This window comes from Micromonospora sp. NPDC049374 (assembly GCF_040677165.1).
Taxonomy (GTDB): domain Bacteria; phylum Actinomycetota; class Actinomycetes; order Mycobacteriales; family Micromonosporaceae; genus Micromonospora.
Genome location: NZ_JBFAQH010000009.1, coordinates 57,672 through 115,342, shown reverse-complemented (window position 1 = coordinate 115,342; position 57,671 = coordinate 57,672). Strand labels below are relative to the sequence as shown.

The 57,671-nt window shown below is 71.9% G+C and carries 46 protein-coding genes (1 of these 46 only partly in view); 23 read left to right on the top strand and 23 right to left on the bottom strand.

Annotated features, from left to right (window positions below; all coding sequences use genetic code 11):
- Window positions 1-25: 25 nt before the first annotated feature.
- From AB0J93_RS16795 to AB0J93_RS16780, 4 genes are all read right to left on the bottom strand, one after another.
- Window positions 26-3,397 carry an ATP-dependent DNA helicase gene (locus AB0J93_RS16795; protein WP_363922713.1) on the bottom strand — a complete coding sequence of 1,124 codons (3,372 nt, stop codon included), beginning with the start codon at window positions 3,395-3,397 and terminating at the stop codon, window positions 26-28.
- Window positions 3,394-7,065, bottom strand: coding sequence for a PD-(D/E)XK nuclease family protein (locus AB0J93_RS16790; RefSeq protein ID WP_363922711.1), 3,672 nt, complete (start codon window positions 7,063-7,065; stop codon window positions 3,394-3,396). Before AB0J93_RS16790 ends, AB0J93_RS16795 begins: the two co-directional genes overlap by 4 nt.
- A gap of 226 nt (window positions 7,066-7,291) precedes the next feature.
- A complete protein-coding gene (locus AB0J93_RS16785) occupies window positions 7,292-7,837 on the bottom strand; it encodes a TIGR00730 family Rossman fold protein (RefSeq protein ID WP_363922709.1) in 546 nt (181 codons plus the stop codon).
- Between the two features lie 3 nt (window positions 7,838-7,840).
- Entirely contained in the window at window positions 7,841-8,752 is a 912-nt protein-coding gene (locus AB0J93_RS16780; protein WP_363922707.1) for a TIGR00730 family Rossman fold protein, read from the bottom strand.
- Between the two features lie 139 nt (window positions 8,753-8,891).
- Here AB0J93_RS16780 and AB0J93_RS16775 point away from each other — a divergent pair, with 139 nt between their 5' ends.
- On the top strand, window positions 8,892-9,044 hold the full coding sequence (locus tag AB0J93_RS16775) for a hypothetical protein (protein ID WP_363922705.1): 153 nt from the start codon (window positions 8,892-8,894) through the stop codon (window positions 9,042-9,044).
- Window positions 9,045-9,086: 42 nt separating this feature from the next.
- On the opposite strand, the gene dapE is transcribed toward AB0J93_RS16775, so the two are convergent.
- On the bottom strand, window positions 9,087-10,160 hold the full coding sequence (gene dapE, locus AB0J93_RS16770) for a succinyl-diaminopimelate desuccinylase (RefSeq protein ID WP_363922703.1): 1,074 nt from the start codon (window positions 10,158-10,160) through the stop codon (window positions 9,087-9,089).
- Window positions 10,161-10,287: 127 nt separating this feature from the next.
- On the opposite strand from dapE, the gene dapD reads away from it, so the two are divergent.
- Complete coding sequence (gene dapD / locus AB0J93_RS16765; RefSeq protein WP_363922701.1) at window positions 10,288-11,247, top strand: 2,3,4,5-tetrahydropyridine-2,6-dicarboxylate N-succinyltransferase; 960 nt, start codon at window positions 10,288-10,290, stop codon at window positions 11,245-11,247.
- 90 nt (window positions 11,248-11,337) lie between these two features.
- Here the strand turns inward: dapD and AB0J93_RS16760 are convergent, their stop codons facing one another.
- Window positions 11,338-14,667, bottom strand: a complete 3,330-nt coding sequence (locus AB0J93_RS16760; protein WP_363922699.1) for a S8 family serine peptidase — start codon at window positions 14,665-14,667, stop codon at window positions 11,338-11,340.
- A 140-nt stretch (window positions 14,668-14,807) separates the two neighbouring features.
- Between AB0J93_RS16760 and AB0J93_RS16755 the strand changes: the two genes are divergently transcribed.
- Together AB0J93_RS16755 and AB0J93_RS16750 are read left to right on the top strand one after the other, a co-directional pair.
- Window positions 14,808-15,365: a sugar O-acetyltransferase gene (locus tag AB0J93_RS16755; RefSeq protein ID WP_363922697.1), complete on the top strand. Its 558-nt coding sequence runs from the start codon at window positions 14,808-14,810 to the stop codon at window positions 15,363-15,365.
- Between the two features lie 103 nt (window positions 15,366-15,468).
- On the top strand, window positions 15,469-18,099 hold the full coding sequence (locus AB0J93_RS16750) for a hypothetical protein (protein ID WP_363922695.1): 2,631 nt from the start codon (window positions 15,469-15,471) through the stop codon (window positions 18,097-18,099).
- Here AB0J93_RS16750 and AB0J93_RS16745 read toward each other — a convergent pair.
- Genes AB0J93_RS16745 through AB0J93_RS16735 form a run of 3 tightly spaced genes read right to left on the bottom strand, consistent with a single transcriptional unit; the run spans window position 18,076 to window position 20,429 of the window.
- Window positions 18,076-18,723 (bottom strand): nucleoside/nucleotide kinase family protein, encoded by a 648-nt coding sequence (locus tag AB0J93_RS16745; RefSeq protein WP_363922693.1) that lies wholly within the window; start codon window positions 18,721-18,723, stop codon window positions 18,076-18,078. The two genes, AB0J93_RS16750 and AB0J93_RS16745, sit on opposite strands and share 24 nt — an antisense overlap.
- On the bottom strand, window positions 18,723-19,370 hold the full coding sequence (locus AB0J93_RS16740) for an SIMPL domain-containing protein (protein ID WP_363922691.1): 648 nt from the start codon (window positions 19,368-19,370) through the stop codon (window positions 18,723-18,725). The genes AB0J93_RS16745 and AB0J93_RS16740 overlap by 1 nt, the downstream gene beginning before the upstream one ends.
- Before the next feature lie 48 nt (window positions 19,371-19,418).
- Window positions 19,419-20,429 carry a prephenate dehydrogenase/arogenate dehydrogenase family protein gene (locus tag AB0J93_RS16735; RefSeq protein WP_363922689.1) on the bottom strand — a complete coding sequence of 337 codons (1,011 nt, stop codon included), beginning with the start codon at window positions 20,427-20,429 and terminating at the stop codon, window positions 19,419-19,421.
- A 345-nt stretch (window positions 20,430-20,774) separates the two neighbouring features.
- Here AB0J93_RS16735 and AB0J93_RS16730 point away from each other — a divergent pair, with 345 nt between their 5' ends.
- Entirely contained in the window at window positions 20,775-22,619 is a 1,845-nt protein-coding gene (locus AB0J93_RS16730; protein ID WP_363922687.1) for a M48 family metallopeptidase, read from the top strand.
- Between the two features lie 94 nt (window positions 22,620-22,713).
- Here AB0J93_RS16730 and dapC read toward each other — a convergent pair whose 3' ends face one another.
- On the bottom strand, window positions 22,714-23,817 hold the full coding sequence (gene dapC, locus AB0J93_RS16725; protein ID WP_363922987.1) for a succinyldiaminopimelate transaminase: 1,104 nt from the start codon (window positions 23,815-23,817) through the stop codon (window positions 22,714-22,716).
- A complete protein-coding gene (gene fdxA, locus AB0J93_RS16720; protein ID WP_007464872.1) occupies window positions 23,814-24,140 on the bottom strand; it encodes a ferredoxin in 327 nt (108 codons plus the stop codon). Before fdxA ends, dapC begins: the two co-directional genes overlap by 4 nt.
- 79 nt (window positions 24,141-24,219) lie before the next feature.
- On the opposite strand from fdxA, the gene AB0J93_RS16715 reads away from it, so the two are divergent.
- Window positions 24,220-25,239, top strand: coding sequence for a GNAT family N-acetyltransferase (locus AB0J93_RS16715; RefSeq protein ID WP_363922685.1), 1,020 nt, complete (start codon window positions 24,220-24,222; stop codon window positions 25,237-25,239).
- Between the two features lie 10 nt (window positions 25,240-25,249).
- Here AB0J93_RS16715 and AB0J93_RS16710 read toward each other — a convergent pair whose 3' ends face one another.
- The 3 genes from AB0J93_RS16710 to mshB form a co-directional block, all read right to left on the bottom strand.
- Window positions 25,250-25,714, bottom strand: coding sequence for a hypothetical protein (locus AB0J93_RS16710; protein ID WP_363922683.1), 465 nt, complete (start codon window positions 25,712-25,714; stop codon window positions 25,250-25,252).
- 118 nt (window positions 25,715-25,832) lie between these two features.
- On the bottom strand, window positions 25,833-26,267 hold the full coding sequence (locus AB0J93_RS16705) for a hypothetical protein (protein WP_363922985.1): 435 nt from the start codon (window positions 26,265-26,267) through the stop codon (window positions 25,833-25,835).
- Window positions 26,268-26,281: 14 nt separating this feature from the next.
- Entirely contained in the window at window positions 26,282-27,241 is a 960-nt protein-coding gene (gene mshB / locus AB0J93_RS16700; RefSeq protein WP_363922681.1) for an N-acetyl-1-D-myo-inositol-2-amino-2-deoxy-alpha-D-glucopyranoside deacetylase, read from the bottom strand.
- Window positions 27,242-27,327: 86 nt separating this feature from the next.
- On the opposite strand from mshB, the gene AB0J93_RS16695 reads away from it, so the two are divergent.
- Complete coding sequence (locus AB0J93_RS16695; RefSeq protein WP_363922679.1) at window positions 27,328-29,475, top strand: prolyl oligopeptidase family serine peptidase; 2,148 nt, start codon at window positions 27,328-27,330, stop codon at window positions 29,473-29,475.
- Window positions 29,476-29,482: 7 nt separating this feature from the next.
- Here AB0J93_RS16695 and AB0J93_RS16690 read toward each other — a convergent pair whose 3' ends face one another.
- From AB0J93_RS16690 to AB0J93_RS16670, 5 genes are all read right to left on the bottom strand, one after another.
- Window positions 29,483-31,225, bottom strand: a complete 1,743-nt coding sequence (locus AB0J93_RS16690) for an ABC transporter substrate-binding protein (RefSeq protein ID WP_363922677.1) — start codon at window positions 31,223-31,225, stop codon at window positions 29,483-29,485.
- Window positions 31,226-31,267: 42 nt separating this feature from the next.
- Entirely contained in the window at window positions 31,268-32,254 is a 987-nt protein-coding gene (locus tag AB0J93_RS16685; RefSeq protein ID WP_363922983.1) for an ABC transporter permease, read from the bottom strand.
- Between the two features lie 68 nt (window positions 32,255-32,322).
- Window positions 32,323-33,330: an ABC transporter permease gene (locus AB0J93_RS16680; RefSeq protein ID WP_363922675.1), complete on the bottom strand. Its 1,008-nt coding sequence runs from the start codon at window positions 33,328-33,330 to the stop codon at window positions 32,323-32,325.
- On the bottom strand, window positions 33,327-34,337 hold the full coding sequence (locus AB0J93_RS16675; protein ID WP_363922981.1) for an oligopeptide/dipeptide ABC transporter ATP-binding protein: 1,011 nt from the start codon (window positions 34,335-34,337) through the stop codon (window positions 33,327-33,329). Before AB0J93_RS16675 ends, AB0J93_RS16680 begins: the two co-directional genes overlap by 4 nt.
- A gap of 8 nt (window positions 34,338-34,345) precedes the next feature.
- On the bottom strand, window positions 34,346-35,380 hold the full coding sequence (locus AB0J93_RS16670) for an ABC transporter ATP-binding protein (protein ID WP_363922673.1): 1,035 nt from the start codon (window positions 35,378-35,380) through the stop codon (window positions 34,346-34,348).
- A gap of 212 nt (window positions 35,381-35,592) precedes the next feature.
- On the opposite strand from AB0J93_RS16670, the gene AB0J93_RS16665 reads away from it, so the two are divergent.
- From AB0J93_RS16665 to AB0J93_RS16635, 7 genes are all read left to right on the top strand, one after another.
- Complete coding sequence (locus AB0J93_RS16665) at window positions 35,593-36,141, top strand: Uma2 family endonuclease (protein WP_093405081.1); 549 nt, start codon at window positions 35,593-35,595, stop codon at window positions 36,139-36,141.
- Between the two features lie 97 nt (window positions 36,142-36,238).
- Entirely contained in the window at window positions 36,239-37,675 is a 1,437-nt protein-coding gene (locus AB0J93_RS16660; protein WP_363922671.1) for a TldD/PmbA family protein, read from the top strand.
- Window positions 37,676-37,748: 73 nt separating this feature from the next.
- Window positions 37,749-39,272: a metallopeptidase TldD-related protein gene (locus tag AB0J93_RS16655; protein WP_363922669.1), complete on the top strand. Its 1,524-nt coding sequence runs from the start codon at window positions 37,749-37,751 to the stop codon at window positions 39,270-39,272.
- Window positions 39,273-39,530: 258 nt separating this feature from the next.
- Window positions 39,531-40,337 (top strand): hypothetical protein, encoded by an 807-nt coding sequence (locus AB0J93_RS16650; protein ID WP_363922667.1) that lies wholly within the window; start codon window positions 39,531-39,533, stop codon window positions 40,335-40,337.
- An 11-nt stretch (window positions 40,338-40,348) separates the two neighbouring features.
- Complete coding sequence (locus AB0J93_RS16645) at window positions 40,349-42,313, top strand: fumarate reductase/succinate dehydrogenase flavoprotein subunit (protein WP_363922665.1); 1,965 nt, start codon at window positions 40,349-40,351, stop codon at window positions 42,311-42,313.
- Entirely contained in the window at window positions 42,313-43,389 is a 1,077-nt protein-coding gene (locus tag AB0J93_RS16640; protein ID WP_363922663.1) for a succinate dehydrogenase/fumarate reductase iron-sulfur subunit, read from the top strand. Before AB0J93_RS16645 ends, AB0J93_RS16640 begins: the two co-directional genes overlap by 1 nt.
- 213 nt (window positions 43,390-43,602) lie before the next feature.
- Entirely contained in the window at window positions 43,603-44,481 is an 879-nt protein-coding gene (locus AB0J93_RS16635; RefSeq protein WP_363922661.1) for a hypothetical protein, read from the top strand.
- A 127-nt stretch (window positions 44,482-44,608) separates the two neighbouring features.
- On the opposite strand, the gene AB0J93_RS16630 is transcribed toward AB0J93_RS16635, so the two are convergent.
- The gene (locus tag AB0J93_RS16630; RefSeq protein ID WP_363922659.1) at window positions 44,609-45,049 is read right to left on the bottom strand and encodes a (deoxy)nucleoside triphosphate pyrophosphohydrolase; all 441 of its coding nucleotides are present in this window, start codon (window positions 45,047-45,049) and stop codon (window positions 44,609-44,611) included.
- 183 nt (window positions 45,050-45,232) lie between these two features.
- On the opposite strand from AB0J93_RS16630, the gene AB0J93_RS16625 reads away from it, so the two are divergent.
- The 4 genes from AB0J93_RS16625 (at window position 45,233) to AB0J93_RS16610 (ending at window position 47,777) form a co-directional block, all read left to right on the top strand.
- Window positions 45,233-45,538, top strand: a complete 306-nt coding sequence (locus AB0J93_RS16625) for a 4a-hydroxytetrahydrobiopterin dehydratase (protein WP_363922657.1) — start codon at window positions 45,233-45,235, stop codon at window positions 45,536-45,538.
- Window positions 45,539-45,577: 39 nt separating this feature from the next.
- The gene (locus AB0J93_RS16620; RefSeq protein WP_093405480.1) at window positions 45,578-45,940 is read left to right on the top strand and encodes a PH domain-containing protein; all 363 of its coding nucleotides are present in this window, start codon (window positions 45,578-45,580) and stop codon (window positions 45,938-45,940) included.
- Window positions 45,941-46,197: 257 nt separating this feature from the next.
- Complete coding sequence (locus AB0J93_RS16615; protein WP_363922654.1) at window positions 46,198-46,932, top strand: class I SAM-dependent methyltransferase; 735 nt, start codon at window positions 46,198-46,200, stop codon at window positions 46,930-46,932.
- 113 nt (window positions 46,933-47,045) lie between these two features.
- On the top strand, window positions 47,046-47,777 hold the full coding sequence (locus tag AB0J93_RS16610) for an ElyC/SanA/YdcF family protein (RefSeq protein ID WP_363922979.1): 732 nt from the start codon (window positions 47,046-47,048) through the stop codon (window positions 47,775-47,777).
- Window positions 47,778-47,894: 117 nt separating this feature from the next.
- Here the strand turns inward: AB0J93_RS16610 and AB0J93_RS16605 are convergent, their stop codons facing one another.
- From AB0J93_RS16605 to AB0J93_RS16595, 3 genes are all read right to left on the bottom strand, one after another.
- Entirely contained in the window at window positions 47,895-48,758 is an 864-nt protein-coding gene (locus AB0J93_RS16605) for an LPXTG cell wall anchor domain-containing protein (protein ID WP_363922652.1), read from the bottom strand.
- A 122-nt stretch (window positions 48,759-48,880) separates the two neighbouring features.
- Window positions 48,881-49,966, bottom strand: a complete 1,086-nt coding sequence (gene ychF / locus AB0J93_RS16600; protein WP_363922650.1) for a redox-regulated ATPase YchF — start codon at window positions 49,964-49,966, stop codon at window positions 48,881-48,883.
- A gap of 83 nt (window positions 49,967-50,049) precedes the next feature.
- Window positions 50,050-50,532, bottom strand: a complete 483-nt coding sequence (locus tag AB0J93_RS16595; RefSeq protein ID WP_363922648.1) for a hypothetical protein — start codon at window positions 50,530-50,532, stop codon at window positions 50,050-50,052.
- A gap of 220 nt (window positions 50,533-50,752) precedes the next feature.
- On the opposite strand from AB0J93_RS16595, the gene AB0J93_RS16590 reads away from it, so the two are divergent.
- The 5 genes from AB0J93_RS16590 to valS all read left to right on the top strand — a co-directional run.
- Window positions 50,753-52,246 carry an AlkA N-terminal domain-containing protein gene (locus tag AB0J93_RS16590; RefSeq protein WP_363922646.1) on the top strand — a complete coding sequence of 498 codons (1,494 nt, stop codon included), beginning with the start codon at window positions 50,753-50,755 and terminating at the stop codon, window positions 52,244-52,246.
- Between the two features lie 100 nt (window positions 52,247-52,346).
- The gene (locus AB0J93_RS16585; RefSeq protein ID WP_363922977.1) at window positions 52,347-52,862 is read left to right on the top strand and encodes a methylated-DNA--[protein]-cysteine S-methyltransferase; all 516 of its coding nucleotides are present in this window, start codon (window positions 52,347-52,349) and stop codon (window positions 52,860-52,862) included.
- 586 nt (window positions 52,863-53,448) lie between these two features.
- Complete coding sequence (locus AB0J93_RS16580) at window positions 53,449-55,179, top strand: ABC transporter ATP-binding protein (RefSeq protein ID WP_363922975.1); 1,731 nt, start codon at window positions 53,449-53,451, stop codon at window positions 55,177-55,179.
- Window positions 55,176-57,053, top strand: coding sequence for an ABC transporter ATP-binding protein (locus tag AB0J93_RS16575; RefSeq protein WP_363922644.1), 1,878 nt, complete (start codon window positions 55,176-55,178; stop codon window positions 57,051-57,053). Before AB0J93_RS16580 ends, AB0J93_RS16575 begins: the two co-directional genes overlap by 4 nt.
- 58 nt (window positions 57,054-57,111) lie before the next feature.
- Window positions 57,112-57,671 carry the 5' portion of a valine--tRNA ligase gene (valS, locus tag AB0J93_RS16570; protein ID WP_363922642.1) on the top strand. Its footprint extends 2,005 nt past the window's final position, so 560 of the gene's 2,565 nt are visible here — the first part of the coding sequence; the start codon lies at window positions 57,112-57,114; its stop codon lies off the right edge, out of view.

The following is a 57,671-nucleotide window of genomic DNA, read 5'->3' as shown; positions in this document are numbered from 1 at the left end:
ATGGATCCGGCACCACGCCAGTGCTTCATGTCGACTCGGGTACCGAGCTGATCAACGCGGTCAGCCCGTCGACGTCGAGCAGGTCCGCCGGCCGGACGGTCACCCCGTCCCGCACGTAGTGGAACGCCGCACCGACCCGGTCGACCGGCACACCGGCCAGTTCCGCCCAGGCCAGCCGGTAGACCGCCAGTTGCACCGCCGCCACCTCGGCGGCGGCGCCGTCCGGCCGCGCGCCGGTCTTCCAGTCGACCACGTCGAAACGGTCGCCGGGACGACGGAACACGGCGTCCATCCGACCGCGTACCACCACTCCGCCGATCACCGTGGCGAACGGCACCTCCACCTCGATCGGGGTGCGGTCCGCCCACTCGCTCGCCAGGAAGCGCCGCTGGAGTTCGGCCAACTCCTCGTCCGGCGCTGCGTCGGCGTCCGCCGCCCCCGGTAGCTCGTCGGTGTCGAGCAGCCGGTCCGCGCCGAACCGCTGCTCCAGCCAGGCATGGAACGCAGTGCCGCGGCGGGCGTACGGGTTGGGCTCGGCCGGCATCGGGCGGCGCAGTGCCCGGGCCAGCCCGGCCGGATCCCGGCGCAACGCGACAAGTTGCGTAACCGACAGATGCTCGGGCAGTGACACCTCGATCGGGCCGGAGAGCCGGCTCAACTCCGCCCGCTCGGCCAGCAGCAGCTCAGCCTCCCGTCGCCACCGGGTCACCTCCGGATCCTCCCCGACCGTGTCGTCCGGCCGGTCCCCGCCGTCGTCGCCGCCGTCGCCGCCGTCGGTCAGGAAACGGCGGACCAGCGCCGCCGCCTCGGCCAACACCGGACGGCGGGGGCCGAGCGGATCGGCCGGCCACTCGGCCCGCAGCACCACCTCGGTGGTCGGGTTCACCGCGTCCGGCGCCGGTTCCGGAGCCCACTCGTCGACCAGGTGACCGGCGCCGCCGTCCAGGCAGGCGTCGTGTACCTCGCGGAGCAGCGCCGACGGGCCGCGCGGCCGCTTGGTGCCCTCACCCCACCAGTGACCGGAGCAAAGCAGCAGCCGCCGGGGCCGGGTCACCGCCACGTACGCCAGCCGTCGTTCCTCCCGCTCGTCGTGGGCCCGCCAGGCATCGGTGAAGTCCTCCACCGCCCGAGCCACCCCGCGCTGGTCGTCCGCCTCGGCCAGGGCCAACTCGGGCAGCCCGTCGACGTCCCCGCGCAGCGGGAACGGCAGTACGCCCAGGCCACCGAGCCAGTGGTCCGAATTGCGGACCGGCCCCGGCCACACGCCACGACTCAGCCCGGCCACCGCCACCACGTCCCACTCCAGCCCTTTGGCGGCGTGCGCGGTGAGGATCTGCACCGCCCCCTCGACCACCTCGACCTCGCCCGGCGCGAGACCACGTTCCTCGTCCTCGGCGGCGGCGAGATAGGCCAGGAACCCGGCGAGCGTGGCGGCCGGAGACTCCCCGCTGAACCGGGCGGCCACGTCACCCAACGCGTCCAGGTGCCCCCGGGCCAGGCCGGCGTCACCGGCACCGTCGCGGCCGGCCCGCACCGCCACCTCCACGTCCAGCCCGGTGGTCCGTTCCACGTCCGCGATCAGTTCCGGCAGGGACTGGTCCAGCCGGTAACGGAGCAGGCCCAGTTCCCGGGCGTACGCGCGCAGCCGCGCGTAGCCCTCGGCCGAGTACGCCTGCGCGGGCCCCAGGTCGGCAAGCGCCTCCACCAGGGTCGCCTCGTCAAGGCGGTCGGGCGTGATCTCCGGAGCGCCGTCGTCGGCGAGTCGGCGGCGGGCCGCCGCGATGGCCCTGGCCCGACGGTGCAGCGCCACCAGATCCCGCGGCCCGATCCGCCACCGGGCACCGGTCAGCAGACGCAGCAACGCGGCCCCGTCGGTCGGGTCGGCCAGCACCCGCAGGGTGCAGACCACGTCGCGTACCTCAGGGGTGTCCAGCAGGCCGCCGAGCCCGACCACCTCGACCGGCAGGCCGCGCTCACGCAACGCGGCGGCGATCGCCGGGATCTGGCTGCGCAGCCGGACCAGTACCGCCGTGGTCGGGCGTCGCGTCACGGGGATGTGCTCGGGCAACACGTCCGGTGTGCCGGCCGCGCCCCGCCAGGCGGCCAGCAGGCTGTCGGCGATCCAGTCGGCCTCGTCGGCGTACGTCGGCAGCAGCGCGCAGTGCACCGTGCCGGCGGCGGCGCCACCCGGGCTGCGATGTGGGATCGGCTCGTCGACGCCGAGCGCGGCGTGCAGCTCGGGCACCCGGGCCCCGGCCGCGCGCAGCGGGGTGGCCAGCGCGTTCGCCACCGCCAGGATCTCCGGTCGGTTGCGCCAGCTGGTGGTCAGCCCGAGCGCCTGGGCCGGGCTGCCGTCGGCGCGGGCGAACTCGGTCGGGAAGCGGTCCAGGGTGCCGGCGCTGGCTCCCCGCCAGCCGTAGATGGACTGGCAGGGATCCCCCACGGCGGTCACCGGGTGGCCGCCACCGAACAGTGCTTTGAGCAGCACCACCTGGGCGTGGCTGGTGTCCTGGTACTCGTCGAGCAGCACCACCTGATAGCGGCTGCGCTCGATCTCACCGACGCCGGGATGGTCCCGGGCGACCCGGGCCGCCCGGGCGAGCTGGTCGGCGAAGTCCATCGCCTCGAAATCGTCCTTCCGGCGGGCGTACCCGCGCACCAGCGGGAGCAGCTTCAGCCGGGTCTGCTGGAGGGCGAGGGCCTTGCGTACCCCGGCGTAGACCCGCCCCGGACGCGACTGCACGTCGGCGAAGAACCGACCGGTCCAGGCGGCCAGCTCGTCCGGTTCGACCAGGTGCTCGTCCAGCTCGCCGGCGAGCGCCAGTACCGCGTCGGTGACGGTGCTCGGCATCCGGTCCACCTCGGACATGTCCCCGTCGTAGTTGCGCACGATCAGGTCGACCAACTGCCAGCGGGACGCCTCGGTCAGCAGCCGGGTGGAGGGCTCGTAGCCGGCGCGCAGGCCGTGCTCGGTGACGATCCGCCCGGCGTACGAGTGGTAGGTGGCCACCGTCGGCTCACCGGCGAGGGGGTCGTCGAGCGGGTTGCGCGCGCGGCGGCCCAACCGGCGGACCAACTGGTCGAGCCGGACGCGTACCCGGTGCGCCAGCTCACCGGCGGCCTTGCGGGTGAAGGTGAGGCCGAGCACCTGTTCCGGCCGGACGTACGAGTTGGCCACCAACCACACCACCCGGGCGGCCATCGTCTCGGTCTTGCCCGAGCCCGCACCGGCGACCACCAGCAGCGGCTCCACCGGCGCGGCGATGATCGCCGCCTGTTCCCGGGTGGGCGCCGGCAGGCGGAGCAGCTTCGCCAGTTCCACCGGCGTGTACCGGGGGCCGGCGTCGGCCGCGCGGGGCGCCGGTGGGACCGGCTCGAACAGGGTGGGCTGGCTCACGGCTCGACCACCTGCCGGCCCTGACCGGACACCGGGCAACTGCTGCGCACCGGGCAGACCCGACACTTCGAGTTGGCGACCGCCGCGAAGGTCGCGGCGGCCATCGTGTCGGCGGTACGGCGCACCAGCGCGGTCGCCCAGCCGGCCTCCGGACCGTCGGTGGCCGGCGGCTGGGCCTGCTCGCGAGCATCCTTCGCGCCGGTGCCGAGCTGCACCAGTGCCGCTCCGCCGGGTTCGTCGCCGAACTCGGCGAACGCTCCGGCCTCCACCGCCGCCTGGTACGCACCCAACTGGGGATGCTCGGCCACCTCGCCCTCGGTGACCGCGGTGGACTTGCCGGTCTTCAGGTCCACCACCACCAACCGACCGTCCGCGTCGATCTCCAGCCGGTCGACCCGGCCGGTCAGCTCGACCGGCCGGTGCGGGTCGTCGAGGCGTACCGCGAACTCCTGTTCGATGGCGAGCAGCCGGCGCGGGTTGGCGGCCAGCCACCGCAGCAGCTTGTCCACCATCGCCTCGGCCCGGGCCTGCTCCGGGCCGACCATCCAGCGCGCCGCCAGCTCGATCGCGTCGAAGCGGGCGGCCACGTACTCCAGCAGCGTCTCCCGGTCGGCGCGGGCGTCCTCGGCGAGCATCGCAGCCGCGTGCACCAGGTTGCCGACGCCCTGCGCGGTGCTGGCCGGCGCGCTGCCACCGTGCCGTTCCAGCAGCCAGCGCAGGCTGCACCGCAGCGCGCTCTCCATCCCCGACGGGGTCACCCGGACCGGCTCACCGTCGTCGACCAGCGGCCGGTCGTCGGACAGGGGACGCAGCCCCCACCAGTCGTCGGGGTGTGCGCCGGACACCCCGGCGGCAGCCAGCCGCGCCAGCTCGGCCGCCGCCGCGCGCCGCCGGACGAGCGGCGCCGCCGGATCGGCGACCGCGGTACGCAGCTCCGCCACCAACGCAGGCAGCGTGAGCGCCCGGGGTGGCCGGCTCAACGGCAGCCGACCCGACCCGGGATGCTCGGTCCCGGTGGTGCCCGCCGGGCCATCCTCGCCCGGGTTCCGATCCGCCGATGCACCTGTGGAGAGTGGCTCGTCCGGTGGCCGGGACGGCGGCGGACCGGCGGATCCATCCGCGGCGTCTCCCGGATCGTCGGTGGGGCCCAGCTCGTAGAGGAATCGGCTGGGCTGCTCCTCGTGGTCGTCGCCGCCCACGGACGCGGAGGCGACCGCGCTGACCAGCAGCCGCCGCCGAGCGCGGGTCACCGCGACGTGGAACAGCCGTCGCTCCTCGTCGAGCAGCGCCGAGGTCTGCCCGACCACGGTCGCCACCGCGGCCGCGCCGTCCCCTCGGCCGGCCAACATGTCGACCAGTCGCTCCGAGCCAAGCAGGCTGCCGCGCAGCCGCAGATCCGGCCAGACGCCCTCCTGCACCCCGGCCACCGCGACCAGATCCCACTCGAGTCCTTTGGCCGCGTGCGCGGTGAGCAGCCGCACGGCGTCGCCCCGGTCGGCGGTCGGTGCCAGCGTGTCGGCCGGCAGTTCCTGACCGAGCACGTGGTCGAGGAAGACCTCGGTACGCGCGCCCGGCAGACGGTCGGTGAACCGGGCGGCGGCGTCGAAGAGAACCAGCATGGCGTCCAGGTCACGGTCGGCCGCCTCGGCCCGGCGACGCCGCGCGAGATCACCCTCGCCGGCCACGGTCGGGCCCCGGGTAAGCGCGGCCGACCACAGCTCGGCCAGCCCGCTGGCCCGCCAGACGGCCCAGAGCACCTCCTCGGCGGTGGCGGCCGGCTGGTCGGCCGCCTCCCGGGCGACGGCCAGCAGCCCGGCCACCGTCTGTGCCGGCTCGGCCCAACGCCGCTCGACTCCGGCCAGCTCGGTCGGGTCGCGAAGCGCCTCAATGATCAGCTCTCCGGAGGGTCGACGGTCGCCCCGGGCCAGGGCGAGGGCACGCAGACCCTGCCGCAGTCGTCGTTCCGCCAACGGATCGGCACCGCCGAGCGACGAATGCAGCAGCGCGACCGCGGCCTCCTCGTCGAGCCGCTCCGGCTCCAACGCGCAGCGCAGCAGGAGCAGCAGCGGCGCGACCGCCGGTTGCAGGTGCAGCGGAAGATCCTCGCCGTGCACCACGGTCGGCACGCCGGCCGCGTGCAGCGCCCGCCGCAGCCCGGGCAGCTGCCGGGCGGTGGAGCGGACCAGCACCGCCATCCGCGCCCACGGCACGCCGTCGAGCAGGTGCGCCTCCCGCAACGCGTGCGCCAGCCACGCCGCCTCACTTGTGGTCGAGGAGAACGTGCGTACCTCCACGGTCCCTGACGGGGTGTTCGGCAGCGGTCGCAGCCGCCGGTGTGCGGCCGGCCCGCGAAGTCGTCGGGCCAGCCGGGTGGTGGCGAACAGCAGCCGCTCGCCCGCCCGGTAGCTGGTGGTCAGCAGCACCTGGGCGGCCGGTGCGCCGGAGGCGGTGCGGAACCGGTGCGGGAAGGTCGTCACGCCGCCCGGGTCGGCCCCCCGGAAGGCGTACGTGGAGGAGTCCGGATCGGCGAAGGCGACCAGGGGAAGGCCACCGCCGGCCACCGTGTCCAGCAGCTCCAGTTGCGCGGGGTCGGTGTCGGCCAGCTCGTCGACGTAGACGTGCGCCAGCCGACGCCGCTCGGCGGCCAGCAGCTCCGGATCGTCGCGCAGCATTCCGGTGGCGGCCCGGACCAGCTCCGCCGGGTCGTAGGCGACCGAGCCACGGTTGGCCACGTCGCGCAGGGCCAGCACGGCGACGTACTGGCGCAGGAACCGGGCGGCGGCCGGCCAGTCGGCGCGGCCGAGCCGCTCACCGAGCCGGGCCAGCTCGACCGGGCCCACGCCCCGCTCGGCGGCACGCATCAGCAGGTCGCGCAGCTGGGCGGCGAATGCCCGGGTACGCAGCGCCGGCCGCAGGTCCTCCGGCCAACCGACCGGGTCGTCATCGGGCTCCGCGTCGGGCTCCGCACCGACCACGTCCAGCAGCTCACGGATGATCAGATCCTGTTCCGGGCCGGTGAGCAGCCGGGGTGACGGTTCGCCGCGTTCGGCGGAGGCCCGCCGCAGCAGGCCGAAGGCGTACCCGGGAAAGGTGCGCACCAGCGGCTCGCGCAGCACCCGCTGACCGCTCGCGGCGATCCGCGCCTCGATCCGGTGCCGCAGATCGGCGGCCCCACGCCGGCTGAAGGTGAGCACCAGAATCCGCTCCGGGTCGACTCCCTCGGTTACCCGGGCGGTGACCGCCTCGACGAGGGTCCGGGTCTTCCCGGTGCCCGGCCCGCCCACGACGAGCATCGGACCGGCGGTGTGCGCGACGATCTCTGCCTGGCGCGGATCGACCTGCGCAGCGGCCGAGCCCGGCGCGGCACCCCCCGGGTCGACCTGGCCTGGCGCGGCACCCCCCGGGTCGACCTGGCCCGGCGCGGCACGACCCGGCCGTCCCTGGGAGGGCGCGGCATGATCAGGCCGTTCCTGGCCCGGCGCGGCGTGATCCGGCGCGGCGTGACCCGACGCGATTCGGTCCTGCCCGGCGCGGTCCGGCGCGGCGCGGTCCGGCGCGGCGCGGTCCGGCGCTGGGTGCGGATGCGCGGCGTCCGAGGGCGGCCCGGTGGACGGGCCGCTCCCCTCGGTCGGCCCGGCGGGCCGACGCACCAACCGGTACGCCTGCATCCCGCCATCCCATCACGGCCCTGCGACACCGCTCGACGCGCCACACCCGCCTCGGCCGACGCCCGGCCGCTCGACATGCGGCAAAGTGGGGCCTCCGACCGGCGGGAAAGCCCAACACACCGCATCCCGGGTCGATCACGTGCCGGCCGCCGGTCTGCCGTGGGCTGAGCGGGGCAGGTGGCGGGCCGGAGGCGGGGGCGACCAGGGCCGCGCCACGGCCAGGCGGTCAGGTGAGGTGGGACTCGATCAGGTCCAGTGCACTGGGGACGGTGTCGACCGACCGGAGCAGGTCGAAGCCGGCGGGCTTGAGAAAGGTCTGGTCGGTCAGGTCACGCAACCACTTCAGCAGCGGGTCGTAGAAGCCGTCGGTGTCGACAAGCACCATCGGCTTGTGGTGCAGGGCGAGCGTCGCGGTGGTCCAGACCTCGAAGAGTTCGTCGAGCGTGCCGAGCCCGCCGGGCAGGGTGAGGAAGGCATCCGACTTCTCGATCATCAGGATCTTCCGACTGGCCATCGACTCGGTGACCAACAGTTCGTCGGAGGCGAGGTCGGCGACCTCCAGGTCGACCAACGCCTGCGGGATCACGCCGACCGTGCGACCTCCCGCGGCGCGTGCGCCGTTGACCAGTGCACCCATCATCCCGACGCAGCCTCCGCCGCTGACCAGCGTGTGCCCGCGCCGAGCAATCTCCGCACCGGTGTCGGCCGCCAGGTCCAACCAACGCTTGTCGAGCGTGCGGGAGGAGGCGCAGAACACGCAGATCGCGGCCACCGGTCAGCGCCCCGCGGGGTCGTCGGTCGGGGCCGATCCGTCGGCAGCAGCCGACCCGTTGGCAACGACCGACCCGTTGGCAGCAGCCGACTCGTCGGCGGCGGCCTGCTGGTCGGCGGCGACCCGGGCGACGGCTTCCTCGCGTACGGTCTCCTGCTCGACGCTGAGGGCGGCCTCGGCCTCGACGATGTGCCGCACCGCTGCCGCGACATCGTCGGTGACGCAGATCAGCTCCAGATCGACCGGGCCGATCTTGCCTTCGGCGGCCATCGTGTCACGCAGCCAGTCGAGCAGACCCTGCCAGTAGTCCGCGCCCATCAGCACCACCGGGAACCGGGTGACCTTCCCGGTCTGCACCAGGGTGAGCGCCTCGAAGAGTTCGTCCATGGTGCCGAACCCGCCGGGCAGCACGACGAACGCCTGGGCGTACTTGACGAACATGGTCTTGCGGGCGAAGAAGTAGCGAAAGTCGATCGCGAGGTCGACCCACTCGTTGATGCCCTGCTCGAAGGGAAGTTCGATGCCGAGGCCGACGGAGTGGCCGCCGGCCTCGCTGGCCCCCCGGTTGGCCGCCTCCATCACGCCCGGGCCGCCTCCGGTGATCACCGCGTAGCCGGCCCGGGCCAGCGCCGCGCCCAGCGCCTCGGCGAGTTGGCACTCGGGGCTGTCCGGCTTGCTGCGCGCCGACCCGAAGACGCTTACCGCTGGCGGCAGGTCGGCGAGGGTGTCGAAGCCCTCCACGAACTCGGAGAGGATGCGCAGTGCCCGCCAGGCGTCCTTCGTCTTCCAGTCGGCCCGCGCCCGGGAGTCCAGCAGGCGCTGATCCGCAGTACTATCGGTGATCGACTGGCGACGAAGTGTGACGGCGCCGCGATGCCGCTCCTGTCCTCGTTCGCGCCCGCTGCTCTGGGTCATGAAAGCAACCGTAGTGGAGTCCGACCGGAGAACCCGGCAAACACTTCGTGATCTTGTGCAACCAAATCGCTTCCCCGTACGTCTTACTATTCACATACCGGGTATGCCCCGGCGCGCGGACTTCGGGGGAGGAGACAGCGTGATCAACAACAACGAACGGATCCGGATTCGCCGCCAGATGCAGCGACGCATCCGCGACGTGGTGGCCGAGCGCCGCCGCACCCGCCTGCTCGACAAGCCGCCCGAACCGCCGGCCGATCCCGATGCCGAGGCCCACCTGACCGCCGTCTGACCGTCGAGGCGCCCGCCCGGTCACCGGGCCGGCACCGGACGATCAGGCGGCGGCGAGCCAGCGATGCAGCGTCGCCGCACCGTCGCGGATCTTGCTGATCTCGACGTGCTCGTCCGGGTGGTGGGCCAGGTTCGGATCACCCGGGCCGAAGTTCAGCGCCGGGATCCCCATCGCGGCGAACCGGGCCACGTCGGTCCAACCCAGCTTGCCGATGGGTGCGGCGCCCACCGCCGCCAGGAACTCCCGGGCGGGGGCGGCCTCCAGTCCGGGCAGGGCACCGGCCGCGCAGTCGGTCACGGTCAGCTCGTAGTCCGCGAAGACCTCGCGCAGGTGCGCCTCGGCCTCGGCCGGCGTACGGTCCGGCGCGAAGCGGTAGTTCACCTCGATCTCGCACCGGTCCGGCACCACGTTCCCGGCGACCCCGCCGTGGATTCGGGTTGCGTTCATGCCCTCCCGGTACTCGCAACCGTCGATGGTCACCCGGCGGGCCTGGTACGTCGACAGACGGCGGAGCACCTCGCCCGCACCGTGCACCGCATTGACACCGTGCCAGGAACGGGCCGAGTGGGCCCGGACCCCGGTGGTCACCACCACGGCCCGCATGGTGCCCTGGCAGCCGGCCTCGACGATGCCGTACGTCGGCTCCAGCAACAGGGCGAAGTCGGCCTCCAGCCAGTCCGGGTGGGCCTGCGCGACCAGGTGCAGGCCGTTGTACCTCGACTCGATCTCCTCGGCCTCGTAGAAGAAGTACGTCACGTCGTAGCGTGGCTCGGGCAGGGTGGTCGCGAGATGCAGCGCGTAGGCGACCCCCGACTTCATGTCCGAGGTGCCGCAGCCGTACATCAGGTCGCCGCGCAGGGTCGACGGAAAGTTGTTGTTCAGCGGCACGGTGTCCAGGTGGCCGGCGAGCACCACCCGCGAGGCCCGCCCCAGGTCGGTACGGGCCATCACCGTGTTGCCGTGCCGGTAGGTGGTCAGGTGCGGGACCACCCGCAGAACCTCTTCGACGCAGTCGGCGATGGCCTTCTCGTTGAGGGACACGGACTCGATGTCGACAAGCGCGCGGGTCAACGCCACCGGATCGGCGAGGACCTCGGGGGTAAGCGGGTTCTCCATGGTCCGCACGGTACCGTCACAACCGGCGACCGCGAGACGGGAGCCTTCGGCGAAGCGCGAGGAGTGGGCCGGCGAGCCCCGCAGTCGCGAGCAGCAGCCCGCCCGCAGGGGAACGAGAGGTGAGTAAGTGACGTCCACACAATCCGCGTGGGGCATCGGCCTGGCCACCGTCACCGCCGAGGACCAGGTGCTCGACGCCTGGTACCCGACCGGCAAGCTGGGCCTCGGCGAGCTGCCGCTGGTTGCCGGGGAGGACGAGGCCGACGTGCTGGACCTGCCGCCCGGCGCGATCGGCGACCGGGTCCTGCCGGGTCTGCGTACCGTCCAGGTGGTCACCGTCATCGGCTCGCTTGACGACCCGATCAAGGACGCGGCGGACGCGTACCTGCGGCTGCACCTGCTCTCCCACCGCCTGGTGCGCCCCAACGAGATCAACCTCGAGGGCATCTTCGGCAAGCTGGCCAACGTGGCCTGGACCACCGCTGGGCCGTGCCCACCGGAGCGGGTGGACGAGATGCGCGTCATCGAGCGGGCCGCCGGCCGCCACCTCGGGGTGTACGGGGTGGACAAGTTCCCGCGGATGACCGACTACGTGGTGCCCTCCGGGGTGCGGATCGCCGACGCCGACCGGGTCCGGCTCGGCGCACACCTCGCCGCCGGTACCACCGTCATGCACGAGGGCTTCGTCAATTTCAACGCCGGCACGCTCGGCGCCTCGATGGTCGAGGGGCGCATCGTGCAGGGCGTGGTGGTGGGTGACGGTTCGGACATCGGCGGCGGTGCCTCCATCATGGGCACCCTCTCCGGCGGCGGCACCGACAAGGTACGCATCGGCGAGCGCAGCCTGGTCGGTGCCAACGCCGGTGTCGGCATCTCGCTCGGCGACGACTGTGTCGTCGAGGCGGGTTGCTACATCACCGCCGCCTCGAAGATCAGTCTTCCGGACGGCCGGGTCGTCAAGGCGCGTGAGCTCTCCGGCGTCGACGGGTTGCTGTTCTGGCGCAACTCGGTCTCCGGCGCGCTGGAGGCCCGTCCGCGCGCCGGCCGGGGCATCGAGCTGAACTCCGCCCTGCACGCCAACGACTGAGGTGCGAGGCGGGGCCTCTTTTTGACGCCTGGCGCACAGGAGCACCCCCGGACGGGTCCGGCGCGAGCACGCCGGACCCGCCGGTGCGGGTCACCGCAGGCGGTACGCCTGGATGATCCGCTGGGTGACGGTGTTGCCGGCGGTGTCGCGGGCGGTGGCCCGCAACGACACGTGGCCGGTACCGCGCGGGTGCTGCACGGTGGCCTGCCAGCCGCTACCGACCTTGCGCAGCTTGGCGCGCTGCCAGCGCTTTCCGCCGTCGTAGGAGACCTCGACGGTCAACGACGCCGTCTTCGCGGCCGGTGCGCCGGGTTGGCGCTGCACCGCGACCGGGATCACGAAGGATCGGCCCGCCGGAGCCGCGTTCCGCTCATCCAGTTGCGGCGCGAAGCGGATCGCCGAGGCGGGCAGCCGGAGCGGGTCGTCGCCCCGGACGTGCCGGGACCGGAACGTCCAGGTGGTGGCGACCTCGGTGCTCAGGTCGGTGACAGTGCGCTTCGCCGAGGTCTCCAACCGGTACCTGGCGGGCCCGGCCGGCACCTCGAACTGGCCCCATCCCGGGTCCGTGGTCTCGTCGACCAGCTTGCCGTTGCGGTAGAGGGCGGTACGCGAGGCGTCCGTCAGCGAAGCACCCAGGTGGCCCGCCGCGTCGCTGTACAGCGGCACGGACAGGGTGATCAGATCGCCCTGCCGGGTCAGGCCCTCGTCCGGCCAGCGTGGCACCGGGAACGACGGTCCGTGGGGCGCACCGTTCCAGACGTCCCGGTACGTGCGTCCGCCCCGGTACGTCGTCGGGTCCGAGAACAGGATGGCCACCGGTTCGAGCCAGGGCACATCATCGCTGCGCGTGCCGAACCACAGCTCGGTGCTCCAACGCACGTCCCGGGTGCTGAAGTACTCGACCCGCTGTCCCGGTACCGCGGCCGGTAGCCCGACCGCCCAGCCGCCCACGTCGGGCTCGAAGACAGCGAAGGCCATCCGCTCGGCGACCGTGCCCGGGTAGCCGTCCCGGAACGTCGGCTTGACGGTGGCCAGGTCGCTGCCACGGTAGTGCCGGGTCAACCCGTTGGGCATCCGACCCTGGACCATCTCGGCGAGTGCGTACAGGTACGGGCTGCTGGCTGCTTCCAGGTCGGCGAACTGGCTGGTGACGACGGCCTGGAAGTGGTCCGCCGAGGTCCGCGCGCCGATCTGCCCGGTGAAAAGGCCGTCGAAGTCGTCGGCGACCGCGCCGAACCCGGCCGACCCCTCATCGAGCAGGAAGGTCGCGTCGACGGCGACCAGGGCCGGCGTCGCCGACCGGTCCGGGACCGTCATCCGCACCGGCCCCGCCGTACGGGCGTCGACGACGATCTCGGCGTCCGACTGCACCACCAGCTCCGGCCGGCTCATCAGCGTCAGGCTCTCGCTCTCCACGTCCACCACGAAGCTGGCCAGCCCGTACCTGCCCTTGGGTACGCGCACCTCGGCGGTACCGTCCGGGTCGTACGCGAGAATGTCGATGAAGTCGTCCAACCCCACCAGGAAGCTCGCGTAGTCGTCCGGTACGGCACCGTTGCGGCTCAGGTGGCGCAGGGTCAGCGTGTAGCTCTCCACCTCCTTGTGCACTGCCAGTGGGGTGATCGCCGCCAGGTCACCGGCGTGCGCGACCACCCGGCCGGTGTAGTGACCGTCCGGGCTGTCGACGCTTGTGTCGACCGTGACCGTGGCTGACGCGGTACCGCCGGCCGGCACTTGCACCTGCTGCGTGCCGAGCGTGAACACCCCGGCCGGCGCGGATTCCCCGTCCGGGCCGGTGGCCTCGATGCTGAGGTCCAGGGTGAGCGGCGCGGTTCCGGTGTTGCGCCAGGTCACCTCGCGTTGGATCGGTTCGTCGTCGTCGTGCGGCCACAGCGTCCGACCGAACGAGACGCTGGCCGGCTCGCTGACCAGCGACTGGGTGATGGCACGCGCCACGTCGACCCGGCCGGCACCCTGCTGGTATGCGGTCAGTTCCGGATGCGGTCGGGCCGAGGCCATCAGGGTGGCCTTGAGTCGCTCCGCGGTCGCGTCGGTGTGCTGCTGGGCGAGCAGCGCCGCCGCGCCGGCGACGTGTGGTGCGGACATCGACGTGCCGGAGAGCGAGACGTACTGCTCACCGACCGGTTCGCCGAGTTCCGTGCCCTGCCCTCGGGCGGCCACGATGTCCACTCCCGGGGCGGTGATGTCCGGCTTGAGGGCGTCGTCACCGACCCGCGGGCCCTGGCTGGAGAAGTCGGCGAGTTGGTCGTCGCGGTCGACCGCGCCGACGGCGAGCGCGGCGTCGGCGCTCGCCGGTGAGCCGACCGTGCCGGTCCGTCCGGCGTTGCCGGCGGAGATCACGAAGAGGGCACCCGTCTGCTCGGTGAGCGTGTTCACCGCCTCCTCCAGCGGGTCGACCTCCGGGGTGTCCGTCCCGCCCAGGCTGAGGTTGACCACGTCGGCCTCGGCCTCGGTGGCGGCCCACTGCATGCCCGCCAGGATGGCCGACTCGGTGCACCCGTACTCCTCGCAGACCTTGCCGGAGAGCAGGGTCGCGTCGGGTGCCACGCCCCGGTTGCGGCCGTCCGAGGCGGCACCGCTGCCCGCGATGATCGAGGCGACGTGGGTGCCGTGCCCCACGATGTCGCCCGGGTTCGCCTCCTCGGTGAAGTTCCTCGACTCGGCGACCCGGCCGGTGAGGTCGGGATGCGCGGCGTCGACACCGGTGTCCAGCACCGCGACGCGTACCCCCTGACCGGTGAAGCCGGCCTGGTGGGCGGCGGGCGCCCCGATCTGCGGCACGCTGTGTTCCAGCGTCAGCTGCCGCCGGCCGTCGAGCCAGATCCGCTCGACACCCCCCGCCGCGTCGAACCGGGCGCCGCTGGCACCGGCGACCGTGGCCCAGAGCTGGCCCACGCTTTGCTTGTCCGCGGTGGCCGCGACACCACCGATGGCCGCCAGGTCGCGGGTGACGGTCACTCCTTCGGGCGGGCCGGCCCGCCGGGCGGCCGACCCGTAGGTCATGAGCAGGGGCAGGTCGTCGCGGTGCGCGTCGTCGTAGCCGGCGGCGACCAGCCCGGCCACGTCGAAGAGCCGGCGGTCGACCCGTCCGTCGCGGATCGACGGCAGGGCGTCCTGCGGCACCACCCAGAGGTGGTCCCGTTCCCGCTGGGTGAGGAAACGGATGCCGTCGCGGCCCTCACCCGGGCGTACGCTCGCCCCGGTGGCGGTGACCGTGACCTGGTCGCCGGTGACCAGGGTGACGGTGGCGGGTCCGCGGCCGGCGTCGGGTCGGCCACTCGGAAGATGGGTCGGCGGGGCCGCGGCCGGCGCAGCCGGTGCGGCCGTGACCGCCGCCGGTACGCCGAACACCAGACCCAGCACGAGTCCGGTGGCGGTCAGTTTGCTCCTTCGTCGCAACTGAATCCTCCTCTGGAGCGTCTATATCGATGTAGGACACATCGACTCCCATCACACTTGCATACTGAGTATGTAAAAGGGAGTCAAGAATTCGACGAAGTTGAGTCCTCGTCGCGACGACCCCGGGCATGATCGGACGGATGACGTCCATGAAGGAGCGCATGCTCGCCGGTGAGCCGTACCTCGCCGACGACCCGGAACTGATCGCCGACCACCTCCGCGCCCTGCACCTGATGGAACGGATCAACAACAGTGGCGTCGACGACCAGGAGGCACGTCAGGCGGCGCTGCACGAACTGCTCGGCGAGCTCGGCGAGGAGACCGGCATCCGGCCACCGTTCTACTGCGACTACGGCTACCACATTCGGATCGGGCCACGCAGCTTCGTCAACTACCACGCGGTCTTCCTCGACGTCGCACCGATCACCATCGGCGCCGACGTCCAGATCGGCCCGAACGTGCAACTGCTCACGCCCACCCACCCGGTGGAGCCGGAGCCACGCCGGGCGAAGTGGGAAGCGGCCCGACCCATCACCATCGGCGACAACGTCTGGCTCGGTGGCGGAGCAATCATCCTCGCCGGAGTCACCGTCGGTGACAACACAGTGGTCGGGGCGGGTGCCGTGGTGACCCGCGACCTTCCCGCCAACGTCGTAGCGGTCGGTAACCCGGCTCGCCCGGTACGCCAGCTCGACTGACCCTCGATCACCCTTCTAGCTGCGCAAACACCTCCATGACGAGTGGCGGCCAGCGTCCTGCATCGGGCACTGTAGGTGACAGATGCGTCACTGGGAGGCTCGTATGGGAGGTCGGATCCTCGAACTGCGCGTACACGGAGTGTCCAACACACCGCTCGCCGAGACCCTGGGCCTGACGGCCGACCCCGGGTGTGAGCCACCTCAGCCACGGCTCGTCGCCGGCGGCCCGGTCACCGGTTTCTACCGCTCCGCGACCACCACACCGCTCGACCCGATCGTCGTCGAGGCGTACAGCTGGGGGCAGTTGACCTCCGGCGCGCGAACCGCCCGCGACGTGGAGCGGGCCCTGTGGACGCTGCTGCTGCCCTTCACCCTGGCCAACGTGGCGCTGCACGCCCGGCCGGGCATACCGGCGGACCCCGCCACCGAACGACTGGCCAGCCGCACCGGCATGACAGCCTGGCTGATCAGGCTGTTCTGCCTGAGCCTGACCGGCACTCCCGTGCTCGCGATGACCGGCGTCGGCGTCGATCTCATCGGCTGGCAGTGCGTGGACGAGGGCTGCCTGAGCCGGATCCCCGGCCCGTGGGAGTTTCTCGCCGGCTCCTGGTGGCAGCAGGGCGGCCGGGCCATGGCCGTCGGCCTGACCGTGCCACTCGCCATGATCGGGGTGCTCGGCCTGGTCGCCTGGCGGAGCTACCAGTACGAGGCGGTGATGCCGGCCGACCCCACCACGAATCCGGCGGGACGCCGTACCCCGCCGCCGGTCGACGCCGACGTGCCGGTCGGTCAGCCGGCGCAGGAGCCGCCGCCGGTGCCCGAGCCACCACCCGGCCCACCGACAAATCCCCTTCAGGACCCGACGTTCTGGTGGGGTGAGGGACAGTTACGCCGCGCGGCCGTACTGCACCTGTGCACCGGCACGGTGGTGGCGGCGGCGGTCCCGCTCGGAACGGTCTCGGTGCTCGACCCGCCAAACGACGCGCGGGCGGTGCTCACCTGGTCCGCCGTGGCCGCGTTCATAGCCGTCCTGACGATCGTGCTGGTGGCCATCGGCCGGCCCTTGCTGACCCGGCGCGACGGTGCCACCCCGCTCGGCCGATGGAGCATCGCGGTCATCGTCCTCACCGGAATCGGCCTGGCCGGCACCTTCGCGGTGCTGCTGCTGCCCGACGGAGCCGCGGGCAGCCCGCTGGCCGAACTACGTCCGCCCGCCGGCTGCGACCATGACCCCGCCCAGCCCGGATGCCGGACGGACCGGTCGCTACCGGGCTTCGACCGGGTCATCGCCGGGCTGGGCACCGGTCAACTGCTACTGCTCATCGCGATCGGCGCGACCGCCCGCTCCGGACGGCGCGGCGGCGCCACACCGGCCGCCGTCGCGCTGTTGATCGCTCTCGGCGCCGCCTGGTGCCACGGTTGGCTGCCCGCCGCACCACCGGCCCCCGTGACGCTGTGGCAGTTCTCCCTGCCGTTGCTCGCCCTCGCCGCGGCCGGCCTGCTGCTGCCCCGGACCCGACCCACCACTGTCAAACAACCCCTCGAACCGCACAACGACCTGGCCTGGCGGGGTCGGGCGCCCGCCGTCATCGCCGGCTTCGGGTGGCTGCTCTGCCTCGCCTACAGCGCCGGCGTGCTCTACTGGGTCACCAACCGGCTCAACGGTGGGGACGCGCCCGTCGGCCCGCCCCGGGTGGTCCCGCCAACCCCGGTGGCCTGGGCTGGCCTGACCTTCGCCGCCGCGCTGCTGATACTCGCCCTGGTCGCCGTCCGCGCCGTCGTGCTGTTCCGCCGACTTCGTCGCCAGGAGTACGCCCGGCTGAGCGCCCGCGGTGGCCGATTGTCCGCACACGACCTGCGTCGCGCCCGTGACGTCAGCACCCACCAGGCGCTGCACCGACTGGTCGGCGAACACGCACTTCGCCTGATCGGCTGGTACGCCGGTGCGATGGCCGTCGTCGCCGTACTGAGTTGCGCGGCCGTCCTCTCCGCAGCCCGGCCGCAGACCATGACGACGGGCGGGACAACCGTGGTGATCAAGGCGGTGGGCGACGTCGGCGACGCGCTGCTCGGTCTGCTTCCGGTGGCAGTCGCCGCCGTCGGCCTGCTCGTCTACCGCAAGAACACCATCCGCCGCTCCGTCGGCGTGGTCTGGGACGTGGGCACCTTCTGGCCACGCGCCGCCCACCCACTGGCGCCACCGAGCTACGCCGAACGGGCGGTGCCCGAACTGCTCACCCGCACGGCCGGGCTGATCGCGCTGGCCGAGCACGATCCGCGCCGGGTGGACGGCATCATCCTCTCCGGGCACAGCCAGGGCACGGTGATCTGCACCGCGGTCATCCTCCAGCTGCCGCACCGTTGGCGGCGGCGGATCTGGTTCTTCTCCTACGGCTGCCAACTGACCCGCCTCTACGGCCGGATCTTCCCCGCCTACTTCGGGCCGGATCGACTGCCGGTGCTGGCCGAGGCGCTGACCCGTCCCGGTGGCGGAACCCGGTGGACGAACTTCTGGCGGGACACCGATCCGCTCGGCTGGCCGGTCACCGCCGGGGAGCGGGACATCGCGGTGACCGACCCGGAGGCACTGCATCCGAGCGACGGCGAAGTCGCCGACCCACCGATCCGCAGCCACAGCGGCTACCCGGAGGCCACCGAGTTCCAACGGGAGAGATCCCGGGTGGCGTGGCTGCTGCGGCGGGCGGTCCCGTCACCCCGCCGGGGGCTCGGCTAGGCGTACCACCAGGTCGGCACGGTCGGCGGTGCCGGCCACCAACGCCGCGTTGACCTCGTCGCTGCCCAGTGCCCAGGCTCGGGCGTCCTGCTCCGACCGGCCGTGGGCCATGTGTCGGGCGACCAGCCGATGACGCCGCAGGTCGGCGTCGAGGTCCAGGAACCACGCCTCGTGCAGCAGGGCGCGTACCTCGTCCCAGGGCCAGTTCGGGATCAACAGATAGTTGCCCTCGGTGACCACCAGCCGGACCTCCGGCGGCACCTCGATCGCACCGGCGATCGACTCCTCCAAGTCCCGGCGGAACTGCGGCGCCCAGACCGACGTCGGTTCCTTGCGCCGCAGCCGACGCAGCAGCGAGACGTACCCGTTGGCGTCGAAGGTATCGATCGAGCCCTTCCGCAGGGCCCGGCCGAGCCGACGCAACTCGTCCTGAGCGAGGTGGAAGCCGTCCATCGGCACCAGCCGGGCAGCCGGGCCGACCGCCTCGACCACCTGTGCGGCCAGCGTGGACTTGCCGGCCCCGGGTGCGCCGGTGATGCCGAGCAGTTGCCGCGGGCCGGCGTCGGCCAGCCCGCGGGCCCGCTCCAGCAGCGCCTCCATCGACAGCACCTGCGCGACGGTCATCAGGACAGGACCGGCCGGCTGATCGTGAACCGGGCCCGCACGGCCGCGTGCACACCCTGCGGCTGCGGGTCGAGCTCCAGCTCCGGTGGGCCACCGGCCTCGACTCCGCCGGCGTCGAACGCCATCCGGGCCATCATCGGCTGGGCGGTGCCGCCCTCGTCGGACAACTCGACCAGGTCGGTGACCTGGGCGCCGAGCGCCTCGGCGTACTCGCGGGCCCGCTGCAACGCGTCGCTGATCGCGGCGTGCCGGGCCTGCCGGTAGGCCGGGCTGTCGGGACGCAGCGACCACCACGGGCCAGCCACCTCGACCTGATCCTGGTCGGCCAGGCGCAACATCAACTCGCCAAGGGTGGTGAAGTCGGTGACCGTCACCGTGGTCACCACCGAACCGTGCCAGGCCACGACCCGCTCCCCGGAGCGGCGGGTCTCGGGTCGCACCCGCAGCTCGCCGGTCTCGCGCCGGTCGATCGTCGGGCCGTACGAGTCGAGCAGGACCCGGATCGCCGCAGCCCGCTCGGCCAGCCGGGTCAACGTCGGCTCCCGCTCCCGGTCCCGAGCCAGCGCGGTCACGGTGAACCGGGCGAGTTCCGGCGCGACCTCGCGGTACGCCTCGCCGCGTACGGTCACGACTGGTCCGTCCACCATGCCCTCACCCTACTGGCGGGTCCGTCGCCGCGCCCACCGATGAGCCGGTCAGGCCTGCGGGAGGTGGGCGACATAGGAGACGGTGCCGGCCACGACCCGACACCCGCTCAGGTGGCCACCGGCCGCTCCGATGCGGTGCAGCCAGGCCACCTCGGCCGGTTCCGCACCGGCCGGAAACGATCGGACCTGCTCGTCGTACGGGCGGCCGGCCAGCCCGGCGCGGGCGGCACCGGCCTCGGCGTACCGGGCGGTGAGGGCGTCGGCGTCGTCGGCCCGCAACGCACCGGCCAGCTCGTCGAGGAACGCGGTGACCTGGGCAAGCGCGTCCAGCACCTCGTCGCGGTTGCCCCGCAGCATGTTCCCGGTGCGTTGCGCCGGAGTGCCGGCGACCCGGGTGCCGTCCCGGAAGCTCCCGGCCGCCAGCGCCAGGACCGAGTCCCGCAACGGCGACCGGTGCGCCGCACCGGCCAGCGCCCCGGCGAGCAGGTGCGGCACGTGCGAGGCGAGCGCCACCACCGCGTCGTGCCGATCCGCTGCCATCGGCACCACCCGGGCGGCGAAGACGTCGGTGACCAGGGCGACGAGGCGACGGAACGCGGCCAGCCCGTCCGGTTCCGGGCAGAGCACCCAGGCGGCACCCGCGAACAGCTCCGGCAGCGCCGCCGCGAGCCCCGCCCGGTCGGTGCCCGCCATCGGGTGCCCGGGCACGAACCGGCTGGTCAGTCCCTGCTTCGCGGCGAACGCCGCCAACTCGGCCTTGGTGCTGCCCACGTCGGTGAGCAGGCAGTCCTCGGCGGTGGCGGCGGCCACCTCGACCAGGGTCGCGGGCAGCGTGGGCAGTGGTCCGCCGAGGAACACCACGTCCCGGCCGGCCACGGCGTCGGCCAGCCGCTCCGCCGTCGGTACGCCGGCCGACCGGGCCTGCCGACGGGTCCGCTCATCCGGATCCCAGCCGGTCACGTCCACTCCGGCAGCATGCAGTCGGAGCAGCACCGAGCCACCGATCAGGCCGGTGCCGACCACCGCTGCCCGCAGCCGTGCGTCAACTCTGAGCACCATCCGCGTACCTCGGCGTTCCGTTGCGTCACGGAGCCGGCCGGCCCCGCGGCGGCGTGCCTGCCGGATCCCGCCGCACTGCCACGATGTCCGGCGACACGCCCTGCGTCCGCGCCGAGGATATCGCCGGCCGGATCGCCGCCGGGCAGTCGGATGGACCGTCCGGCCGGTACGCGTCGCCCGGCCGTCCGGCTCCCACGGCGTGCGCCTGCCCCTCCGGGGCACGGATCGGCAAGATCGAAGAGCCGGCCGAACCCGACCGGAAGGGGGTTGTCCGGCAAACCTCCACGCCGTACGGTCCGCTGCGCCGCCCGCAGCCGCGCGGGCACGGAACGGGGAGGAACGGCCATGGCCGCGACGTACCGGGCACTCGCCTCGGTGGTCATGTTGATCGGGTTCTACGTGGTCGCGTTGCTTCAGTTGGCGGCCGTCGCCGCCCTCGGCGTGTGGCTCTACGGCCACACGAACGGACTGGTCACCGGGAAACTGCTGCTGCCGCTGATCATCGCGCTGGGTGCGGTGGCGGTCGGGCTCTGGCGGGCGATCCGGACGAAGAACGAACCGGCACCGGGCCTGGTGCTCGACGAGCGGGAGGCACCGCAGTTGTGGGCCACCGTTCGGGAACTGGCCGATGCGGTCGGTACCCGCGCACCGGACGAGATCCGACTGGTGCCCGAGGTGAACGCGGCGGTCGGCGAGCAGAGCCGGCTGCTCGGGCTGATCGGCGGACGGCGCACCCTCTACGTGGGTCTGCCGCTGCTCCTGGCGATGCGGGTCGACCAACTCCGCTCGGTGCTCGCCCACGAGCTGGGTCACTACTCCGGCAAACACACCCGACTCGGTGGCGTCGCCTACCGGGGACGGCTGGCGATCGAGGGCACCATCGAGCGGATCAAACCGCGCAACCCCATCGGCCTGGTCTTCAAGGGGTACGCGAAGCTGTACCTGATGGTCGACAACGCCGCGTCACGGCGGCAGGAGTTGGAAGCCGACCGGGCCTCCGTCCAGCTCGCCGGCCACGAGGCGGCCACGTCCGCGCTACGGAGCCTGCCGGCGCTCGACGCGGCCTGGAACTTCTTCACCGGCCGGTACGTGGAGTCGGGCTGGCAGGCCGGCCTGGCCCCGGACGACCTGTTCGGCGGCTTCGGACAACTGCTCCAGGGCCGCCGGGACGAGATCGACAAGCTCCAGCAGGACGTGCCGGACCGCGAGCCGTCCCGGTGGGACACCCACCCGCCGATCGGCGTCCGGATCGAGGCGATGGCACAACTCCCGGCCGGTGCCGCGGGCACCGACGACCGTCCCGCACACGTGCTGCTCGCCGACGTGCTGGACGCCGGCCGCCGATTGCAGCGAATCGTCATCGATCTCGGCAACCGTCAGGTGCTGCCCTGGCCGGAATTCACCCACGCGGCGATCGCCGCCGGTGTGCAGCGCCAGGCGGACGGCATCTACCGGGCGGCCGGCCGGTTCACCGGCACCCCCGAACCGGGTCTGGCAACCGTGCTCGACCTGGTGCGGGCGGGTCGCCTGGGCGAGTTCGCCGAGCAGTTCTTCAGCGACGCCAACCGTCAGGAGGCGGCGGCACACTTCGCCGGGCCGATGGAGATGTTGCTGGTCAACGCGGCCGTCCGCGCCCAGCGGGCCCGCTGGCAGCTGTCCTGGAGCGGTCCCGCCCAGTTCGTCGGCACCAGCGGTGAGCCGTTGAACCTCGCGGAGATCGCCAAGCTGGCGGTCTCGGCGGAGACCCTCGACGAGGCCCTGGCGCGGCTCGCCGAGCTCGGCGTCGACCCCTCCGCCGCGACCGTGGTGCAGAGCCGGGCCACCGCCGACAACGCCGGTGTCATCGGCGCTATCGGCAACGTGAAGGTCGACGGCGTGCAGCACGACCTGCTGGTCCTCGACCGCGGTCTGATCCTGGTGGGCGGCCCGGGCAAGGCCGGCGACGGCGAGAAGCGGCTCAAGAACCTGCTCGAATCGACGCCGGTGGCGACGTTGGCCGCCCGACACCAGTTCCTGCCGTACGAGGAGATGGTGTCGGTGCAGGTGACCAGGCAGATTCCGCTGAAGGCCGAGCTGACGCTGCACGACGGCCGGACGGTGGCCCTGCAGGAGCTGTACGGCAGTGTGCTGCTGGAGCGGCACAGCCGGGACAACCTGCTCCGGGTGTTCGAGCGGATCAACGAGGAATGAGACGGCTTCGAGGCCGCTCCGCGCGCATGTCGGGAGCGGCCTCGAAGCCGGTCGGGTTCTCCCCGGGCCGGGACGCCAGAGCGTTCGGTCGTGGTCAGGACAGGCGGCCGGCGACCGCAGCGATCCGCTCGTCGGACTCGGTGAGCGCCGCCCGGACGTACTGCCGCCCGCCGGGACCGTAGAAGACACCGGCGGCGACCAGGATTCCCCGCCGGGCCAGCCAGTCGACGGTGGCCCAGCAGTCCTCGCCGCGGGTCAGCCACAGGTAGAGCCCCGCCTCGGAGTGCTCCACGGTGAAACCGGCGCCCACGAACGCCGCCCGCAGCGTCTCGCGCCGCGCACCGTACCGCTCCCGCTGCTCGTCGGCGTGCCGCTCGTCGCGCAGGGCCGCCACCATGGCCGCCTGCACCGGCGCCGGCACGATCATCCCCGCGTGCTTGCGGATCTTGAGCAGCTCGGCCACCAGTATCGGGTCGCCGGCCACGAAACCGGCCCGGTAGCCGGCCAGGTTGGACCGCTTGGACAGCGAATGCACCGCCAGCACGGAGTCATACGAGCCGCCGCACACCTCGGGCGACAGCACCGACACCGGCTCGGCGTCCCAGCCCAACGGCAGGTAGCACTCGTCGCTGGCCACCACCGCGCCGCGCTCACGCGCCCAGTCCACCACCTTGCGCAGATGCGTGGCGGGCAGCACCCGACCGGTCGGGTTGCCCGGCGAGTTCACCCAGACCAGGCGTACCCGGGACGTCGGACCGACGGCGGTCAGCGAGTCGGTGCGTACCGTCGTGGCACCAGCCAACCGTGCGCCGTCTTCATAGGTCGGGTAGGCGATCGACGGGACCACCACGACGTCACCTGGCCCCACCCCGAGCAGGGTGGGCAACCAGGCCACCAGTTCCTTCGAGCCGATCGTCGGCAGCGCCCCGAGCCCGTCCGGGCCGGCGCCACAGGCCCGCGACACCCAGCCCGCGATCGCATCCCGCAGCGCCGGGGCGCCGGCGGTCAGCGGATAGCCGGGCGCGTCCGAGGCGTCCGCCAGGGCCTGCCGGATCACCTGCGGCACCGGATCGACCGGCGTACCCATGGAGAGGTTGATCAGGCCGTCCGGATGCGCCGCGGCCAGCGTGGCCGCGGCGTCCAGGGTGTCCCAGGTGAACTCGGGCAGCCGCGACGAGACCGGGGCGGGCCGGTTCAGTGGCCCTCGCCGCGGGGCGGCTGGGCGGCGACGAAGGTGGCGTCCTTCTCCACCTTGCCGATCTTCGAGGCCCCGCCGGGCGAGCCGAGGTCCTCGAAGAACTCGTAGTTGGCGCCGGTGTAGTCCTTCCACTGCTCCGGGACGTCGTCCTCGTAGAAGATCGCCTCCACCGGGCAGACAGGCTCACAGGCACCACAGTCGACGCACTCGTCGGGGTGGATGTAGAGCATCCGGTTGCCCTCGTAAATGCAGTCGACCGGGCACTCCTCGATGCACGCCTTGTCGAGCACATCCACGCACGGCTCGGCGATGATGTAGGTCACCGGTCTTCTCCTCCGCAAGACATGCCGCGATCACCCGCGACGGTAAGAGCCTAGTATCTCGCCGGGGAGGAGGTCGATCGTGCTCCGAGAGCAAGACTTGGGACACCGAATCGTGGTGCGGCGTCGCGTCGGCGTACGCGGTGGTCGGCCGGTCTATTCCGATGCCCTCGGTGAACTGGTCGAACTGACCGAGACACATCTCACGCTTACCACCCGGCAGGGGCGGCTGCGCGTGCCGATCGCCGAGGTGCACCGCGCCAAGCGGGTCCCGGCGGCCCGCCGGCCGACCGCCGCCGCCATGGTCGAGCTGGAACTCGCCGCCGACGAGGCGTGGCCGGCCCCCGTCCGGGGCCGGCTCGGCGACTGGCTCCTGCGGGCCGCCGACGGCTGGACCGGCCGGGCCAACTCGGCGCTGCCGGTGGGCGATCCGGACCGTCCGCTGCCGGCCGCCGTGGACGCGGTCGAACGCTGGTACGCCGGCCACGGCCGGCCGGCTATGGTCAACACGCCGCTGCCGCTGGCCGCGCCGGTCGGCAGCGAACTCGACCGGCGAGGCTGGGGCAGCCGCCCACCGGTGCTGGTACAGACCGCCCCACTCGCCGCCCTCGTCGCGGCGGCACCGGACGACCCGGTCGCGGCAGCACCCGGCATCCCCGGCGAATCGACAGGCCCGGGTGGCGCGACCGGTACGGCCGGCCCGGTGGTCGAGTTGGCCACGGCACCGTCGGCGGACTGGCTGGCCGTGGCGGCCGGCCGCAAGGGCGGGCTGCCGGACGCCGCCCGGCACGTACTCACCGCCGTGGACCAGATCCGCTTCGCCCACGGGTACCTCGACGGCGCTCTCGTCGCGACCGGCCGGGGCACGGTGACCGGCGAGGGGCGCTGGCTCGGGCTGTGCCTGATCGAGGTGCTACCGGCCGCGCGCCGGCAGGGACTCGCCGTCCGGCTGATCCGAGCACTCGCCGAGTGGGCCGCCGATGCCGGAGCGACCGACGCGTTTCTCCAGGTCGAGCAGAGCAACGTCGGCGCGGTCGCGCTCTACCGCAAGCTGGGCTTCACCACCCACCACACCTATCTGACCCGCGTCGCGCCGCACTGACCCCTGCCGGTCAGCGGCGGACCACGCGGCGGGGCTTGGCCGCGGTGGTCTCGGCGTACCGTTGCAGGCTGCGCGACCGGTAGTCGCGACCGAGCGTGACCAGCAGCAGGTAGCCCAGCATCGTCCCGACGGTGGTCGCCACCAGGTAGAGACCGATCTGCGCGAAGAACGTCCCGCCGCCACCGGCGAACGGGTTGTCACCGACCAGCAGAGGCCCGATCAGCACGGTCAACCCGACCGCGATGCCGATCGCGGTGGCCACCTCGCCGGCCCAGCGGGCCAACGGACGCCGCTCACCCCAGACGAAGGCGACACCGGCCAGAATCAGACCGATCACCACGAACATCCCGAGCGACACCCGGTCGGCGACACTGTCGTTGCCGTCGAAGCCGAACCGGATGACCAGCCGGGCGACCACGTTGACCGCGAACAGTGCGATCGCGAGCACACCGACCGCACGCCACCGCTGCCCCATTACACGCCTCCAGCCGTACCGCCCGCCCGGATGGCGGGTCTCCTGGCAGGAATGTCTACCACCCGCCGCTGAGCGAAGTCAGTACCGTCCGGGAGCCGGAGCCGGAGCCGGAGCGAGATTACCGTCCGGAGGCCGGAGCCGGCGCGAGGATCGACCGGAACGCCATCACCGCGAAGGTCATCGCACCGCCCACCACCAGGGTGAGCCCGACCCAGTTGCCGACGAGCAGCACGTCACCCTCGCTGGTCCGGTCGGCGGCGATCACCATGATGGCCACCCAGGGCAGCGCCGGCAGCGCCACCGCCCAGCGACGGCCGACGGTCTCGACGGCCAACCAGCTCAACGCGATGTTCGCGGCCACGGCCACGAGCACCGTGACGCCGACCAGATACCCGCCGACCCGAAGCGGAGCGAGCAGCAACTCCAGCACCGCGCTCACCGTCGCGGCCACCACGGCGAACATGCCGCCCGCCACCCGCAGGCCGATGTCCAGCGGACGTCGCCACCTCCGGCTCGGCCGGGGCGGCTCCTGCTCCTGCGGGGCGACCGACATCGCGGCGGGCAAGGTCACCGGTGACCGGCCGGGGTGACCGGTCTACGGCCGGGGCCGCCGACGACGTCCGGGCCGCCGGCCGCGCCCGGCGCTGCGGCGTCCACCCCGACGAACAGATCCGACTCCCAGCCGTACGGGCCGCTGCCCGTCCCCTTCTCCCCCAGCGCCAGGGTGAAGTACTCCACCCCCATGAACTCGGCACCGAAATTGCCGGCGATCGAGTACAGCCAGGAGGTGGCCGGGATCTGGGTGGCGTGGGCGCGCATCGCCGCCTCCTTCGCGACGTGCTGCTCGGTGGCGTCGATGCGGGCCGCGATCTCCTCGTCCGGGGTGCAGAACGGCAGCTCAGTGGCGTCGGCGATGCCGGCGAAGGGGTTGTCGGACGCCTCCGCGAAGTGCGTCATGCCGGCTTCCAGCACACTTTGCGGCATCGCCGTCCAGTAGACCTTCGCCGGTGCGAGCCCTTCGGCGGCGGCCAGCTCCACGGCCCGCATGGTCACCCGGTGCGCCTGGATGTGGTCAGGGTGTCCGTAGAAGCCGTTGTCGTCGTACGTGATGACCACCTGCGGGCGTACCTCCCGGATGATCTCCAGCAGATACCCGGCGGCCTCGTCCAGGTCGGCGCCCCAGAAGGCCCGGGGATGCTCGTTGGTCGGCAGACCCATCATCCCGGAGTCCCGGTAGCGGCCGGCCCCGCCGAGGAACCGGTGGTCGGTGACGCCCAGCTCGGCGCAGGCGGTCGCCAGCTCGGCGATCCGGTACCCGCCGAGCTGGTCGGCCTCGGCCGCGGCGAGCCCGGCCAGCTCCGGTACGTGGATCTCACCCTCCTCGCCCAGGGTGCAGGTCACCAGGGTGACGTGGGCACCCGTGGCCGCGTAGTGGGCCATCGTCGAGCCGGTGCCGATGGACTCGTCGTCGGGGTGCGCGTGGACCAGCAGCAGGCGGCGGTCAGGCAGCGTCGTCACGACGGTCACTCTAACCGGCGGTTCTCGCCTACCGGCCCAGACGCGTCCGCGCAGGTCGCTCACATCGGGCTCGGTACCGGCCTACGATCTGGCCTGTGGACTTTCCCGAGCTGGCCGCCCGCACCCGCAGGTTCAGCCACGGGGCGCCGCGTGCCGTCTCCGTGGCCGACGACGGTGCCCGGGTGGTCTTCCTACGCTCGGCCGGACCGGAGGACCCGGCCGACGCGCTCTGGCTGCTGGACGTCGCGACCGGCACGGAACGCCTGGTCGCCGATCCGAACACCCTGCTCGGTACCGACGCCGACCCGGACGCGCTGAGCCCGGGAGAACGCGCCCGGCGGGAGCGACTGCGGTTGAGCGCCTCCGGCATCGGCTCGTACGCCCTCGACGCCGCCGGACGGGTGGCGGTGTTCGCGCTGGCCGGGCGGCTCTTTCGGGCAGACCTGGTGCACGGCGACGTGATCGAGGTGTCCACCGTCGGGCCGGTGCTCGACCCACGGCCGGACCCGAGCGGGCAGCGGCTGGCCTACGTGACCGACGCCGCCGAAGGGGTACGCCGGGGCGAGCTACGGGTGATCGACACGGACGGCGCCGACACCATGCTGGCCGGCGAGGACTCCGGGGTGCGCTGGGGACTGGCCGAGCACATCGCGGCGGAGGAGTTCGGACGGCACCGCGGCTACTGGTGGGCACCGGACGGCCGGTCGGTGCTCGCCGCCCGGGTCGACGAGTCCCGGCTGCCCCGCTGGCACCTGCACGATCCGGCGCAGCCGGGCAGCCCGCCGGCCAGCGTCGCGTACCCGGTGGCGGGTGGCCCGAACGCCGAGGTCAGCCTGCACCTGCTCGACCTCGACGGCGGCTGGGTCGACGTGCACTGGGACCGGGAGACCTACCCGTACCTGACCGCGGTGCACTGGGGTGAGGGTGCCCCGCTGATCACCGTGCTGCGCCGCGCCCAGCAGCACGGGCTGGTGCTCGCGGTCGATCCGCGTACCGGGGAGACCCAGGTGCACGCCGAGTTGGCCGACCCACGCTGGGTCGAGCCGATCCCGGGCACGCCCGCGCACCTGCCCGACGGGCGGGTGCTGGTCGGTGGCGAGCTGGCCCACGACGGGTACGACGCGCGCTGCCTGTTCGCCGACGGCACCCTGCTCACCCCACCCTCGCTGTACGTGCGCCGGGTGGTCGGCCGGCTCGCCGCCGGCAGCGGTCCGGCGGACCTGCTGGTCGAGGCGAGCGACGGCGAGCCGAGCGAACAGCACCTGTTCCGGGTCCGGACCAGCATCGGCGGCGGCGTCGACGCCCGCCGGTTGACAAGCGACGCCGGCTGGCACGTCGGTGCGGTCGGTGGCGGCGTGCTGGTCGTCGGCAGCGCCTCGCTGGACCACCCGGGCGTCCGGTGGACGGTGGTTCAGGGCGATCGGGAGGTGGGCACGCTGCGGTCGCTGGCCGCCACGCCCAGCTACTCCCCGCTGCCGCTGCTGGAGCGGGTGACCGACCGGCGGCTCCCCTCGGCGGTGCTCTACCCGGACAACCACGTCACCGGCCGTCGGCTGCCGGTCCTGCTGGACGTCTACGGCGGACCGGGGCACCAGGAGGTGGTGGCCGCGCGCTCGGCCTGGCTGGAGCGGCAGTGGTGGGCCGACGCCGGCTTCGCGGTGGTGGTCACCGACAACCGGGGTACGCCGGGCATCGCCCCGTCCTACGAGAAGGCCATCCACCGACGGGTGGCCGACGTGATCCTGCTCGACCAGGTGGAGGCGCTCACCGCGCTCGCCGACAAGCATCCGGACCTGGACCTGGACCGGGTCGCGGTGCGCGGCTGGTCGTTCGGTGGCTGGCTGGCCGGCCTGGCGGTGCTGCGGCATCCGGAGCTGTTCCGGTGCGGCATCGCCGGTGCGCCGGTCACCGACTGGGCCCTGTACGACACCGCGTACACCGAGCGGTACCTGGGTCTGCCCGCCGACGGCGAGGACGTCTACGCGCACCACTCGCTTGTGGAACTGGCCGCCGAGCCGGTCACCGACCCGGCACACGCCCGTCCGCTGCTGCTGGTGCACGGCATGGTCGACGACAACGTGGTGGCGGCGCACACGCTTCGGCTGTCGGCGGCGTTGCTGGCCACCGGCCGGCCGCACTCGGTGCTGCCGCTGACCGGCGCCACCCACATGGCGGCCGGTGGCCTCGCCGAACGCCTCCTCCGCCTGGAACTCGACTTCCTCCGCACTCACCTCGGGAGGTGAGTCGGGGCTACGGTTCGACGTGGGCGTTGACCAGCGACGGGTAGCCGAAGACGCTGGAGACGAAGGCCCCGCCCGCCTTGGAGCCGTGCACCAGGTACGCCACGTCGACGTAGAGCGGGACCACCGGGGCGTGCTCCCTCATGATCCGCTCATCGAGCTGCGCCCAGTGCGGGCCCTGTTCGCTCGGTGGCAGGGCGAGGATCCGGTCGAACTCGGCGTTGATCGTGGGATCGTCGAAGTACGACTCGTTGCTGTTGCCGGTGGCCCGGATGGCGCGGCCGTCGTAGAGGACCGGCAGGATCGACGCGCCGCTGGGCCAGTCGGCGGCCCACGAGCTGAGGTAGAGGTCCCAGGGGTTGCCCCTCTTCTTGATCTCGTCGAACTTCGCGTCGTCCGGGATGTTCCGGATCGTGATGACGAATCCGGCGCGTTCCAGGTTGCCCTTGAGCTGCGTTGCCACCTGCTGCTCCACGGAGCTGTCGGCGGCACCGAGGACCAGTTCGGGGCGCTGCCCACCGAGCAGTTCCCGGGCCTTCTCCGGGTCACCGTTCGGCCCCGCCGGATACCCGTCGTACGCCCGGTGCCCGATGGTGGCCGGTGGCATCAGGGTGGTCATCGGCACGGCGACGTGCGGCCCACCGAGCACCTTCACCAGGCCCTCCCGGTCGATGGCGTAGTTCAACGCCTGGCGCACCCGCAGATCGGTGACGCGCTCGTTGTTGATGACCAACTGGTTGGCGCTCGGCGTCGGCGACAGCAGCGTCCGGGACCGCAGCGCCGCGTCGCCCGCGACCCGGGCGACAAGCGAGGCGGGCACGTAGTCCCACGACAGGGCGCTCTGGTCGGCGCCGCTGTCGGCGATGACCCGGTTCGCAGCGGCGTCCGGGGTTGCGCCGAAACTCCACACGAAGCGGTCCGGGTACTGGTGGCGCACCGGGTCCGTGGCGGCGTCCCAGTGCTCGTTACGCTCCATCACGATCTCGATGCCCGCCCGGAAGCGGGTGACCTGGTACGGCCCGGACGAGAAGGGCGCGTTGCCGAGGTTGACACCGGTGTCCCGGTCGGGCGGCAGCGGCGCGGTCGCCGGCAGTGACGCCGCGAACGGCAGGTCGCAGCGGGGCCTGGCGAACTCGAAGCGCAGCGTCCGGCCGTCCGGCGTGGACAGTCCCGGCGGCAGCGAGGTGCGGTTGGCCTTGAAGTCCCACGCGGTGTCGTACTGCGGGGTGTCGGCCAGCCACTCCTGCAGGTAGGTGGGGCCGCCGGCCAGGTCCGGGTCGAAGGATCGGGCGATCCCGTACGCGATCTCCCTGGCCGTGACCGGCCGACCGTCCTCGAAGCGCACCCCGTCCTTGACGGTGAACTCCCAGACCCGGCAGTCGTCGTTGACGTCGCGGCCCGGCGTCTCGGCGAGGTCACCCACCAGCATCAGGTTGCCCGCACCGTCGTCCTTCCAGGTGGTGAGGGTACGCGCGAACAGCGGTGCGGCCATCAGGCCGGCGAACGAGTACGTCCGTTGCGGATCCAGGTGGGAGATCGGTGTCTCCCGGAGGATGGTGAAGGTGCCACCACGCCGCGCACCCGCCACCTCCGGTGCCGGGCCGGTCGAGTCCTTCGGATCGGTGGCGAGGACCCCCGTGGGCTGCCGGCCGGAGTCCACCGCGGGGTTCCCGCCGGTGTTCGCCGGGCAGGCACTCAGGGCCGCCACCAGGACGAACGCGCCACTCGCCGCAACCGCCACCCGTGGTCGCATCTGTTGCCTCCTCAGTCGTCGATGGGGCCGTCCCGACCCGGCTCAGCCCAACCGGACCCGCGGGTCGATGACCGCGTAGAGCAGATCCACAAGCATGTTCGCCAGCACCACGAAGACCGCCGCGACCAGCACGGTGGCCATGATGGTCGGCAGGTCGCCGGCGCGTACCGCGTCGACGGCGGTGCGGCCGAGCCCCTGGATCCCGAAGGTCGTCTCGGTGATCACCGTGCCGCCGAGCGCCGCGCCGACGTCCAGGCCGGCGACGGTCACCACCGGAGTGATCGCCGCGCGCAGCGCGTGCCGGCCGTACACCGCCGAACCGGACAGGCCCTTCGCCCGGGCGGTGCGCACGAAGTCCTCGCCCAACGTCTCCAGCAGTTGGGCCCGGAACAGTCGGGCGTAGCCGGCGGAGAAGAGCAGGGCCAGCGACAGCCAGGCGAGTACCAGGCCGCCGGCCCAGCGAACCGGATCGTCGAACAGCGACGTGTAGCTCGGTACCGGCAGCCAGCCCAGCGTGTACACGAAGACCAGCAGCAGCACCGCGCCGACGAAGTACAGCTGTAGGGAGGCACCGGCGAGCGTGCAGCCGATCGCAGCCCGGTCGACCCAGGTGCCGCGGCGCAGCGCCGACACCAGGCCCAGGCCCACCCCGAGCAGCAGCCACAGAATGGCCGCCGGGATGACGATGCTCAGCGTCACCGGCACCACCCGGGCGAGGGTGTCGGTGACCGCCTCGTTGTTCACGTACGACCAGCCCAGGCAGGGCGCGTCGCAGTGCCCGCCCTGGGCACCGCCCAGGTCCCGACCGGTGACGATGCCCTTCATGTAGCCCGCGTACTGGTCGACAAGCGGATCGCTCAGCCCCAACTCCTGACGTACCCGCTCCAACCGCTCGGGGTTGCAGTTCTTCGGGCACATGCCGGTGACCGGGTCGCGGGGCAGGGCGAAGAACATCAGAAAGGTCAGTACGCTCACCGCGAAGAGGGTGAGCACGGCCGACAGGGTCCGCTTGACCAGGAAGCGCGCCATCAGGGTCGGCCCCGATCCGTGTTCGCGGGGCACCGCCGCGCTGCGCTTCTCGCGTTCATCCGGTCACCTCACCGGCTCGACTTCGGGTCGAGCGCGTCACGCAGCGCGTCCCCGAAGAGGTTGACGGCGAACACCAGCGCGAAGATCAGGACGCCGGGGAAGAAGACGAACGCCGGGTCGGTCTGGAGGTAGCCCAGGCTCCGGTGGATCATCCGACCGAAGCTCGGTGTCTCCTCGGTCAACCCGACACCGATGAACGACAGTGCCGCCTCACCGGTGACGAACTGCGGCACCGCGAGCGAGAACGACACCAGGATCGGCGCCCAGAGATTCGGCAGCAACTGCCGGAACAGCATGTGCCCCGGACCCGCCCCGCTGGCCCGGGCCGCCGCCACGAACTCCCGCTCCCGCAGCGCGATCACCTGGCCCCGGACCAATCGGGCGGTGCCGGTCCACCCGAACACCGCGAAGATCACGATGAGTACGCCGACCCCGAAGGCCGGTGGCACCGCGTCCCGCTGCCCGTGTAGGCGCAACGTCAGCATGGGGGTCAACGCCAGGGCGACCACCAGGAACGGCAGCGCCAGGGTCAGATCCGTGATCCAGGTGACCACCGCGTCGAGCCAGCCGCCGAGGTAGCCGGCGAGCGTACCGAGCACGACCCCGATCACCGCGGTGAGCACCGCCGCCGTGACGGCGACGAGAAGCGACGTCCGCAGGCCGTAGACCAGCCGGATGAAAACGTCCCGGCCCAGCCCCGGCTCCAGCCCGAAGAAGTGCTCCCCGGAGACGCCACCGGCGTGCCCCAGTGGCAGGCCGAACCCGTCCAGCTTGCCCTGGAACTGGTCCTGCGGACCGATCCCGTACGCCAGCTCGATCAGCGGCGCGGCCAGCGCCACCAGCAGGAACAGCACCAGCGTCGCCCCACTGACCAACGCGGTTCGATCGGCACGCAGCCGCAGCCAGACCAGTTGCCCGGGCGAACGCCCGGCGGTCCGGCGAGCACGGGACCCACCGGCCGCGCCGCCCGGCTCGATCGGGGCCCGCACCGTACCGTCCACCGGTGAAAGACTCATGCCGCGGCTCGCACCCGCTCCGGACGCAGTGGACCCGAGTCGGGGAAGTGGCAGGCGGTGGCCTGGCCGCCGCCGTCGCGCCGCGTCAGGGCCGGTTCCTCGACGGCGCACCGCTCGCGCGCCTTCGGGCAGCGGGTACGGAACCGGCAGCCCGAGGGCGGGTCGAGCGGAGTGGTCCCGTCCCCGGTGAGCCCGGGCCACCGGGCCGGGCCGAGCTGGCCGACCTGCGGCACCGCCGACAGCAGGGCCCGAGTGTACGGATGCTGCGGCCGTTCGTAGATGTCGTCCCGATCGCCGATCTCGACGATCCGACCGAGGTACATGACCGCGACCCGCTGGCAGAGGTGCCGTACCACGGCAAGGTCGTGGGAGATCAGGACGAAGGCCAGCCCCAGGTCGCGGTGCAGCCGCCGGAGCAGGTTGACCACCTGGGCCTGGATCGAGACGTCCAGCGCCGAGACCGGTTCGTCGGCCACCACCAACCGGGGTCCGGTCGCCAACGCCCTGGCGATGCCGACCCGCTGGCACTGGCCACCGGAGAACTCGTGCGGATAGCGGTTGTCGTGGTCGGGGTTCAGGCCGACCAGTTCCATCAGGTCCCGGACGCGGGCCTTCGTCCCGCCCGGCGGGTTGATCCGGTTGACCCGCAACGGCGTGGCGATGATCTGGCCGACCGGGTGCCGGGGGTTCAGCGAGGCGTACGGGTCCTGGAAGATGATCTGGAGTTGGGCACGTAGTGGGCGCAACTGCCGCCGCCCGGCACGGGTGAGGTCGCGGCCGGCGAACTCGATGCTGCCGCCGGTCGGGTCCAGCAGCCGCACCAGCAGCCGACCCGTGGTGCTCTTGCCGCAGCCGGACTCGCCCACCAGACCGAGCGTCTCGCCCGCCTGCACCTCGAAGTCCAGCCCGTCCACGGCCCGTACCGGGCCGCACCGACGTCGGCCCCGGACCGGAAAGTGCTTGGTCAGGCCACGGACGCGCAGCAGCGGCCCGGGTTCGTCGACCATCCCGTCCGTCACCGGGCCACCCCCACCCGGGCGGTCTCCTCGGCCTGGCGTCGGATGCGTTCCCCGGTCGGGAGGTGGCACGCCAGCCGGTGCCCGCCCGTCCCGGCGGCGCGCAGCTCGGGTGGCTTGGTGCGGCACCGGTGGCCGACGGGTTCGGTGTGCCGGCAACGCGGCTGGAAGACACAACCGGCTGGCAGGTCGAGCAGGCTCGGCGGAATCCCCGGTATCGGCCTGAGGTCCGCCTCGGGGTCACCCCGCAACGACGGCACGCTGGCGAGCAGCCCCCAGGTGTACGGATGCTGTGGCGTCCGCAGCACCTGCTCGACCTGGCCCTGCTCCATCACCCGGCCGGCGTACATCACCAGCACCTCGTCGGCGACCTGGCCGACCACGCCGAGGTCATGCGTGATCAGGACGATCGCGGTGCCGAACTCGGCCTGCACGTCGGTAAGCAGGTCCAGGATCTGCGCCCGCACGGTGACGTCCAGCGCGGCGGTCGGCTCGTCGGCGATCAGCAGGGCGGGATCGTTCACCAGCGCCATGGCGATCATCGCCCGCTGGCGCAGGCCGCCGGAGAACTCGTGCGGGTACTGGTCGTACCGCCGGTCCGGCTGCGAGATGCCGACCCGATCCATCATCTCGACCACCCGCCGACGCGTCTCGGCGCGTCCGGCCCGTCGGTGGTGCACCCGGTACGCCTCGGCGATCTGCCGGCCGACCGGGTGGTACGGGTGCAGCGCCGAGAGCGGATCCTGGAAGATCATCGCCACGTCCCGGCCACGCAGCCGGCGTATCTCCGCCTCCGGCCGACCGACCAACCCTTGCCCAGCGACGGTGATCTCACCGGCGACGGTGGCCCGACGCGGATCGTGCAGGCCGAGGAGGGCCAGCGCGAGGGTGCTCTTGCCCGCACCGGACTCGCCGACCACACCCAGGCTGCGGCCACGCTCGACGGTGAACGAGACCCCGTCGACCGCCCGCACCACGCCGTCGATGGTGGTGAAGTCGACCCGCAGGTCGGTCACCCGCAGGTAGGGGTCCACGATCGCCTCCCTCCGCCCACGACGAAGGGAAACTACAACCGCTTCATGCAGCCGAAAATTAGCTACCACCCCCGTCGTCCCGAAAGGATCCCACGAACCGTCCCCGCCGCACCACCGCCGGTGACCGCCGCCTGCCGCGCCGGTCGCACGGAAGGTGCGACGATGGGGGCAGCCCGGCAGGCAGGATCCCGGCGAGACGAGCGGAGGTGACCATGACCGTGGCGGTGTTCGACCACGAGGGCCCGTGGACCGAGGAGGAGTACCTCGCCCTTGGCGAGACCTCTCAGCGCGTCGAACTCTTCGACGGGAGCCTGCACGTGACCCCAGCCCCCACCCCACGCCACCAGAACATCTCCGGTGAGCTGCACGCGACTCTGCGTGGTCCGGCCAGAGAGGCCGGACTGCACGTTTTGGAGGGGGTGAACGTCCGGCTTCGACCCGGCCGCATCCCCATCCCCGACCTGGTCATCACCGGCCCGATCGATTTCGACGCCCCCAACGTGGAGGCCGTTGACGTCCATCTCGTCTGCGAGATCATCTCGCCGAGCAACGCGGCCACTGACAAGGTGCTGAAGATGCACTACTACGCCGCCGCGGGCATCGAGTGGTACCTGCTCATCGAGCAGGCGAGCGGTGCCCTCCACCTCTATCGCAAACGCGGCAGGCACTACGTCGTAGAGAGCGCGACCGAGCCGGGCCAGGTTCTGGTGCTCACCGAACCGGTCAAAGCGACCATCCGGCCCGAGGACCTGCTTCCCTGACGGCTGTCGGTCGGGTCGCCTAGGGTCGGGCCATGAGCGACCGCATCAAGGACACCGCGCCAACCTGCCTCGTGAACGCGCACGGTGAGGCGTCGCCATGAGTGAGTTCGAGGTGGCCGAGGCGGCGGTGCAGGCGGCGCTGGATGCTGGTGCCCGCTACGCCGACGTTCGGGTGATGCACCGGCGCTACGAGTCGATGACCGCCCGTAACGGCGATGTCGAGTCGCTGGCCCAGGACGAGAGCGTCGGCCTGGGTGTACGCGCACTTGTCGGTTCGAGCTGGGGCTTCCACGCCGTACCGGAGCTGTCCGAGCCGGCCGCCCGCGACGCCGGCCATCGGGCCGCGCGGACCGCGGCGGCCAGTGCGCTGGTCTCCGGCCCGCCCGTCGACCTGGTCGCGGTCACCCCGACCACGGCGAGCTGGTCCTCACCCTGCGAGGTGGATCCGCTCGGCGTCTCCCTCGCCGTCAAGGGTGACCTGCTGGTGGCGGCCACCCGCACCATGACCGAGCACGGCGCCGACCTCGCCGAGGGGCTCTACCAGATCTGGGACACCGCGAAGTGGTTCGTTTCCAGCGAGGGGCATCGCATCGACCAGCGCATCCGCGAGTGCGGCGGTGGCATCTCGGCCACCTCCGTCGGTGCCGATGAGACCCAACGCCGGTCCTGGCCGAGCTACCGCGGCCAGTACGGCACCACCGGCTGGGAACTTGTCGACTCGCTGGAGCTGACCGCGCACGCGGCACGGATCGCCGAGGAGTCGCGGGCGCTGGTGACCGCACCGCTCTGCCCCGTCGGCGAGACCGACCTGATCCTCGGTGGCGAGCAGTTGGCCCTGCAGATTCACGAGTCGGTCGGACACGCCATCGAGCTGGACCGCATTCTCGGCTGGGAGGCCGCCTTCGCCGGCACCTCGTGGTTGGATCTCGCACAGCTCGGCTCGCTGCGCTACGGCTCCGAGCTGATGACCATCACCATCGACCCGACCATTCCCGGCGCGCTGGGCAGCTTCGGCTACGACGACGAGGGCTCACCCGCGGTCAAGCGCGACGCGGTGCGGGACGGCCGCTGGGTGGGCGTGCTGGCGGGCCGGGACTCGGCCGCGGTCGCGGGCCTCGACCACGGCGGCAGCGTACGCGCCGACGGGTGGGCGCGGCTGCCGATGGTGCGGATGACGAACGTGGGCCTGGAACCCGGCCCGCACACCCTGGAGGAGATCGTCGCCGCCACCGACGAGGGGGTGCTGATGGACGTCAACCGGTCCTGGTCCATCGACGACAAGCGGCTGAACTTCCAGTTCGGCTGCGAGATCGGCTGGGAGATCCGCAACGGCCGGCGCGGACGGATGCTGCGCAACCCGACGTACACCGGCATCGGCCCGCTGTTCTGGCGTTCGATGGACATGCTCTCCTCGGAGACGGTCCCCTGGGGTACCCCGAACTGCGGCAAGGGCCAGCCCGGCCAGATCGGGCACACCGGGCACCCGTCGGCACCGGCCCGCTTCCGCAACGTCCGGGTGGGGGTACGCGCGTGACCGAACGCCAGCAGACCACCCATCGATGCGCCGTGGTGGCGCCGGACGCCGTCGAAGACCAACGGGAGGCGGCGTGAGTGACGCCCCGGTGCGGGCCGGTGACAACGAGTTGGACATCGCCGGCCGCGTGGTGGATCTGGTCACCCGGCTGGCCGGGCCGGCCGCGCAGGCGGAGGTGACGGTGACCCGGGCCGAGTCGGCGTTGACCAGGTTCGCCAACTCGGCGATCCACCAGAACGTGGCCGCGTCCTCCGTGGACGTCCGGCTGCGGGTCCACCTGGCCGGGCGTACCGCCGCCGGCAGCGGGACCGCGGTCACCGCCGACGGGTTGCGCGCGTTGGTGGAGCGGGCGCTGACGGCGGCCCGGTTCACTCCACCGGATCCGGCCTGGCCGGGGCTCGCACCCGCGGCACCGGTGGCGCCCTCACCGGAGTGGGATCTGGCCACGGCCCACGCCGGGCCGGATCAACGGGCCGCCCTGGTCCGGGCGTTCGTCGACGCGGCCGGTGGGTTGGCGACCGCAGGCTACTGCCGCACGGGTTACCGCGTGGCGGCGTTCGCCAACTCGGCCGGCCACTCCGCGCAGGGGCGGGCGGCCGAGGCGGCGATGGACGGGATCGCCCGGGCCGACGGCGCGGACGGCACGGCCCGACAGCACGTCGACCGGGTCGTCGACCTCGACGGCGCCGGCCTGGGGCGGCGAGCCGCCGCGAAGGCGCGGGCGGCGGCTCACCCGGCCGAGCTGCCACCCGGACGCTATCCGGTGGTGTTGGAGCCGGCAGCCGTCGCGGACCTGCTGGAGAACCTGGCCTGGTACGGCTTCAACGGTCGGCGGTACGCCGAACGTCAGTCGTTCGCCGTCCCCGGTGCAGCCCAGTTCGATCGGGCGGTGACCCTGGTCGACGATCCGCTCGCGGCCTCGGGGCTCCCGTTCGACCTGGAGGGTACGCCGAGCCGGGCGCTGACCCTGGTGGACGCCGGCACCACCAGCGCCGTGGTCCACGACCGGCGCAGCGCCGCAGAGCTGGGTGTCACCTCGACCGGGCACGCCTGGGCCGGTAGCGCCACCTTCGGCCCGATCCCCCGCAACCTGCGTCTCGCTCCTGCCGGCACGGTCGGCGCTGTCGGCACGGTCGGCACGGTCGGCGCTGCCGGCCCGACGGCTGCCTTCTCGGCTGGGGATCAAGGGGTCGCCGGTGCAGGCCCGACGGCCACTGGCGGCGCGGGTGCTCCCGACGGGAACGGCTCGGCGACAGGCGGTGCGATCGGCGATCCGGACACCGCCGCCCTGGTCTCCCGGATGGAGCGTGGCCTGCTGGTCAGCGACCTCTGGTACACCCGGGTCCTGGATCCGTTGAGTCTGGTCGTCACCGGCCTGACCCGCAACGGACTGTGGCTGGTCGAGGACGGTCGGGTCACCCGTGCGGTCCGCGACCTGCGCTTCACCGAGTCGTATCCCCGGGCGCTCGCGCCCGGTGCGGTACTGGAGCTGGGTCGGCGCGCGGTACGCCTGCCGGACCGCGCGGACGGTGGCTGGTGGGAGGCGCCGTCGCTGCGGCTGGCCTCGTGGAACTTCACCGGCGGGGCATCCGGTTGACCGTTGGTCGATCTTTTCCGGACACCCGAATATTGATCATGGAGAGAGGCTTTCCAAAGAGCGGGACACACGGGACACTGCCTTGCGCGGACGGCCCGCCTAGATCGGCGTAACGTGTGTCACTTAGCTGCTCCGGTACGCCGGTGCGGTCGTTGGTGTGCGCATGACGCGGCAGGCGGGCGCGGGTTCGCCCGGTCCGCATGCCGCCCGGAAGTGTTCCGCCGCCCGTGACAGGGCCCCGTCAGGGAGACGACGCGAATGACATCATCGGCAACGAAACCGCGGGGTGTGCGCGCACGCGCCGCCATCGCGGCGAAGACGTTGCGGACGGACCGTTGGTGGTTTGCCCCGCTGATCACGGTCATCGGGCTCAGTGCGTGGGTAGCGTACGCGACGGTCCGGGTCTTCATGCACAAGTGGTACTGGGTCGAGGACTACCACTACCTGACCCCGTTCTACTCCCCGTGCGTGACCGACCGGTGCCTGCCGGAGGCCTCCCACTTCGGGCAGTACCTGCCCGGCTGGTGGATCATCCCGGACGCCGCGTTCACCCTGCCGTTCCTGCTGCTGTTCCGGCTCACCTGCTACTACTACCGCAAGGCGTACTACCGGTCGTTCTGGCTGTCGCCGCCGGCCTGCGCGGTGCCCGACGGTCACGCCTCCTACGGTGGCGAGACCCGGTTCCCGCTGATCGTGCAGAACTCGCACCGGTACTTCTTCTACTTCGCCGCGATCATCTCGCTGATCAACACCTGGGACGCGATCCTGGCCTTCCACAGCCCCGAGGGCTTCGGCTTCGGGCTGGGTAACCTGATCCTGCTCGGCAACGTGGTCATGCTCTGGGCGTACACGATCTCCTGCCACTCCTGCCGGCACATCATCGGCGGGCGGCTCAAGCACTTCTCCAAGCATCCCGTCCGCTACCGGGCCTGGGGCTACATCTCCTGGCTCAACGTCCGGCACATGCAGCTCGCCTGGATCACGCTCGGCACGCTGGCCCTGACCGACTTCTACGTCATGGCCGTCTCCGCCGAGTGGATCTCCGACCTGCGGTTCATCAACTGAGGGCCCCTGACATGACGACCACTACCACTCGCATCGAACGACACCACTACGACGTCGTCGTGATCGGCGCCGGCGGCGCCGGCCTGCGCGCGGCGATCGAGGCCCGGCTGGCCGGCAAGAAGACCGCCATCATCTCGAAGTCGCTGTTCGGCAAGGCGCACACGGTGATGGCCGAGGGCGGTGCCGCCGCGGCCATGGGGAACGTGAACAGCCGGGACAGCTGGCAGGTGCACTTCCGGGACACCATGCGCGGCGGCAAGTTCCTCAACAACTTCCGGATGGCGGAACTGCACGCCAAGGAGTCGCCGCAGCGGATCTGGGAGCTGGAGACGTACGGTGCGCTGTTCGACCGCACCAAGGACGGCAAGATCTCGCAGCGCAACTTCGGCGGCCACGAGTACCCCCGACTGGCCCACGTCGGCGACCGGACGGGCCTGGAGCTGATCCGCACCCTCCAGCAGAAGATCGTCTCGTTGCAGCAGGAGGACAAGCGCGAGCACGGCTCGTACGACGCTCGGATCAAGGTCTTCTCCGAGACCACCATCACCGAGCTGCTGCTCGACGGGGACCGGGTCGCCGGTGCCTTCGGCTACTACCGGGAGTCCGGCGAGTTCGTCCTCTTCGAGGCGCCCGCAGTGGTGCTCGCCACCGGCGGCGTCGGCCGGTCCTACAAGGTCACCTCGAACTCCTGGGAGTACACCGGGGACGGTCACGCGCTGGCGCTGCGCGCCGGAGCCACTCTGATCAACATGGAGTTCCTCCAGTTCCACCCGACCGGCATGGTCTGGCCGCCGTCGGTCAAGGGCATCCTGGTCACCGAGTCGGTACGCGGTGACGGTGGCATCCTGAAGAACTCCGAGGGCAAGCGGTTCATGTTCGACTACGTCCCCGACGTCTTCCGCAAGCAGTACGCGGAGACGCCTGAGGAGGCGGACCGCTGGTACGACGACCCGGACAACAACCGGCGCCCGCCGGAGCTGCTGCCCCGCGACGAGGTCGCCCGAGCGATCAACAGCGAGGTCAAGGCCGGTCGGGGTACGCCTGCCGGCGGTGTCTACCTGGACATCGCCTCCCGGCTGCCGGCCGAGGAGATCCGCCGTCGCCTGCCGTCGATGCACCACCAGTTCAAGGGGCTGGCCGACGTCGACATCACCAAGGAGCCGATGGAGGTCGGCCCGACCTGTCACTACGTGATGGGCGGCGTGGAGGTCGACCCGGACAGCGGCGCCGCGTACGGCTCGGTACGCGGGCTCTTCGCCGCCGGTGAGGTCTCCGGCGGCATGCACGGCTCCAACCGGCTGGGCGGCAACTCCCTGTCCGACCTGCTGGTCTTCGGCAAGCGGGCGGGCGGGCACGCGGCCACCTACGTCGACCAGCTCACCGGCCGGCCCCGGGTGGGGGTGACAGCGGTGGAGACGGCGGTGGAGACGGCCCTGGCGCCGTTGCAGCGGGATACCGGCGAGAACCCGTACACCCTCCAGCAGGACCTCCAAGCGGTGATGGGGGATCTGGTCGGCATCATCCGGCGGGAGGCCGAGCTGGAGGACGCACTGCGCCGCCTGGCGGAGCTGCGCGAGCGGGTGGCGAAGGTCAGCGCCTCCGGCGGCCGGCGGTACAACCCGGGCTGGCATCTCGCGCTGGACCTGCGCAACATGCTTGTCGTCTCCGAGTGCACCGCGAAGGCGGCGCTGGAGCGTCGGGAGTCACGCGGCGGCCACACCCGCGAGGACTTCCCCACCATGGATCCGCAGTGGCGACGGGTCAACCTGGTGTGCTCGCTGGCCGGCGACACCGTCCGGCTGGAGCGCAAGCCGCTGCCGAAGATGCGCTCCGAGTTGATCGGCCTGTTCGACCGCGCCGAGTTGGCCAAATACCTCACCGACGAGGAACTCACGGAATTCGACGCCCTCGTCGCCGCCGATGCCGCTGCCGCTGACGCGGCCAGCGACGCTGACGCCGATAAGGAGAACCGCTGATGGGGACGAAGCGCCAGTTCCGGATCTGGCGGGGTGACGCCGACGGTGGCGACCTGCAGGACTACACGGTCGAGGCCAACGAGGGTGAGGTGGTCCTCGACGTGATCCACCGGTTGCAGGCCACCGACGCGCCCGACCTGGCCTGCCGGTGGAACTGCAAGGCCGGCAAGTGCGGCTCCTGCTCGATGGAAATCAACGGGATGCCCAAGCTCGGCTGCATGACCCGGATGTCGACGTTCGAGGAGAACGAGACGATCACGGTGACCCCGTTGCGGACGTTCCCGGTCATCCGGGACCTGGTCACCGACGTGTCGTTCAACTACGAGAAGGCGCGGGAGACACCCGCCTTCGCTCCGCCGGCCGACCTGGCCCCCGGCGACTACCGGATGCAGCAGGTCGACGTGGAGCGCTCGCAGGAGTTCCGCAAGTGCATCGAGTGCTTCCTGTGCCAGACCGTCTGCCACGTGATCCGGGACCACGACGAGAACAAGCAGGCGTTCTCCGGACCCCGGTACTTCATCCGGGCCGCGGAACTGGACATGCACCCGCTGGACGACCGGACCGACCGCAAGGACTACGCGCAGACCGAACAGGGCCTCGGCTTCTGCAACATCACCAAGTGCTGCACCGAGGTCTGCCCCGAGCACATCAAGATCACCGACAACGGGATCATCCCCATGAAGGAACGGGTCGTCGACCGCAGGTACGATCCACTTGTGTGGCTCGGTAGCAAGATCTTCCGGAGGGGTCAGGTGCCTCAGACCAGCGTGACCAGCGGACACTCCCCGGGCGCGGTGCGCTCCAGCGCCGCGGGCGGCGGTGTGCACTCACACGCCGGCGGCTCCCACGACGCCCAGGCCGAGGTGCAGGCTCAGCAGGGCGTCAACTGGCACCGCGAGGTGCCCCACCCGACCGCCCCGGCGGTCGACGCCAGCGGCAAGCTCCCGCTGACGGAGCTCACCTTCGACCGCGCCGCCGCCCCCTCCCCCTTCGGCGACGACGTCACCTTCCCGCTCCCCCCCGAGCACCTCAACTTCGCCCACCCCGACCAAGACAACCCCAACCCCAACCACTAACCCCACCCCACCCACCCGCACCCCACCCCACCCGCACTTCCCGCGTTGATCATGAGGTTAGCGGCAGTATTCGATCTCCACGATGCCGCTAACCTCATGATCAACAACGGTTATCCACAGGGGCTGCGGTAGGCGTGGGCGGGTCGGCAGGCTCGGGGGGTGGATAGACGGGGGCGGGGAATTTGGCGGGTTGCGGCGGGGCAGGACGGGCTGGTGTGCCGTGGGCAGGCACTGGATCATGGTTACACACGGCATGAGGTCGACAACCTTGTCGCCTTCGGGCGGTGGCAGTCGCTGGCCCGGGCCGTCTATCTCCCGCAGCCGGCCTGGGCGGTGGAGCCGTCCCGGCGCCAACTCGTCCGCGCCGCACTGCTCTCACTGGGGCCAGCCGCCCATGCGGTCCACGGAAGCGCCGCTGAACTCCTCGGCATAGCCGGCCTGCCGAGGTCCGACGAGATTCACATCGGCCTGCCGGGAGCAGCCGCCAAGCGGGCGCGGATCGGGCAACCTAACGTCGTGCTGCACCAACTGGAGCACCCGGCAACGTCCCTGGTCAGCCTGGGTGGGTTGCTGGCCACCGATGCCATCACCACGGTCGGCGACGTCATCCTGCGGGTGGGGCGGTACCCGGCAGTGTCGGTGCTGGACTCGGCGCTGAACCGAGGACTGCTGGTCGACGACGACCTGGGGTCGATCGCACACCGGATCAGGCGCCGACGGGGCGCGGTCGCGGCCCGCGGATACCTTGCGGAGGCCGACGGGCGGGCCCAGTCCCCGCTGGAGACCCGCGCCAGGCTGCGCTGTGTCGACGGCCGGGTGCCACCCGACGCGCTGCAACTGGATGTACGCGACGACGACGGATACCTGCTCGGCGTCGGCGACCTCGGCTGGCGCGCCCCCAAGGTGATCGCGGAGGCCGACGGTCAAGGCCCGCACGACACTCCGGACGCGATCTTCGCCGATCGCCGCCGCCAGAACCGCCTCGCCAACGCCGGCTGGAAGATCCTCCGCTTCACCTGGCAGGACACCCTCGACCCGGCCTACATCCCCTGGGCCGTCCGCCAAGCCCTCGCCACGCCCCAGCGCCGTTGATCATGAGGTTAGCGGCATCGTGGAGATCGGATACTGCCGCCAACCTCATGATCAACGCGGTGGGCGGGGTGGGCGGGGGTGGGTGGGGTGGGCGGGGGTGGAGGGGGTGGGCGGGGGTGGGTGGGGGTCAGGGGAGGGAGAGGAGGGGGCGGAGGGCGGCGACTATGGGGGCGTCGGCGGGGAGCCAGGTGACCGTGTCCAGTTCGGTGGCGGAGAGCCAGCGGAGGGCGGAGTGTTCGAGTGCCTGCGGCTGGTCGCCGTGCAGGAGGCGGGCCGCGTACACCTTGAGGACCGAGCGGCCGTGCGCCATCCGGACGTTGCGGCCGACCCGCTCACCGATCTCCACGCGTACGGCCAGTTCCTCGACGCACTCACGGGCCAGCGCTGCCGTCTCACTCTCCCCTGGCTCGACCTTGCCGCCGGGGAACTCCCACATGCCCGCCACCTCGGGCGGGGCGGATCTGGCGCAGGCGAGCACCCGCCCGTCCCTGATGATGGCCGCGCCGACGATCACCTTCGGATCGCGCCGTACGGCTTGTCCGCCGCCGTTCGCCCGTTCGGTCCGCACGGGCGTCCAGGGTGCCAGATCAATCGGCGGTTTGGGTAGCTTGGTCGTCCGTCAGGCCAGGAATACCCGGAAGTGTGGGCGTGGACACACCCTCCGTGCGACGTAAGACTAGAGGCACCGACAAAGACACGGGGCGGCGACGATTTGGCCACAAGCCGGCAACGAAGCCTGGGAGGAGCGGTGATGCGTGCGCTGTTTGGCGGTCGGACGAAGCACGACTACCTCAGCGACGCCCTCACCCTACTGTCCGGTTGGACACGTGAGGGTGAGCAGATCCGGCGCACTCTCGTCATCGACGACACCCAACACGCGGCGCTCACCGAGCGGGTGAAGGTGGTCGCCGACGCGCTGCACCTGCGCCCGGAAATCAGTAGGCGTTCCCATCACACCCAGATCCGGGTCGGGCACGGCAATGAGCCCCTCTCCGAGGGCGAGGTCCTGCTGGCCGCCCGCATCGAGGATGCCTACCGCGCGGTCACCGAGAGCTGACGGTGCGTCCACTGGCGGATGCTGCCTACCGTGGGCGACATGGCCAACGCGACCTATGACCGCAAGGAACAGTTCCAGCAGATCCAGAGCGGCCTGCTCGACGGTGAACAGATCATCGCCGTCTACGACGCCGTCGGCACCGGCACCGGGTTCATCGGGCTGACCGACCGGCGCGTCATCATCCAGGACCGTTCGTTCGTCGGCAAGAAGTACGCGATCACCAGCATCCCGTACTCGAAGATCACCAGCGTGAGCGTGGTCAGCAACAAGTCGTGGGGCGGTTCGTTCTTCTCCACTGGCGCGATCGCCATCCACGTCGGTACGCACACCTACGAGGTGGAGTTCCGAGGCGACCAGAAGAGCCACCACGTGCACAACGTGATCCTGCACTACATCAGCTGATCAACTCCCCGGGGCCACGCAGCACCCCAGCGCGTCCTGCGCATCCCGGTGAATTTCGGTTGCCGCACAGCCATCGAGGCCGTTGACTCACGAACGAGCCGAACGAGCCGAACGAAGGGAGCGACGACATGAGGCACACCACGACGCCCATGCAGCGAGTAGGCACCGTCAACCCCATCGAATCGAGGCTTCGTGCGTACGTGGGAATCATCGGACAAGGCGCCGTGCGGCGCCGGTAGCAACGACGGAGGCCGCTGATGTCGGTCTTCGACGATCCGGGACACTTCGGCCGGCTCTGGGCCGACACCTACGACCTGCCGGGCGGCCTGCCCGACCCGGCACCGGCGGTGGAGTTCCTCGCCGAGTTGGCCGGCGACGGCCCGGCGCTGGAACTGGCCATCGGCACCGGTCGGGTCGCCCTTCCCCTGGCCGAGCGTGGGATCACCGTGGAGGGGGTCGAGGCGTCACCGGAAATGGTCGCGAAGTTGCGGGCCAAGCCGGGTGGCGGCGACATCCCCGTGGCCATCGGCGACATGGCGGACGTGCCGGTGACCGGCCCGTACGCCATGGCATATCTGGTCTTCAACACCCTGTTCAACCTGGTGCGCGCGCGGCGGCAGGCGGACTGCTTCCGCAACGTCGCTCGGGTGCTCGCCCCCGGCGGCGCGTTCGTCATCGAGACGTTCGTGCCCGACCCCACGGACTTCGACCGGGACGAACAGGTCCAGATTCGGGAGGTGACCGAGGAGTCGGCCACCATCCGCCTGCACAAGTACGACCGGGAGGCGCAGACGTTCCTCCGGCAGACCATCACGTTCCACTCCGCCGGGGTGCACCTGCATCCGTTCGCGATGCGTTACCTGTGGCCCGAGCAGATCGACGAGCTGGCGGAGCAGGCCGGTCTCCGGCTCGCCGAGCGGTACGCCAACTGGGACCGGTCGCCCTTCGGCCCGGACAGCACCTCGCACATCTCCGTGTACCGGCTCAGGTGACCGTGGTGCGGGCACGACGGCCTCCGCCCGCCGCGCCCGCACCACCACCGCCCGCACCACCACCGCCTGCCCGCACCACCGGCTCGCTGATCGGCTCGCATCGGGCTGGGATACTGGCCTGCATGGCGATCCGTGCGTCGCTGACGGCCAGACTTCGACAGGTCCGGGACCGCGGCCGTGGGCGGTGGCTGCGCCGAGCGGTGCTGGCCGGGGTGCTCGGTGTCGTACTGCTGACGGGCGGTGTGTGGGCGAGCGCGAGCTGGATCCGCTCCGGCGCCGAAGGGCGCACCTATCCGGCAGCGACGGTGCCCGACGCACCGGTCGCCCTGGTGCTGGGCACCCGGGTCCGACCCGACGGCACTCCGGCACCGTTCCTCGCCGCCCGCCTGGAGATCGCCCGCGAGCTGTACGCCACCGGCAAGGTGCAGGCGATCCTGGTCTCCGGCGACAACATGCGCCACGAGTACAACGAGCCTGAGGCGATGCAGCGCTGGCTTGTAGAGCAGGGCGTGCCGGCCGACAAGGTGGTGCTCGATCACGCCGGCTTCGACACGTACGACTCGTGTGCCCGGGCGAAGCGGATCTTCGGGGTGGAGCGGGCGACGGTGGTGACCCAGCAGTTCCACCTGGCCCGCGCCGTCACGGTCTGCCGCCACCTCGGCATCGACGCCAACGGCGTCGGCGACGAAACCGCGCGGGAGCTGAGCCACCGCACCTGGCGGATCAGCTCCGTGCGCGAGTACGGAGCTGGCCTCAAGGCCGCGCTGGACGTGCTCTCCCGCCGCGACCCGGTGCATCTCGGCAACCGGGAGACCGGCATCGACGACGCCCTGCGCGCCAGCTGACACCGGCCCGCTGGCCGGCACCGGCCCGCCGGCAGGTCCGTCACGCCCCGGAACAGCACGGCACGAGGGTCGCAGGTGGCCCGGATCCGAGCGTCTCGGAGGGGCGAGGGGGCGGACCTACGCCACGAAGCGGGTACGGCGGCGACGGGCGATCAGGTAGGCGGCACCGCCGAGGAGCAGGAGAAGTCCGCCTACGGCGGCCACCATCCCGGTCTGGGTGCCGGTCACCGGCAACCCGCCACCCTGACCGTCGTCCTCGCCGGGGCTGGCAGGAGGTGCGTCCGTCGGCGTATCCGTGGGCGCGGCCGTCGGGGTCGCGGTGGGCGCGGCGGTCGGGGTCGGCGTCGGGGTGGTCTCGAGAACGACGCCGACGAAGCCGAGCGGGTTCGGCGGCTCCAGACCCACCAGCGGTGCCGACGGGGAGGCCAGGGTCAAGGGGCCACCGGTGCCCCGGACCGCACTGGTGCCCTGTCCCCCTGAGTCGTCGGCCAGCTTCTGGATGCCGCCGAGCCGTTCGACGTACTCCGTGCTGCGCCAGAAGTGGATGATCGACGAGATGTTCTCCGGACGGGCGTCCGGCTTGGTGGAGATGCCGGCACCCAGCGCCGCCAGGCTCGCGCCCGGGGCAAGCTCGACGTCGAACTCGCACCAGGCCGACTCCTGGTTGCTGTCGACCGCGTACCAGCAGTTCTCGTACGTCTTCGTGAAGTCCAGGTCGTTGAGGATCCGGATGTGGACGACCAGGCCGTCGACCGGTGCATCTCCCTTGTTGGTGACGCCGATCAGGGCGGGCACGTCCTCGCCCTGACCAACCAGATAGCCTCGGCGGCCGTCGGTCGGCGGACGCTGCTCGGTGCCGGCCGCGAGCTTCGCCGAGTCGGACGCCTGCGGGGCCGGAGCAGCAGCGGCGGGCGCGGCGGCGAGACCGGCCGCGAGGAGTGCGGCGCTGACAGCGCACAGGGCAGAACGAGGCGTGGTCAAGGGAACCCCCGTGGATATCCGTCGATGACCGCGTCACGCTACACGATCCGAGTTACTCCGCGCAGAACACAACCGGTCGATTCAGGGAGTGCCGTTCGACGAGCCTCGCCATCGACAAACGCCTACACGTTGAAGCGGAACTCGACGACGTCGCCGTCCTGCATGACGTACTCCTTGCCCTCGATGCGGACCTTGCCCGCCGCCTTCGCCGCCGCCATCGAACCGGCCCCGACCAGGTCGGCGTAGGAGACCACCTCGGCCTTGATGAAGCCGCGCTGGAAGTCGGAGTGGATCACCCCGGCGGCCTCCGGTGCGGTCGCGCCGATCGGCACGGTCCAGGCCCGCGCCTCCTTGGGGCCGGCGGTGAGGTACGTCTGAAGGCCGAGCGTGCGGAACCCCACCCGGACGAGTTGGTCCAGCCCCGGCTCAGCCTGCCCGATCGACTCCAGCAGCTCCCTGGCCTCCTCCTCGGGCAGGTCCACCAGCTCGGACTCGATCTTGGCGTCCATGAAGACGGCCTCGGCGGGAGCAACCAGCGCCCGAAGTTCGTCGAGGAACTCGGCATTGTTCAGCTCGGCCTCATCGACGTTGAAGACGTAGAGGAACGGCTTGGTGGTGAGCAGGTGCAGCTCACGCAGATGCTCCAGCTCGATGTTGGCCGCCGCCGCACCCGCGTAGAGGGTGGTGCCGCCATCCAGAACATCGACGGCCCGACGCGCGGCCTCCACCGCGGCGGCCCGGTCCTTGCGGAGCTTGGCCTCCTTCTCCAGCCGGGGCAGCGCCTTCTCCAGCGTCTGAAGGTCGGCCAGGATCAGCTCGGTGTTGATCGTCTCGATGTCGTCGGCCGGTGAGACCTTGCCGTCGACGTGCACCACGTTCGGGTCGGAGAATGCCCGCACCACCTGACAGATCGCCGCGGCGTCCCGGATGTTGGCCAGGAACGCGTTGCCCCGCCCCTGACCCTTCGAGGCGCCGCGCACCAGGCCGGCGATGTCGACGAACGACACCGGGGCGGGGATCACCTTCTGCGAGCTGAAGATCTCGGCGAGCTTGTGCAGCCGCTCGTCCGGCAGCCCGACCACACCGACGTTGGGCTCGATGGTCGCGAACGGGTAGTTCGCGGCGAGCACGTCGTTCTTGGTCAACGCGTTGAACAGGGTGCTCTTGCCGACGTTGGGCAGGCCGACGATGCCGATGGTGAGACTCACGACGAGCCAGCTTACGCCGGTACCGCTCGGCCGTCGGCAGGTAGGCCCGACCCGCCGTCAGCGTGTGGCGGGCCAGGCTGGCGTCACCGGTCGTGCTGCGGTGCCGCTTGGCGCGGCACCAGCAGGTCGATCCGCAGGGCACCGGGGGCGAGCCCGGCCGCGGCGGCCAGCGGCAGCGTGAAACGGGCGTTGGCGGCGGGCGCTGCGTGCTGCGACTCACCGAGCATCCAGTGGACCTCGTCGGCCGTCCACCCAAGGGCAGGTCGGGCGGCGATCTCCCGGAGCAGCCGCAGCGCGGCGCGGGTGTCGTCGTCATAGAAGCGCATGCACCAGTGGTGCACCCACATCCCGAGCGCGCGCACCCCGTCCTGGTCGAGCGAGCCGACCAGCCGGCCGCAGGCGGTGTCACCGAAGGCGCGACCCGGATCATCGGCGCGGTCCCGCTCGATGGCCCCGACCGCGGCCGGAGCTACGGCGCGCATCCGGCGATAGAAGCGCTGGACCACTGCCGGGTCGAGTGGTGGGTGCTCGTGTCCCGACGCCGCCCGACCCGCCACGCTAACCATTGCCGCACCCTTCTGGAGTTGGTGGCCGCACGCTACCCACCACAACCGACAGTTCCCCTCCCCCGGTTGTGCTGCCCTGCCGCGATCATGCAGTGGTGGCACACGGCAAACCGGTCATTACCCACCCATCCGGGTGCCACAAGTACATGATCGGCGAGGTGGAGGGTGTGGTCCGAATTCCGCGAGCCGGGTGGGTGGGAGCAGGCGCATCATCGGTTACGTGGAACTGGACTTCGAACGGTGTTACCGGGCCGTCGACAGCCGTGACCAGCGGTTCGACGGCTGGTTCTACACCGGCGTCACCTCGACTGGAATCTACTGCCGGCCGTCCTGTCCGGCGATGACCCCGAAGCGGCGTAACGTGCGTTTCTTCCCGTCGTCGGCGGCGGCCCAGCGGGCCGGGCTGCGCGCCTGCCGTCGCTGCCGCCCGGACGCCTCACCGGGCTCACCCCAATGGGACGTACGGGCTGACGTGGTGGGTCGGGCGATGCGACTGATCGCCGACGGCGTGGTCGACCGCGACGGGGTACCGGGGCTGGCCGCCCGGCTCGGATACACCGAGCGGCACCTGCACCGGATGCTGCGGGCGGAACTCGGCGCGGGGCCGCTGGCACTGGCCCGGGCTCAGCGCGCGCAGACCGCCCGGACCCTGATCGAGACGACCGGGCTGGGGCTGGCCGAGATCGCGTTCGCCGCCGGGTTCGGCAGCGTCCGGCAGTTCAACGACACCGTACGCGCGGTCTACGGCGCACCGCCGTCGCAGTTGCGTAGCGGAAACGGCACGGCCGTCGGTGGTGCGGGCACGCTCACCCTGCGGCTGGCGTACCGGCCGCCGCTGCACGCCGCCGTGCTGCTCGACTTCCTCGCCCGTCGCACGCTGCCCGGAGTCGACGAGGTGGTCGACGGGGCGTACCGACGGGGGTTGCGGTTGCCGCACGGCCCCGGCGAGGCCACGCTGACCCCGACGGTCGGTTACGTGGCGGCGACACTGCGCCTGACCGACGTGCGCGACCTGGCTCCCGCCGTGGCCCGGTGCCGGCGTCTGTTCGACCTGGACGCGGATCCGGTCGCCGTCGACCAGACGCTCGCCGCCGACCCCGCGCTGGCCGCGATGGTGGCGGCCGAGCCCGGGGTACGCGTCCCCCGCGCGGTGGACGGCTTCGAGATGGCCGTCCGCGCCATCGCCACCCAGCAGGTCTCCCTAGCCTCCGCCCGCACCACCCTCACCCATCTCCTCGCCCACACCAGCACCGTTGATCAAGAAGTTCTGGTCTCGGAAAACGCTTCCGGTCGACGCAAAGTTCTTGATCAGCGGGAGGGGTCGCGGGGTGGGGCGCTGCACGGGTTCGCCACTGCGGAGGAGGTGCTCGGGGTGGCGGATTCGGGGTTTCGGATGCCGGTGGGGCGGCGCGAGACGATCCGGGCGGTGGCGCGGGCGGTCGCGGCCGGTGAGCTTGACCTGGAGTCGGGTGGCGACCGGGAGGAGACGGTACGGCGGCTGACCGCGATTCCCGGCATCGGCGCATGGACCGCCGGCTACCTGGCCATGCGCGCGCTCGGCGACCCCGACACGTTCCTCCCCACCGACCTCGCGCTACGTCGGGGCGCCGCCGCCCTCGGCCTCACCGACAACCCCAAGACCCTCGACGAGTACGCCGTCCGCTGGCGCCCCTGGCGGTCGTACGCCGTGATCCGTCTCTGGCGATCGGCGTGAGCCCGGCCGCCGGCTCCGCCCGAGTCCGCCCGCCCGACCCAGCCTGGGTTCGCTCGGGCAGGGCAGCATCAATCCCACCCTGGAGAGCCGCATGAGCAGTATGAACACCACCAGCAGCATGATCGACAGCACGGTCGTCGACACCCCCGCCGGGCCGTTCGCCGTTCTCGTTGGTCCAGACGGCGCGGTACGGGCGTCGGGGTTCACCGCGGCCCCGGCGAACCTGCTGCCGCTCGTGCACCCGAGCCTGCGCGGCGAGCTGCGACACCGGCCGGAAGTGGGCCCAGTCACCGCAGCCGTCGCCAATTACCTCGACGGCGACCTGGCCGCGATCGACGACGTTCCGGTCGAGCAGCACACCGGCGGGGCGTTCATGTCACATGCCTGGCAGGTGTTGCGCAACGTCAAACCAGGCGCAGCGGTCACCTACACCGAGTACGCCGCGCTGGCCGGCCGTCCCACCGCGGTACGGGCCGCCGCCGCGGCCTGCGCCCGCAATGCCGCCGCGCTTTTCGTTCCCTGCCACCGGGTGCTGCGTACCGACGGCACGCTCGGCGGCTACCGCTGGGGGCTGCCGGTGAAACGCTGGCTCCTCGACCACGAACGACTCGGCTAGCCCGTAACGCACAGTCGGTAACCATCACGGTGTGCAACAACGCCCGCGGGTCGCCCGCCGACCGAAGGTGCCCCACTCGCGCGCTTTGCTCTGCTTCACTCCACGCAACAGGCCGCTGAGCAGCGCCGACGCACCGGCAGCGAATCGATCACGAAGCTGCCATCCAACGCGGAGGGTAACCGTTGCGTGGGTTGAAGCAGAGCAAAGGCGAGGAGTAGTAGGGCGGCGAACCGTGACGCACACGCAGCGTCAGAAACCAGCCGGAGAATGATGGCGCCCAGCCGGAGCAGGACCACAAGAAGCGGAGCAACGGCGAGGGGAAGGGGCAGTACGGCGAACGGCGGGGACGACGGAGAGCGGCGGAGGCGGCAGACGGCGAAGGCGGCGGGCGGCGGGCGGCGGGCGGCGGCGCAGCTGACAGCAAGCCGACAGCGGCGTTGCTGCCAGATGCGGCTACCGTCGGGTAGTGGCTGCGGGGAGCGGCGGCGGCCCAGCCGACCGGGGCGAGATCCGTCGACATCCCCTGCGCAACCTCTGGCGGCTCCGCCGCTACCTGCGTCCGCACGCGTTCGAGTTCGGTTGGCTGATGCTGGCCGGGCTCGCCGCCACCGGCGCCGGCATCGCCGTGCCTCTGGTGGCGCAGCAGGTGGTCGACGGACCGGTGGCCCGGCGTGACCTGACCGGCCTGTTCCTGCTGGCCGGGCTGGCGCTGCTGCTCGGACTGACCGAAGCTCTGCTGATCTTCATCCGCCGGTGGGTGCAGTCGTCGTCCTCGGTGGCGATGGAGGCGGCGATTCGCACCGACGTCTACGCCCACCTGCAACGGCTGTCGGCCAGCTTCCACGACCGGTGGCCGTCCGGCCAACTGCTCTCCCGGATCACCAGCGACCTGTCGGTGCTGCGCCGGTTCCTCTCCTTCGGCCTGTTCTTCCTCATTCTCAACATGGTCACCTACCTGGTCGTGGTGGTGCTGCTGATCCGGTTGCACCCCGCCTTGGGCCTGCTGGTGGCCGCCAGCGCGGTGCCGCTGTTCCTGATCGCCCGCCGCTTCGGCCGGCACTACCACGTCGCGTCCCGCCGAATGCAGGACCAGCAGGGCGATGTGGCCACGCTTGTCGAGGAGACCGCGCAGGGCCTACGCACGATGAAGGCGTACGGGCGGGGGCCGCAACTGGCCGCCCGCTTCGCCGCCGGCACCGAGGCGTTGCACGACACCGGAATCGGCAAGGGGAGGTTGCTCGCCCGCACCTCCGCGCTGCTCGACCTGGTGCCGAACCTGACCCTGGGCACGGTCCTGGTGGCCGGTGCCGCCGCGGTCGCCGGCGGACGGCTCACCATCGGTCAGCTCGTCGCCTTCGTCAGCCTTCAGCTGATGCTGATCTGGCCGGTGCAGTCGCTGGGCTGGATCATCGCCAACGGGCAGGAGGCGGCCACCGCCGCCGACCGGATCCAGGAGGTGCTGGACACCCGGCCCACCATCGTGGACCCTCCGGTCGCCGTCGCCCTGGCTCGCTCGACGGTGCGTGGTCGGCTCCGCTTCGAGGGGGTGGGATTCCGCTATCCGGGTGGCGCCGCCCCAGTGTTGCGGGGCCTCGATCTCACCGTCGAGCCCGGCGAGACCCTCGCGGTGGTCGGTGCCACCGGCAGCGGCAAGAGCACCCTGTTGTCCCTGGTACCCCGGCTGCACGAGGTCAGCGCCGGCCGCATCACCCTGGACGGGCACGACCTGCGCGACCTGCGGCTGGCTTCACTGCGCGGCCTGGTCGGGGTCGCCTTCGAGGAGCCGACCCTGTTCTCCATGTCGGTGTGGGAGAACCTCACCCTGGGCCGACCCGACGCCGGCGAGGATGAGGTCCGGTCCGCCCTGGCGCTGGCTCAGGCCGAGTTCGCGTACGACCTGCCGTGGGGGCTACGTACCCGGCTCGGGGAGCAGGGCCTGTCGCTCTCCGGCGGCCAGCGGCAACGACTCGCCCTGGCCCGGGCGGTGCTGATCCGACCGGCCGTACTCGTTCTCGACGACCCGCTCTCCGCGCTCGACGTGCACACCGAGGCATTGGTGGAGTCGGCCCTCAAGCGGGTGCTGCGGAACACCACCGCGCTGCTGGTGGTGCACCGTCCCTCCACCATCGCCCTGGCCGACCGGGTGGCGTTGCTGGAACACGGCCGGATCACCGCTGTCGGCACCCACACCGAACTGCTCGCCGGCGTGCCCACGTACCGCGGGCTGCTCTCCGCCGAGCCGGCCGCGGCGTCGATCGCCGGAACACCGACGTCGACCGATCCGGCGCCTGGCGGCTCTCCCCTGGTGCTCTCGTGACCGCCGCGTCGGCCGTGCCGGATCCACCGCCCGGGACGGATCCGGCCCACTGGCGGGGGGTGGCACCTGACCCGAACGCCGACCGAAGCCTCGCCGAGGACACCGATCCGGCAGCGGTGGCCCGGCTCCGGGCCCGCAGCCGGGCGCTGCTGGCGGACGTGCTGCGCCCGCACCGGGCCCGGCTGGGCACGGCGGTCGCGCTGCTGTTGACCCAGAACGCCGCGGCCATGTCCGGGCCGTACCTGGTCATGCTCGGCATCGACCGGGCGATCGAGCCGCTCCGGGCCGGCGAGCCCGGCCCGCTGATCACCGTGGCCGTGTCGTTCGTCGCCGCGACCGGCATCGAGTACGCGGCCCGGCGTGGTTTCCTCACCATCTCCGCCCGCATCGGCCAGGCCGTCCTGCTCGACCTGCGCCGCCGGGTGTACGCACACTTCCTGCACCTGCCGGTGGCCTTCCACGAGCGGTACACGTCAGGGCGGATGATCTCGCGTCTGACCAGCGACATCGACTCGATCGCCGAGCTGGTCGACGGGGGTGTGGAGAGCCTGGTGATGGCCGCCCTGACGATCATCTCGGTGGCCGGCATCCTGCTCTGGCTGGACCTGCCGCTGGCCTCGGTGACCCTGCTCGCCTTCCCGCTGTTGTTCTGGCTGTCCCGCTGGTTCGCCCGCGCCTCGGCCTCCGCGTATCGGCGTACCCGGGAGGCGATGGCGCTTGTCATCGTTCATTTCGTGGAGTCGATGCGGGGCATCCGGGCGGTTCAGGCGTACCGCCGCCAGGCACGCAACCAACACATCTTCGACTCGGTCAACGACGACTACCGTCGGTCCAGCCGGCACGCCTTCCATCTGATCGCGACGTACTCGCCGGGCATCAAGCTGATCGGCAACGTCACGGTCGCGGCGGTGCTCTGCTACGGCGGCGCCCGGGTGCTGGGCGGCGACACCGGGGTCGGTGTGCTCGCGGCCTTCCTGCTCTACCTGCGCCGGTTCTTCGAGCCGATGCAGGAGCTGAGCCAGTTCTACAACTCGCTCCAGTCGGCCACGGCGGCGCTGGAGAAGCTCGCCGGGGTGCTCGACGAGCGGCCCGCGGTCGCCGAACCGGTCCGGCCCGTGCCGCTGCCCGACGGCCCGGCCCGCGGCGCGGTCCGCTTCCACGCGGTGTCGTTCGGGTACCGACCGGACTCGCCGATCCTCACCGGGCTGGACCTCACCATTCCCGCCGGGCAGACCGTGGCCCTGATCGGGCCGACCGGCGCCGGCAAGTCCACCGTCGCCAAGCTGCTCGCCCGGTTCCACGACCCGGACACCGGCACGGTCACGCTGGGCGGTGTGGACCTGCGCGAGGTGGCCGACGCGGACCTGCGCCGGGCGATGGTGCTTGTCACCCAGGAGACCCACCTGTACGGCGGCACCGTCGCGGACAACATCCGGTTCGGTCGCCCGGATGCCGACGACGACGCCGTCGAGGCCGCCGCCCGGGCGATCGGCGCGCACGATTTCATCTCGGCGCTGCCCGACGGGTACGCCACGCAGGTGCACCGGCGCGGTGGCCGGCTCTCCGCCGGGCAGCGCCAGTTGGTCGCCTTCGCGCGGGCCTTCCTGGCCGACCCGGCGGTGCTGATTCTCGACGAGGCCACCTCGTCGCTTGACGTACCGACCGAACGTCTGGTGCAGCACGCGCTCGGCAGCATCCTGCGGGACCGGACCGCGCTGGTGATCGCGCACCGGCTCTCCACGGTGGAGACCGCCGACCGGGTACTGGTCCTCGACCGGGGCCGGATCGTCGAGGACGGGCCGCCGGCCGAGCTGATCGTCGGCGGCGGTCGGTACGCCGACCTGCACCGTCAGTGGCGCGACTCGCTGCTCTGACCCTTTCGTGATCAGGTAATGGCGTGCCCACCACGGTCCCGGTGCCTACGATCGGCGAATGACTGATACGGCGAGGACGGCCCGCACCGGCGTCCCCGAGCGTCCTCATCTGGACGGGCTCGAGGAGACCTGGTCGCGCCGCTGGCAGGAGGAGGGCACGTACGCGTTCGACCGCACCAGGCAGCGGTCGGACGTATACGCGATCGACACCCCGCCGCCGACCGTATCGGGCGAGCTGCACATGGGGCACGTCTTCTCGTACACGCACACCGACCTGATCGCCCGGTTCCAGCGGATGCGCGGCCGGACGGTCTTCTACCCGATCGGCTGGGACGACAACGGCCTGCCCACCGAGCGCCGGGTGCAGAACGTCTACGGGGTGCGCTGTGACCCTTCGCTGCCGTACGACCCGGACTGGGCACCGCCGACCAACCCCGTGGACGACGCCGCCCGGAAGAACCCGACCCCGATCTCCCGGCGCAACTTCATCGAGCTGTGCGAACGGTTGACCGTCGCCGACGAGCAGGTCTTCGAGGCACTGTGGCGGCGGCTCGGACTGTCGGTGGACTGGTCGTTGATGTACACCACCATCGGGTCGGTGGCCCGGGCCGCCTCCCA

Excerpts from the sequence above, each read along its gene's own strand:
- AB0J93_RS16790 (WP_363922711.1), bottom strand. The coding sequence starts at position 7,065 with ATGCAGGCGTACCGGTTGGTGCGTCGGCCCGCCGGGCCGACCGAGGGG.
- AB0J93_RS16780 (WP_363922707.1), bottom strand. The coding sequence starts at position 8,752 with ATGACCCAGAGCAGCGGGCGCGAACGAGGACAGGAGCGGCATCGCGGC.
- dapE (WP_363922703.1), bottom strand. The coding sequence starts at position 10,160 with ATGGAGAACCCGCTTACCCCCGAGGTCCTCGCCGATCCGGTGGCGTTG.
- AB0J93_RS16755 (WP_363922697.1), top strand. The coding sequence starts at position 14,808 with ATGACGTCCATGAAGGAGCGCATGCTCGCCGGTGAGCCGTACCTCGCC.
- AB0J93_RS16750 (WP_363922695.1), top strand. The coding sequence starts at position 15,469 with ATGGGAGGTCGGATCCTCGAACTGCGCGTACACGGAGTGTCCAACACA.
- AB0J93_RS16745 (WP_363922693.1), bottom strand. The coding sequence starts at position 18,723 with ATGACCGTCGCGCAGGTGCTGTCGATGGAGGCGCTGCTGGAGCGGGCC.
- AB0J93_RS16740 (WP_363922691.1), bottom strand. The coding sequence starts at position 19,370 with ATGGTGGACGGACCAGTCGTGACCGTACGCGGCGAGGCGTACCGCGAG.
- AB0J93_RS16735 (WP_363922689.1), bottom strand. The coding sequence starts at position 20,429 with ATGGTGCTCAGAGTTGACGCACGGCTGCGGGCAGCGGTGGTCGGCACC.
- AB0J93_RS16730 (WP_363922687.1), top strand. The coding sequence starts at position 20,775 with ATGGCCGCGACGTACCGGGCACTCGCCTCGGTGGTCATGTTGATCGGG.
- AB0J93_RS16710 (WP_363922683.1), bottom strand. The coding sequence starts at position 25,714 with ATGGGGCAGCGGTGGCGTGCGGTCGGTGTGCTCGCGATCGCACTGTTC.
- AB0J93_RS16705 (WP_363922985.1), bottom strand. The coding sequence starts at position 26,267 with ATGTCGGTCGCCCCGCAGGAGCAGGAGCCGCCCCGGCCGAGCCGGAGG.
- AB0J93_RS16690 (WP_363922677.1), bottom strand. The coding sequence starts at position 31,225 with ATGCGACCACGGGTGGCGGTTGCGGCGAGTGGCGCGTTCGTCCTGGTG.
- AB0J93_RS16685 (WP_363922983.1), bottom strand. The coding sequence starts at position 32,254 with ATGGCGCGCTTCCTGGTCAAGCGGACCCTGTCGGCCGTGCTCACCCTC.
- AB0J93_RS16680 (WP_363922675.1), bottom strand. The coding sequence starts at position 33,330 with ATGAGTCTTTCACCGGTGGACGGTACGGTGCGGGCCCCGATCGAGCCG.
- AB0J93_RS16675 (WP_363922981.1), bottom strand. The coding sequence starts at position 34,337 with ATGGTCGACGAACCCGGGCCGCTGCTGCGCGTCCGTGGCCTGACCAAG.
- AB0J93_RS16665 (WP_093405081.1), top strand. The coding sequence starts at position 35,593 with ATGACCGTGGCGGTGTTCGACCACGAGGGCCCGTGGACCGAGGAGGAG.
- AB0J93_RS16660 (WP_363922671.1), top strand. The coding sequence starts at position 36,239 with ATGAGTGAGTTCGAGGTGGCCGAGGCGGCGGTGCAGGCGGCGCTGGAT.
- AB0J93_RS16650 (WP_363922667.1), top strand. The coding sequence starts at position 39,531 with ATGACATCATCGGCAACGAAACCGCGGGGTGTGCGCGCACGCGCCGCC.
- AB0J93_RS16645 (WP_363922665.1), top strand. The coding sequence starts at position 40,349 with ATGACGACCACTACCACTCGCATCGAACGACACCACTACGACGTCGTC.
- AB0J93_RS16640 (WP_363922663.1), top strand. The coding sequence starts at position 42,313 with ATGGGGACGAAGCGCCAGTTCCGGATCTGGCGGGGTGACGCCGACGGT.
- AB0J93_RS16625 (WP_363922657.1), top strand. The coding sequence starts at position 45,233 with ATGCGTGCGCTGTTTGGCGGTCGGACGAAGCACGACTACCTCAGCGAC.
- AB0J93_RS16620 (WP_093405480.1), top strand. The coding sequence starts at position 45,578 with ATGGCCAACGCGACCTATGACCGCAAGGAACAGTTCCAGCAGATCCAG.
- AB0J93_RS16615 (WP_363922654.1), top strand. The coding sequence starts at position 46,198 with ATGTCGGTCTTCGACGATCCGGGACACTTCGGCCGGCTCTGGGCCGAC.
- AB0J93_RS16595 (WP_363922648.1), bottom strand. The coding sequence starts at position 50,532 with ATGGTTAGCGTGGCGGGTCGGGCGGCGTCGGGACACGAGCACCCACCA.
- AB0J93_RS16585 (WP_363922977.1), top strand. The coding sequence starts at position 52,347 with ATGAACACCACCAGCAGCATGATCGACAGCACGGTCGTCGACACCCCC.
- AB0J93_RS16580 (WP_363922975.1), top strand. The coding sequence starts at position 53,449 with ATGCTGGCCGGGCTCGCCGCCACCGGCGCCGGCATCGCCGTGCCTCTG.